Below are 57,671 nucleotides of genomic sequence, written 5' to 3' on the forward strand. Positions count from 1 at the left end.
CGATCATCTTATGTGTAAAGTTTTCTACACAGGTGATCCGGTCAGCAACACTCATTGTCGGCCATTGACCTCTGCCGTTGTCATATGCGGCTACAGCAGCATCCAGGGCTTCCTGAGATTCTTTTTCCGTACATACGGGAAAACTGCCAATACGCTTTCGCTGCAAGCCATCTTTGGTCTTGACACAGATGGGTGAAAAGACTTCATTGACAGGGCCATTCCAGGCTTTCATCTCTCCGTTGGAGAGATATTCACGTTGGTCAATCTGCTCTTGCAGTGCATACTCGTCAGGAATATCTTCCTCCTGAAGGAATATGTCTTCTAGGTTTAAGGACATAATATTTAAAGGTTGATTAATATATTTTTATTTATATGGGGTATTCGTCATATGGAAATTAATGGTGTGAAATACTCTTTATTTTTAGAAATTTACGATTTTCATTTTAGGAACCAAAGCCTTCATCACTATCCATGCAATAAGATAGGCTATGGCACAAAAAGAAAATATTATAAAATATCCTGCTTCAGCACCCTGAAAGCCCAGAAATTGCATATGTGTTTGTTCTGCATGATCAAATAACCATCCTGAAATCTTGTTGATAAAAAATGATCCTATTCCTCCGGCGAGTCCTCCTATCCCGGTAATGGTAGCAATGGCTGCTTTAGGAAACATATCGCCGACTGTAGAAAAAATATTAGCCGACCAGGATTGATGTGCGGCACCGCCTATCCCTACAAGAATCACAGGGAACCAATAAGAGAAATGTCCTAATGGCTGAGCAAATAAAACCAATAATGGGAAGAAGGCGAAAATGAGCATAGCCTTCATACGCCCTTCGTATGGGTTCATGCCTTTTTTCTCCACTAATACTGTAGGAAGGTATCCGCCATAGATAGATAATAAGGTAATGGCATAGAGTATGAAGATCGCTAATTGCCCTTCTCCATCAGAGGATTTGATATTATAAACTTCACTGAGATAGGCTGGCATCCAGAATAAATAGAACCACCATACACCGTCTGTCATAAATTTGCCAAAGGCAAAAGCCCAGGTCTGCTTGTGTCTGAAGCAATCTTTAAAAGATACTTTCTTCACTTCCACTACACCAGCAGCAGTATCAGCAAGTGTGTCCTGCTGAATATAGGCCAGTTCTGCAGCATTTACTTTAGGGTGTACTTCGGGTTTTTTATAGATAAATGACCAGAAACCCATCCATACAAAACCAGAAGCTCCGATAATAATAAATGACATTTCCCATCCCCATTTTGCAGCGATAACAGGTATTGTAATCGGAGCTGCCAATGCTCCAATAGTAGCACCGGCATTAAAGATGCTGGTGGATAAAGCTCTGTCTTTTTTCGGAAAATATTCTGCAGTCGCTTTAATCGCTGCGGGGAAGTTTCCGGCTTCGCCTACCGCAAGTAAGAAACGGGCAAAGATAAACAGGGTTACACTGACATTAATGATCAGACCAACATCGTTTATTTTTGAAATAGCTTCTTTTGCCCCATGAAACCCGACAAACCATTCTCCTGCTACTATTCCAGAAGTCGCAATACCACAGAAAGCATGTAGTATGGCTCCGAAAGACCAGATCCCAATGGCCCATAAAAAACCTTTTTTTGTGTCCATCCAATCTACAAACCGTCCTGCAAACAACATACTGACGGCATAGAAAATAGAAAATAAAGCGGTAATAGTTCCGTAGTCGTTATTGGTCCAGTGAAATTCCGGAGCTATAAAGTCTTTCCAGGTTAATGAAAGCACTTGTCTGTCTAAGTAATTGATCGTCGTAGCAAAAAACAACAGGATACATATTGTCCAGCGAAACTTGCCTGCTTTTATTTGGTTCATAATGGTTGTTAGGTTTAATATTTACTTTCTTGTACCAGCTTCAGCGCTAATACCGTTTTATCATATAATTCATTGTACAATCCTTTTTCCATGACTTCCTGGCTGATCAGTTTGCTCCCCATGCCTACGGCACATACCCCTGATTTAAACCATTTACGAAGGTTGTCAGCTTGTAGTTCAACACCTCCGGTAGGCATGAATAATTGCCCGCGGAACAGATCCTTAATCGAAGAAATAAATTCCGGACCCAGTATGTTGGCCGGAAATATTTTAATAAGAGCTGCCTGATGCTGTTGTGCAAGACTAATCTCTGTAGGTGTCATACATCCCGGAATCCATAACAGTTCATTTTTCTGTGCTATAGCTGCTACTTCCGGATTGATGGTAGGGGCGACCAGGAAATCTGCTCCTGCAGTCACAAAATCTTCCGCCTGCCTTGCAGTGGTGATTGTGCCGATTCCTACGTATAATCCCGGAAGCTCCTGATCCCGGATAGCGATCAGTTTTTTGAAATTACTTAAGGCGAAATCTCCTCTGTTTGTATATTCAAATACACGTATTCCGGCTTTGTACAGTACACGCACCAATGCTATGGTGCCTTCTTCGCTGTCCTGATAAAACAGGGGAAGCATACCTTGCTGAAGAATAGCATCCAGTACTACTTGTCTTTTATTGCTCATTTTCTGTTTTCATTTTTAGTACATCCTTCACACTGCTGGTCGTTGCATCACTAGGGATAAAAAGTTTGTCATAGGCTGCTGCTGTTGCAAAAGATAATGTTTCTTTAGCAGGTAGCTGATGGTAAAATCCATAGATAAGGCCAGCCATAAAACAATCTCCGCTTCCTACTTTATCCAATATCTGAATAGAAATATATTCATTGGATACGGTCAGTTCTCCTTGTGTAAAGAGTGTAGTATAATACCGTATGCCTTGTCCATAATCGAATCTGAAGGTATTGGCTACAGCTTTACAATTGGGATATGCAGCGATGATCTCTTTTGATGTTTCTGTTGCCTGTTCCAGAAGTATATCTCTTTCATATTCTGTACTTCCAGTCAACGAATCATGAAGTGCTGTACCCAGCATTTTATTTGCAGCCCAAATATTTCCCATTATAAGTGTGCAATAGGGAGCCAGTTCCGGTAATATTTCCAAAGGTTCTTTTCCATATTTCCACAGTTTACTTCGGTAATTCAGATCTAAGGAAACGGTAATTCCTTTTTCTGAAGCTGCTTTTACTGCCTGAAGACATATATCGGCAATGTCCTGACTGATAGCCGGGCAAATAGCACTGAAATGGAACCAGGAAACGCCGTCAAAAGCGCTATTCCAGTCAATATCACCGGGTTTTAATTCTGCATAAGAAGAATTGGCTCTGTCATATACTACACTCGCATTTTTAAGGTCTTTTCCCTTCGGAAGATAATATATACCAAAGCGATCACCTGAGAATAGTACCGGGTCCATATCTACACCTATACCGGATACAGAATTGACAATATCATGTGCTATCGCATGATCGGGTACAGCTGTTAGATAAGAAGACGGAACATCCCACAGGGCCAGGGCAGTAGCCACATTCAATTCTGCACCTCCGATGTAAAACGGAAGTTTGTTTTCGGCCAGCCACATTCCATTTCCATCCGGACAGATACGTAACAGAAGTTCGCCAAAACTTAATACCTTACCTTTTCCTGCTCCACGAAAATCTTGATCAATCATGCCGGATTAGAACTTAAAGTAGTTTTTGGCATTGAAATAAGAAATATCAGCGATAATCTTTCCGATTTCTTCCATATCATTTGGCAATTCTCCGTTTTCTACATCCTGTCCAAAAAGATCACACAGCAATCTTCTGAAATATTCATGACGCGGAAAGGACAGGAAGCTGCGCGAATCTGTCAGCATCCCTACAAGACGACTCAACAGTCCCATATTGGAAAGGGCATTCATTTGTTTGGTCATACCATCTTTCTGATCCAGAAACCACCAGGCTGATCCAAACTGGATCTTACCGGCTACAGACCCGTCATTGAAATTGCCGATCATAGTAGCGATCAGCTCATTATCAGCAGGATTGAGGTTATAGATAATAGTTTTCGCTAATTTATCGTGTGTATCCAGCTTGTTTAAAAATTTGGATAAGGCTCTTGCCTGACTAAAATCACCAATAGAATCCCATCCGGTATCCGGACCGAGTATGCTGAGCATACGGCTGTTATTATTACGCAGTGCTCCCAGATGATACTGCTGTACCCAGCCTTTTTCATGATCCCATTCCGCAAAATAGATCAGCATAGCCGATTTGAATTTCAGATTTTCCTGACAGGAGATGGTCTGGCGGGATCTGATCTTAGCGAAGATGTCTGCGATCTCCTGTTCTGTATAGTCTTCTGCATAGATTTGCTCCAGTCCATGATCAGAAACAGAGCATCCATTTTCAGCGAAGAAATCATGACGTTTTTTCAAGGCATCCAGATAGTCCTGTAGGGTGGATATGGAAAGGTCAGATACAGATTCCAGTTTATTGATATATGCATTCAGCGCCTCTATGTCATCACTATTCATCGCTTTATCAGGACGAAATGCGGGTAACATTTTGAAAGACTCTTTCTCAGCGGCGAATTGTTGGTGATAGTTTAAGCTGTCAGTCGGATCGTCTGTTGTACAGACGACTTCTACATTCATTTTCTTCAATAATCCTCTTACCGAGTATTCCGGTGTCTGTAATTTGGCAGCAGTCTCTGCATAGATTTTATCTGCTGTCTTTGATGATAGCAGATCCGTAATGTCGAAATATCTTTGCAATTCCAGATGCGTCCAGTGATACAGCGGATTGCGCATGGTCGAAGGAACTGTTTCGGCCCATTTTCTGAATTTCTCTTCATCAGACGCATTTCCGGTTATATATTTTTCATTGACACCGTTGGTACGCATAGCACGCCACTTGTAGTGGTCTCCGTTTAGCCATACCTGGCTGATATTTTCGAAAGACGCATTATTGGCAATCTGTTCAGGTATCAGGTGATTATGATAATCAATGATAGGTTGATTCTTAGCAAAATTATGATATAAGTCTTGAGCGGTCTTTGAATGTAAAAGAAAGTTTTGATCTAGAAAGCTTTTCATTTTGAGTAAGTTGTAATACTTTTTATGTTTTAATATTTGTTGTTCTGTATCTGGAGAAATTAAAGGCTTACTCCTCTTTTCCATGGGATAAAATCGTCCTGATTAAGCAGTACAGCTTTAGGGATAATCTCACCACTTGCTGCTTTGATACAGTACTCCAGAATGTCTTCTCCCATTTGTGCTATTGTCTTTTCACCTTCTATTATAGGACCTGTGTTTATATCTATAATGTCTCCCATTCGAGCTGTAAGTGCATTATTTGTTGCGACTTTTATTACAGGGCATACAGGATTACCTGTAGGTGTACCCAATCCTGTGGTAAACAGAATTAACGTTGCTCCTGAACCCGCTTTACCAGTAGTGGCTTCTACATCATTGCCTGGTGTACAGACCAGATTCAGTCCCGGTTTTGTGGCCGGTTCGGTGTAATCCAATACATCTACAACAGGAGAATTTCCTCCCTTTTTTGCTGCTCCTGTACTTTTTATGGCATCTGTAATAAGGCCGTCTTTTATATTACCGGGTGAGGGGTTCATATGGAATCCGGAACCCGCATTTTCCGCAGCATTGCTGTACGCTGTCATGAGCTGTATAAATTTGCGGGCGGCCGATTCATCAATAGTTCTGTCTATCAGATTCTGCTCTGCACCACACAGTTCCGGAAATTCGGCTAACAGTACTGTACCCCCAAGTGTGACGAGAAGATCTGAGGTATATCCTACTGCAGGATTGGCACTGATGCCACTGAACCCGTCACTGCCACCACATTTGACACCTAACACCAATTTACTTACCGGTGCCGGCTGACGTTCTGTTTCATTAACTTCAGTGAGTCCGACAAATGTCTTTTGGATAGCTTCCTTGATCAGTTGTTCTTCACTTTGAGATTGCTGTTGTTCGAAGATGAACATCGGTTTGTCAAAGTGCGGATTACGGTTTTTGAGATCTTCTAAAAAATCCTTCACCTGCAGATTCTGGCATCCAAGACTGAGGATGGTCACACCTGCTACATTAGGATGGTCTGCGTATGCTGCCAATAATTTGCTGAGTACAGCTGCATCCTGACGTGTCCCTCCACACCCTCCCTGATGATTCAAAAACTTGATTCCGTCTACATTTTTGAAGAGACGTCCGGCCTTGCTTTGACTGGCTGCCAAAGACAATTCGTCTGCAGCAGACAGGTCTGCGCCATTTTTGTAGGCTTCTACCAGATGACGTGTATAGGTCTTGTATTTATCTGTGACAGCATAGCCAAGTTCATTGTGAAGGGCTTCGCGGATGACATCCAGATTACGATTTTCACAGAATACAGTAGGGATGAATAACCAGTAGTTCGCAGTCCCTACACGACCATCCGGACGCACATAACCATTGAATGTACGACCTTCAAACTTAGACACGTCTGGTGCATGCCATTCGTAATGGTAGGGGCGATATTCATACGGTTCGGAAGCGTGTTTGGTATTTTCAGTATCCATTAATCCGCCTTTACCGATATGGTGCTGAGCTTTTCCAACCAATACGCCATACATCATTATGGGATCTCCTGCATTCATTTCCTGCATAAAGAATTTATGTTTGGCAGGAATATCATCGAGTAAAGTGTAATTTTCTCCATCATAAATAATAGTCTCTCCCTTGACTAAATTTTGTAAAGCCACTAATACATTATCATTGGGATGGATTTTTAAAATTCTGGTTACCATGTTTTATTATATTGTTTTTTCAGCCTGTAAAGATTCGATTGCCGATTTTGCACCGCTGTTTTTTAATGTATTCAATTGTTTGCTTACACTTGCGGCAAAGCCCGGTAAATTGTTCAGGTTAGCACCCCATAGATTTGGATCTGCCAGGACTTTTTCTACCAGTGTTTCCGGATCGTTCCAATAGCTTGCCAGCAGGGGAGCATGTTCATCCTGTAGTATATACTTCTTTTCTCCTACAGTTGTACAGTAGCCATCGCTTGTGCTTTTACTGTTCATAAAAAGCAGATAAGCAGCAAAACCTAAAGCCATGTGTTGCGGTACATGTTCATATTTTTGATACCATTTTTCAAACAGCTCCCGGTTTCGCATCTCCATTTTTGAGGTATAGTTCATGGCTATGGACTGCCATTTATGTTCGAGTGAAGGGTTGCTAAAGCGATCTATAACACTATTCGCAAATGAAGCCGTATCCTCACGGCTAATACTGTTACTCAGGATTGCTGCAGATATTTCGTCTTCCATCAGTGCCTTGACATAAGCTGTGAAAGCCTCATCCTGCATTGCCTCTTTAACGGTTTCAAAACCCGCTAATATGGCCAGGGCGCAGCTTAAAGTATGCGTGCCATTCAGTAAGCGTAGCTTCAGTTCTTTGAATTTGCTGATCGATGGGACGATAAATATCCCTTTGTCTGCTTGCGCAAAGGAAAGTATTTCTGCAACTCGGGGATGTTGAGATTCTATAGCCCAGAGTCGGAAGGGTTCTGCCATGATAGTCAGCTCATCTGTATATCCGAATTGCTGTTCCAATATCTCTTGCTCTTCCTGCGGAAGTTTTCCGGGTACAATTCGGTCAACCAGTGTATTGCAGAAATGATTATTTTCTTTTAGCCAGTTGATAAATGTTTCTTCCAGATTATTTTGTACAGCCAGATCAAATACGATCTGTTGCAGTTTGGTTGCGTTATCACTTATTAATTCGGCAGGTACGATCACCATTCCGCTCTCAGGAGAGCCGCCAAAAGCGTTGAATCTTTCATACAGAAATGCAAGCAGTTTGCCGGGATAAGAGGATGGTGGCATATCTGTTACTTTATCTTCACTCATCACAATCCCGACTTCAGTCGTATTGGAGAAAACGACCTGCATCTCGGGGCTATGCGCAGCTTTCAAAATTTCTTTCCAATCGTTTGCTGCAGAAAGTACGCGGCTGATGGATGAGTTAATAATATTCTCGTGTATTTTATTGCCTTCTTCTATTCCACGTATAGCTAATGTATACAGACCATCCTGTGTGGAAAATGCATCGACGTCACCCTGACTGGTAGATTTGACGACAAGAATCCTTCCATTGAAGATACCCTGACGATTGGCGTTGTCAATAAAATAATCCGGCAGTCCGCGTAACAATACACCTGTTCCGAACTGCAATACTTTTTCAGGAATATCGAGAAGATTGGCCGACGGTTTTACCAGTTCGGTATGCTGTATATGTTCTAAATTTCTTTTGTTGAGTATCATTGTATTTTCTTTTATTCTTCTATCTTATTTTTCTTTAACCACTTTTGATAATCTTTTTGAACAAAATTCAGCGGCCATACGCCATACCATGCGTAGCCATTACGCCGTTCTTCACTGACTTCAGACAAGTTGTATTTGATGGAATTATCCCTGTCTCCGAAGATGGGACGATTATCTTTCAGGTCATAAAAACGTGCCCATACCACAGCATCCGGATCTTTTACAAGCTGGCGGGTAGGTTTATTTGTTGCAGGATCTTTCGTGAAATCAAAACGATAACCCTCAATATCGTTTGATTCAAACCATTTCTTGGCAGATTTGACGGCCTGGATTACTTCTGCAGAAGGCTGTTCAAAGCGCATTAGAAATTTGACAACTCCCATAGATTCGCTGCTGCTCAGCGATGCCGGTTCAAAGTTGCGTGCTTTGGCCGGTTGGAGCGTATTCTGATCATATTGTGCCGCCCAGATGGTGAGCGTTCCGTTCTGTCTGACCTGTGTTTTCAGAATACAGTCTAATCCGCGTTTTACAGCATCTTGAGCCCGTTTGCTAAGACCGGAACGTACCACTTCATACCCTTCAAGTTTGTTCGATACATTGTAAAGAATATCCAGTGCATTTATCATCGCATTATCGTTGTACGTGATTTCACCCCTGTAAAGAGAGGCATTGGGATAATACTGCGGAAATCCACCGTTTGGATACTGCATTTTCAACAGATACTCTATACCTCTTTCTACCGCTTTCAGATAATTGGGATTTTTAGTTTTGTGGTAAGCCTGTATCAGATATTCAATTTCACGTGATGTAGCTTTATTATCTATAGTTGCATACTGATCCGTAGTCTTGCGAATCTTATCGGCCAGAGATTTATCTATCGGTTTAGAATAATCTACTGTGGATTTGTCAGCGAGCTGTTTAGACCATGCTCCTACAGGCAACTGATAACGCAGCATTTTATCTGCCAGACTATCCGTCTGGGTCTGTGCATGGACAATGCCGGCACTTATCAGTATAAACAGTATTCCTAAAGTCTTTTTCATACGTCCTCTTTTGTTATTTTGATTGACTGATTAACCAGTTTACCAGATCATTAGTGGCATTCCAGTTTTGATATTCGGCAGGCAATTTACGTCCGTCGATATACTCATTATAAAACCAGGGATCTCCCACTGCAAAGACGGTACCTTTACCATATTTCGCAGTAGCAATGATGATATCACCCTGATCTGTAAGATTGGCTACAGCAGGTTTTGTAATCTGTAGGGTAGAAATTTCTTTGATGTAGATTTTTGATGTTGTCTTGAAAATCGAATTTGATTTGGGAATCAGGATTGCTCCCTGTTCAAAGTTTTTGCCTTGTACGCGGTTACGGCTGTCTTCATTAAAAGTGATTCCGAATTTTTTGGATAGTGTGTTGAACTTCGCAATTTCACAATTGCCACTATCATTTAATAAGAGCACAAGTACGCCACCTGCTTTGACCCATTTTTCTATAGCTGAAGCCTCTTTTTCATTCATAAAGTGAGGGTTTTCAGTTTCTTTTTCTGTATCCGGATCAACGATAATATAAATATTGCTTCCTTTTAATTGCTGTGCATCGGGAGCTGTCCTTAACGTATTGGTAATTGCGCCGCTACGATTAAAAATTCTGCCCATAAAAGAGAAACCATTGTTATCTTCCCCGTTCCAGAGGTAGTGGTAAGGTTCTTTCAGTCCGGAAGGCTCTACTTTGTATTCATTATTGTAATAATTGTCAAGTGTGACGACTTTACCCTTTCCTTTTTTCGGAGCATTGATCCATTCAAGCTCTAAAGCAGCCAGCATAAAGGGTCCTACACCTTTAGGATCATTGGAAATGACTGGCTCGCTCATATAGTATTCGAAAGATCCGTCTCTGTAATTCTTGGAGCCACCTAATCCGGATACTGCTACAGTCTTGTTCAGGTCTACACGATCTGGTCCTGCTGTTGTAACAAATTCTTTCAGTAATCCCTGATATCCTTTGCGAACTGCAGGAAGGTAGGATTCGGAAATGTAGCCTTTACGAACAGATTTGGCAAGGCCGTAAACAAACATACTCGATGCTGAAGATTCAAAATAGTTTTCTTTTCTGTTTACATTCAATATGTCATACCAGACTCCGGATTTTTTGTCCTGAAAATCAACAATAGCTTTTGTTGTACGATTCAAAATAGCTAACAGTTCCGGTCTGCGTGGATGATCTGCCGGGAAATTATCCAGTACATCTACCAATGCCATTGTAAACCAACCCATTCCCCGTGCCCAGATATGAGGGGAAAGACCGGTCTGAGGGTCAGACCATTTTTCCTGACGGGATTCGTCCCAGCCATGATATAACAATCCTGTTTTCGGGTCACGGGCATTTTGTTCCATGAAGCGGAACTGATCTGCTACATCATTGAATACTTCAGGTTTGTTCATGAGTACGGCATATTCCGTATAGAAAGGCTGTCCCATATAAAGTCCGTCCAGCCACATTTGGTAGGGGTAGACTTTCTTGTGCCAGAATCCACCCTGTTTGGTTCTCGGATGCTCCTTGAGCTGATCAAACAGGATAGAGGCAGCTTTTAAATATTTATCTTTTCGTGTTACCTTATACAGCATCAGCAAGGTACGGCCGTTTTTTACATTATCAATGTTGTGATCAGCAAGTTTATAGTTTCTGATGTTACCCTCATTATCTACATATTGATCCATCCAGTTCTGAATGTAATTGAAATAGACTCCATCTCCGGTATTACGCCAGACTTCGGTCATCCCTTCGAGGGTTACTCCCAGATCATATGTCCATTTCGGACCTTTCTTTTCATTGACAAAAGTTTCATCTTTAAACATTTTGTCGATAACAGTAAGGGCCATTTGCTCGGAAGTAGCTTTTTGCGCAAATGCCGAAGGTATCTGAAGTATTAAAATGACTTGTATATAGAAGAATAATCTTTTCATCTTGAGGCTGCTATTTAGCTATTTTGATTACATTTTTAGATACACCGGGACTAAGATCTGATGTCTGCCTGGCTTTAGATACATCTGTACCCGAGACGCTGATATTTTTGCTTTTCTCGCCGGAGACCTGAAATAGTGTTTCTGAACCGGCAGGATAACTGAATGCCGAAAATTTGATATTCTGGCTATTGTCAATATGCACGACCGGTTTCGTTTCAGGTGTGATAACCTTTACATTTTTCAGCTCTATATCTGTCGATTCAATTATCTCAATTCCTTTTTTTGACTTGATAGAAATATTTTCCAGACTCATTCCCTTGATGTTCATCTCCGGTAAACCTCTGAAGAAAATTGCTTTTTCGGCTCCGTTCACTACAACATCTTTGATTTTGAAATTGCGAAATTGCGGAGTCGCTTCAGTGACCGGAAGTGTAACGGCTTTGACCGCTTCCTGTTTGTCTCCAATCAACGGAATAGGATCTTTTGCTTCATAATACATGTCTACCAGAATAGCTTCTCCCGGAATATCAAACATGCTGATACGATCTATAAAGATATTCTCCACAACACCGCCACGGCCGCGGGTTGTCTTGAAACGCAAACCAATGTCTGTTCCGATAAATGAACAGTCATATACCCAGATGTTGCGGGCTCCGCCACTCATCTCACTTCCGATTACAAAACCGCCGTGCGCATGATAGACTACATTGTTGCGGATAATAACATTTTCCGTAGGAACAGCACGCAGACGACCTGCTTCGTCACGCCCGGACTTGATGCATATACCATCATCACCGACATCGAAGGTGCTGTTTTCTACCAATACATTTTTGCAGGACTCAATATCGATCCCATCACCATTCTGTGCATACCATGGGTTTCTGACCATCACATTGCGCACTGTCAGATCCTGACATAGTAAGGGATGGAGATTCCATGCCGGTGAATTCTGGAAAGTGACTCCTTCAAGAAGAATCTGTTTACAGTTGTTCAAAACCAACAAGTTAGGTCTGAAGAAATCTTTAACATCCGCATAGTCTGCAGCAGTCTTTCCCGGTACCACAGCACTTGGATTTTTTGTTTTAGAACCATTCAGCGAACTTGCTGAAGGATACCATATATTTTTCTCCTCATTCAGTACACCACCGGATTCCACCAGTTTTTTCCACTGGGAGGCTGTCATTTTACTTTTTTTGACCATTCGCCATGCACCACCGTTACCATCGATAATACCTGTCCCTGTGATCGCTATATTTTCAAGATTACTTCCGGAGATAGGACTTTGGTTACGCCATGCCGGCTGACCTTCCCAATTTGCTTCCACTAATTTATACTGATCAAAATCATCCGTGAACAGCAGAATAGCATCCCGCTGTATATGCAGATTGATATTACTCTTCAGTTCTATCGGACCTGTTACCCATACACCGGCAGGGATTAATACGACTCCGCCTCCCTTTTGACTCGTTTCTGCAATGGCTCTGTTGATCGGTTGCGTGTTCAGTGAAATACCGTCACCCTGAGCGCCAAAGCGTACAATACTGATGGTATCGGCTTTTATGTTGACTTGTTTAATGCTAGGTAAAGAAGGAGCTGTCTGCGCTTGAGCTGAATCGTATGAGGAGAGTGTAAACCATCCCAGAAGCGCAAACTTTAAACCCAATACTATTGTTTTGATCTGTATCATCATATGGTATCCTAAATATATAACTGGTTTGTTCATAGCAAGTGTACGTTGTTTCCTATTAAAATTGAAGAGAAATCTATGCAATCGTTACCGGTAAATGCTGTCTACCGGATAGACAATAAAGGGTTCCAATCTTTAAAAACAGCCTCTAAAGTTACTTTTTGGGCTTCATCTTCAGAGAGTTGGTGTGACCATTTGACTCTGTTTTGTGACAAACTTCCTGTACCTGTATTATTATATTCTGCGTAATACACTGTTTGTTCATTACTTTCCTTACCCCAATTATGCCAGCCTTCTTCTGTAATAAAAGCCGGCAGCAGGCTATTCATAAAAATAACTTTGGCATACGGTCTCCATGGGCGCCCCAAATAAAAACGTTTGGTATCCTTGTCGCCCGTAATATGGCATTTGTTGAAAACATATCCATAGGCAACTGTATCAGGAGTAGAAGCAGCAGTGATATATCCGCTGTTTTTGCAGTAGAGTTCACATTCTTCAAACCAGGCTGTAGAAGATCCGAAGATATAATCTACAGTTCCTTCTATATAGCAGTTGTAGTAATACTGCCGGCTACCTTTGCCATAGGTGTAGAGCGTATCCTGAAAACCTAAAAAACGACAGTTTGAAAAAACCGCACGGTCACTGGCTACCCATACCGCTACCGCCTGGCCAACCGGGCCGGCAGAATTCTGAAAAGTAATATTCTCTGCTACAAATCCATCTCCGTACAGGTATACACTCGAAGAGCCCGAAGTCCCCTTTTCTTCTCCAAATGTATTTTTACGTTGCGCAAAGTCATCGTAAGTCAATATGGTTTTATCTACCTGTTCACCGATCAGTCTGACATTCTGTTTTGATCCGGCCAAAATGAGTTTTTCTTTATAAATTCCGTTTTTGATGTAGATGGTGGTGACTGTCTTGCGAAAATCAGGTACAGCATTCAAGGCTTCCTGTACTGTTTTGAACTGTCCGCTGCCATCCTGTGCAACACTATAATCATAGGATCGGGCAACAGCATATTGAAGTCCCGTAAATAGTATAACCGTAAAAAGCACTAAATTCCTCATCGCAATGGATTCTTAAATTGGTTGTTTTTTCTTTACAATTTGATTGGCGTGAATCCAAATTACTCATTAATAGATGAAAAAAGTCCTGTTTTCATGGGAATAAATCCGCAATCGATACCGGCAACGATTGCGTAGTAATACATTGCTATTTTAATGTAAATGGGCTATTCTTGTACTGACCGATTACCGAATGGCATATATAAGCCATTAAAAATTGTAAATCTTATTTCTGTCTTATGAGACTACCATTGAAAATTTCATTCTTGCTGTTGAGTATTAGCTCCTTAACTCATTTTGCTTATGCCCAAAAACCAAAGGGCTCACCTTCCAGTGTCTGGGTGGCTGATCTTGGAGACGGCTATTACCAAAATCCAATTTTGAATGCAGACTATTCCGATCCTGATGCCATTCGTGTAGGAGATGATTTTTATATGATAGCTTCCAGCTTCAATCATGTACCGGGGATTCCGTTATTGCAATCGAAGGATTTGGTTAACTGGACTATCTTAACGCATGTCCTTCCGCAACAGCAGCCTTATGATGTATTTCAGAAAGTGCAGCATGGGAATGGGGTATGGGCTCCGGCTATCCGTCATTATAATAATGAATTTTATATCTATTATCCCGATCCTGACTATGGTATATATATGGTGAAAGCAAAAGATGCTGCAGGGCCGTGGTCTGAACCTGTTCTGGTATTTGAAGGAAAGGGACTTATTGATCCCTGTCCTTTTCGGGATGAAGACGGGCAGCATTATCTTGCTTTCGCTTATGCGGGCAGTCGTGCCGGATTGAAAAGTGTCTTGGCCATAGCACGTATGAATGAAGCGGGGACAGCGGTATTGGACAGGGGAGTGATTGTATATGACGGGCATAAACTGGATCCGACAATTGAAGGACCTAAAGTATATAAGCGTAACGGGTATTATTATCTTTTTGCTCCCGCGGGCGGAGTTTCTACAGGCTGGCAGCTGGTACTCCGGTCTAAGGATATTTATGGACCATATGAGCGCAAAGTAGTCATGCATCAGGGAAATACGCCAGTCAACGGACCTCATCAAGGCGCATGGATAGATACACAAAGCGGAGAAGACTGGTTTGTACATTTTCAGGATAAAGACGCTTATGGACGTGTCGTACATTTACAACCTATGAAGTGGGTGAATGACTGGCCTGTCATTGGCACAGATAAAAAGGGGACAGGAACAGGCGAACCTGTAATGAAGTTCAGAAAGCCGAATGTAGGGAAGACTTATCCTGTAGCAACTCCTGCTGAATCTGATGAGTTTGAAACAACTTTATTAGGTAAACAGTGGCAATGGCAGGCAAATCCGGACGGAAGCTGGCTAATGCCAAGTGATGCCGGACATCTCAAATTGTATACGGTAAACGTACCCTCTTCGTATAAGAATTTACTGGATGTACCGAATATCCTTACACAGAAAATGCCTGCAGATGAATTCATGGCTACGACAAAGCTAAAGCTTATTCCTAACGAAAAGTTAAAGAATGAAAGAGCCGGTTTCACAGTATTGGGAGAAAATTACTCCACCCTGTTTCTCCGGCAATCGTCTGAGGGGCCTGCGCTGTACTATGCAAAATGTACAAACGGATTGAAATCGGGAACGGAACAGGAAAAGCTATTGACTAAAGTGGAGAAGGAACAATATGTTTATCTTCGGGTAGAAGTTCGGAAAGGGGCTGTCTGTAATTGGTCATATAGTCTGGACGGAAAGAAATTTACAGCGATAGAGGACAAGTTTGTAGCTAAACCCGGGCGATGGATAGGAGCGACCCTCGGTCTGTACGCTATTCGCGATCAGCAGATCAACGACAGCGGATATGCAGATGTAGATTGGTTGCGGATAGAAAAAATCAGATAATGAAGACTACGATCACAATATTGTTCCTGCTGTTGTATACAACAGTGTTTGCACAGCAACCCCTGAAACTTACAGTTGCACAGCAAGGTACGGCTGATTTCAGGACAATACAGGAAGCCGTTTATGCGGTAAGAGACCATTTTGAACAACCCGTACAGATATTTGTAAGGAACGGCATTTATCGTGAGAAATTGATTATTCCGGCGTGGAAACGTTATATCCATATCGTGGGAGAGAGCAGAGAAGAAACGATTATCCAGTATGATGATTTTTCAGGAAAGGACAATCCTGACAAGACAAAAGGTCTGGATAAGATTAATACTTACCTGTCTTATACAGTTCTGGTACAGGGTAATGATACGAGACTGGAAAATCTGACCATTGAAAATACTGCTGGCCCTGTAGGTCAGGCAGTGGCTTTACATCTGGAAGCGGACAGAGTGGTCGTTAAAAACTGCAGTGTATCAGGATGGCAGGATTCTTTTTATCTGGCGAAAGATGGTACACGAAATTATGTGGAGGACTGCTATATCTCCGGATCGACCGATTTTATTTTTGGGGCTGCCACTGCCTTTTTTAAAAACTGCGTTATCGAGAGCCGGAGCAATTCATATATCACTGCTGCATCTACGACCCAACAATCGGCATTTGGATTTGTATTTCAAGATTGTAAACTGATAACCAAAGATAAAGCGGTAACTAAAGTGTATCTGGGCAGACCATGGCGACCTTATGCCAAAACAGTGTTTATCCGGTGTGAACTGGGGGAGCATATAACAGCTAAAGGCTGGGATCCCTGGAACGGAGATAAAATGTTTCCGGACAAATATAAGACAGCCACTTACATCGAGATGGCTAATTATGGTCCCGGCGCCGCAGATCTTTCGGGGCGTGTAACATGGAGCCGGCAATGGAGGAAGTACAATAATAAGGATTATGCTCTCCAAAAAGTTTTCAGGGACTGGGATCCATTAAAAAATCAATAAGAAATGGTATTCGATATGAAGTATATGCGTAGTTTCTTCGTTCTTCTGTTTATTCTGCTGACAGCTACCGTATCAGCTCAATCTGATTTTCCGCGCGATACCAGTTTTACACTTAACAGTGCTTATCAGAAGGATCGGAAAAAATTTCCGGATATCCGTACAGTTACCGAATATAAAGGAGACGATATCCGGACTCAAAAAAATATTCTTTACAAAGAAATAGGAGACAGAAAACTCCTGTTGGATATGTATGCTCCTGCTAAGCAGGATCGGAAATATCCTTGTGTCATTATGATTCATGGCGGTGGCTGGCGTTCGGGTGATAAGGATATGATGAGCGGCTTTGCTTCTTACCTTTCTCTTCGGGGATATGTAGTGCTCAGTGTCGGATACAGATTATCTCTGGAGGCAAAGTATCCTGCAGCGGTGCATGATATACAAGATGCGATTGCATGGGCCAGGAAGCATGCAGACCAATACCAGATTGATAAACGAAAAATAGTAACATTGGGTACATCTTCAGGCGGACAGCTCGCCAGCTTGCTGGGTACCAATAATCATACGGATAAGCGCAAGCAGGTTCAGGCTACTGTGAATATTGACGGTGTATTAGCTTTTCATCATCCCGAATCTGCTGAAGGTGAAGTCGCGGCCTTATGGCTTGGAGGTAAATATGAAGACGTCCCTAAAGTTTGGGAGCAGGCATCGGCTCTGTACCAGGTCAGTAAAAGAACCGCTCCGGTGTTATTTATGAATAGTTCCTTTCCCCGGTTTCATGCCGGAAGGGATGATATGATCCTGAAGCTGAAAAAATACGGGACAGATACTGAAGTCTGTACTTTTGATCCTTCGCCCCATACTTTTTGGTTTTATGAGCCCTGGTTTACTCCAATGCTGGAAAAAATAGATCACTTTCTGAATCGGGTACTATAACACCAGGGCTACCGGAGAGTTATCCCTGTTCCAGACTTCTCATTTTTGCCTGTAGCAGACGTAATTCTTCCTGCAGGCGTTCTACCTTCTGCAACAAATGGTGTGCGACTTCTATCCCTTGAGGATTGACATCCAGATCATAATATAATGCAGCAAAGCGTTCCAGATTTCTCAACTGGTCCTCATCTACGTATTCTACATTATGTTCTACAGTAATATGGATCAATTCGCTATCCCGTAGTATCTGAATAAAAGATGCCTCCACCTTTCTGGAATGACAAAAGTCTATGATCTTAATTTTTGTAGTTTCCATCACTTACTTTTTTAGTTCAGCTAATTGTTTGAATAGTGCTTTCTCTTCTTCAGAGAGCTGTGTCGGGATTTGTACATTGATCGTAACATACAGATCTCCGAACTGATCCTCTTTTCTATAGACCGGAAATCCTTTACCCTTTAAGCGCATCTTGGCTCCGTTCTGTGTTTCAGGTTTGATTTTAAGTTTAACCTTACCTCCGAAGGTATCCAGGGTTGCTTCTCCACCTAAAATAGCGGTATAAAGATCGATATCCAGATTCGTATACAGATCATTTCCTTCTCTTCTGAAGCGTTGATCCTTATCCACCGTAAATGTAATATAGAGATCTCCTTTCGGTCCTCCGTTTATTCCTTCGCTGCCGTGTCCTTTTAATTTTATCTTCTGCCCGTCTTCTACACCAGCGTGGATCGTGATCCGGATATTCTGCCCGTTGACCGTAAAAGTCTGCTGATGCGTAGTATAAGCTTGCTGTAAGGTGAGGTGTAACTCCGCATTAAAATCCTGACCTTTGAATGTACTTTGTCTTCCTCCGCCACGACGGCTTCCAAACATCTGCTCGAAAAAATCGGAAAACTGACTGTCATCAAAGTTTCCGGAGTATGCATTTGAATCACTGGCTCCTCCGGCAAATGGGTTGCCTGCCCCGGAACTCCGTCTGTATTGTTGCTGAGCTTTCTCATATTCTTCCCCATGTTTCCAGTTCTCTCCGTACTGATCATACTTTTTACGTTTTTCAGGATCTGTAAGCACTTCATTTGCTTCGTTGATTTCCTGAAATTTTTGTTTTGCTGTTTCATCATTCGGATTGAGATCAGGATGGTACTTCCGGGCAAGTTTGCGGTAAGCCTTTTTTATATCATCCTGAGAAGCGGATTTATCCAGCCCCAATATGTTATAATAATCTACAAATGCCATTTTTATTATTGCTTTAGACTACGTGTTTATTTGAAAACATACAATTTACAGAAAGGTTTAATCTTTTACCATTATCAGGTTAAATTTATGAACATACCCTAATAAAAAATACTGCCGTAATACAATTGAATTTACATAATAGGTCGTATTGCCCTGTGTGCCCCAATAGTTGCTGTTATTTTGATTGAGTATATCAAAACCCGATAATTTGATCTGTGACTGGCTATTGATGTTATAGAAAACCGAAGCATTCAGGATATTAAAATTTTGTCGTGCATTCAGACCGCTGGCTCTGTTTTCAAGCGAATAACTGGATTCCAGAGAAAACCCTTTTATCGGATTAATATTTAATCCCATGCCAAAAGTATGTGTCTTGTACTGACTTTCAATAAAATCCGGATTATTTTTGACAGTATTAAAGTTTCGGTTGGTAGAGAAAGAATATTTGGGAGATATCCCTATCAGATTGTTCCACATCAAAGATAATTCCTGTGTGAAGGTGCTGGACCAGGTCGTAGATTTATTATCGATATCATTGATGGTAGAGTAATTCTGATAGCTGTAACTATTCGAGTTTTGAGAAAAATAAAGTTGCCATTTTTTGCTATTCAGTATATTATAACGCAGGTAGAAAGCAGCATTTGCTCCACTGACTTTGCCGGACTGAAATGCCTGCATGGTGTAGTGTCCGGTTTCATTCTCCCGCCAGCTTTTGTATCCAACGCTTCTGTTCTTAGAGTTAAATCCGCCATTGATTCCCATTTGATATTTCTGTGCATATTTATTATAGCTTAATCTGAAATCCTGACGTTCTGTATTATCGAAATTAAGAGAAGGCAATACGGTATACAACGGATCCTGATCTCTGCGCTGGACGACAATTTGTTGTGTCTCCGGACCTTCCAGATCTTTAGACCATGATAGTTCGAGTTCTTTATACCGTACAGAAATATTAGGCAACCAATAGCTCTGTTTTTTATTGATATCCGGTGCTATTTCCAGGAAGTCAAAATAATTCTTTTTAGTCTGATAAGCTGTTCCGAAATTGACGGACAACTTATCTACAGGTTTCCAAAAGAACTTTACTCCCGATATATAATCCTGATCCCTGTATCTGTAATTATTTTCAAGTTCAGTGGCCCGTACAGTCCCGGTATTATCTTTGTTAATCAGAAGTGATTCTGTAGAACGGCTACGGGAGGTATTAAATGTAAAGTAAAGTTCGAAATTGAGCTTTTTTATAGTCTTATTTCCATAATTAAGAGAGTTTCCAAAACTATCTGATTTTTTCTTTGCATTCATATTCTGCCATATGTTGCGTGCAGCCCCATTATTCTGTTGGTATATAAGAGCGATTTGCTCATTGATATTATCATTTTGACCACTATTGATGTTGAGATTATTTCTGAAGGAAACAACATGATTTGGTGTTATTTGCTTTTCAATAAAAAATCCATGTTCATAGGTTAGTTGTTTCTGATCTCTATTACTATTGTTTTCACTCCTGTTGAGCATAGCGGATTCTGTGCTGTTTTCTCCGATACTGCTATTCTTGTTTTTAGTGTTTTCTAATTGCAGACGAGGTGTAAATTCAAAATATGCCGTTGTGTCAAAACGATGCCGAAGCAAGGTCTTGATATTGTGTTTCCATGCTTTGCTTTTTGCTTCAGAGAAATATGTGCCTAATTGCTTCTCTCCGTCATAAAGCGAGGTACTGCTATTCCTGTTTTCGCTGTCATTATTGTTGTAGGACAGCATATACATGAAATTGAGTTTTGTTTTCTTTCCCCAGTCATTATTGAGATTGAATCCGCCCGCAACGTCATTACCTATACCCCAGTAATTCCGTCCTCCAAAATTATCAAACCCGTAATTCTCCGCTCTTCCAAGTCCTGCATGCTGCTGCAGTTCGCCATAGTCAAAACTTTGTCTGTTGATATTATTGCCGAATCCTATAAAACTCAATTGTAAAGTATCTCTGAAGGTATTAAACAAGCCCCCGGCCTCATATCGCTTACGTGTGCCGCCACTGCCGTAAACTTTACCAAAATCTGCTTTCAGAAAATCTTTTTTAAACTTAAGATTGATCGTTACAGGAAGACGTTCCTCATTTTCAACGATTCGCTTTGATTCTCCCTTATCTCTGTACACCTGTACCGTTTTGATAAGAGAAGCATCAAGATTTCTAGTAGCGATTTTTAAATCCGTAGCAAAAAAATCCTTTCCATTAACTTTGACAGAAGACACCTCTTTTCCCTGATAGTAAATAGTGCCATCCATATTGACCTGAAGCCCCGGAAGCTGCTTCAGTAGTTCTTCTACATTGGCATTGGGTCTTGTTTTGAAATAGGCCGTATTATATTCCAACGTGTCTTTTGACATGCGGATAGGAGGGGCACTCGTGATATTGACTTCTTCCAGCAAGTTTCCGGATAGTTTGAGAATACCCATATTCCTTGCTTCATGATCTTTAAGAGAAAGTGTCTGTTGAAAAGGTTGTCCGGATATATGTGAAATATAAAGTAGAAGCTCCCGTTCCACAGGAAGTTTAACCAGACGAAAATTTCCCTTTTCATCAGTCAGTGTATAAGAAACTACAGTTGAATCTTTTTTGTTAAGAACACTTACAGTAGCTTTTTCCAAAATCTTGTCTTCAGCATTGTGTACAGTACCGGAAATTAATCCGGAAGATTGAGCAAAGGAAAGCTGATACATAAGCATAGAAAGCCCGAGTAGCAATAATTTCATAAAGGGTTTATTGATTATGCTACAATAATATTAAAATATATTTAACTATATAATTAATAAAAGTTAATTAACAATTATTAACTAATAGCGATGATTCAAGTGTTTTCTTTTTGTTCTGAAAACTAAAAAAGCCTTTTCCAGATTACGGAAAAGGCTTTTACAATTTATGGTAAGAAATAGAATTTTTATTCTTTGTTACTGTCTACGACCAGTTTTTTATCGCGATTGGCAATTTCCCAGGCTGTGTAAAAGGCTAATTTTTCACGCTTGACCATCATCGGAAAGTCTATCTTTTCAATGGTGTCTTCTGGGGTATGATAGTGAGGATGTAATCCTGAAAAATAGAAAATGACAGGGATTTTGTGTTTGGCAAAGTTATATTGATCAGAGCGGTAATAAATACGCATAGGATCTTTAGGATCATCATACATATAATCCAGTTCCATCTTTGTAAAATCATCATTAGCTTTCTTATTGATTGCATGCAGTTCGGAACTCAGTTTATCTGATCCGATAACATGAATATAATTGTGATTTCCATTCAGATGTTTATCATCGATACGACCTATCATGTCCATATTCAGACAGACAACAGTATTGGATAGGGGATATACAGGATTCTCCGAGTAATACTCAGATCCTAGGAGACCTTTTTCTTCTGCAGCAAAGGCAATAAAGAGAATGCTGCGGCGCGGGCCATGACCATCAGCCTTAGCCTGAGCAAAGGCGCGGGCAAGATCCAATACTCCGGTTGTACCGGAGCCGTTATCATCAGCCCCCGGAAAAATAGTGCCGTTCTCATCGATTCCGTCATGATCATAGTGACCGGATAAGACTACTATTTCATCCTTCAGATCCGTTCCTTCCAATAGTCCTAATACATTCGCATCATTAAGCAACTCTTCTGTAATTCCATATTCTGCAGTGAATTTTACGGGTATCTGAGTAGACTGGACGGTGTTATTTTCTTTGAATTTCTGAAAAGATATGTTCTTCGTCTGAAGGATATCATTTGCAATCGCAGGTGTGATAAATGCGACTGCAGGATTTACTGAAACTTCCTTTTCTGCTTTATCCTTTTGCAATTCGTAAGAGCCTCCGGTCAATCTTCCGCCCATTCTTTTCAGCATAAGTTCAGTTGTAGCTGAAGCAGCCAGAATTAGCTTAGGATTCTTTTTCATAAGATGCTGCAGCTTTTTATTTCTGGAAGTACTCCATTCTGATTTCTTCGAAGTACCCGTGATCAGGGAATTTCCAGCTTTATCTGTAGGTTCATCATCTGTGATCAGTAGAACGACCTTATTGCTGACATCTATATTTGCATAATCGTTGTATTTTGTATCCTCAATACCATATCCAATAAATACAATGTCTTCAACCTGTATAACTGTCTTTTCATTATCTCCCAGAATGAAGAAGTCTTTTCCGTTTTTGAAATCATTATTTCCTACAGTGAACTTACTGACTTCGAAACGTTTGTTCTTCAGATTTATTTTTTGAAAATAACCGGATTGCGGAGCTTTCAATCCTAATCTTTTAAATTCAGCTGCAATGTACTGCGCTGCTTTTTCGCCACCTTTCTGTCCGGTACCCCGGCCTTCGTATTCTTTGGAAGATAAAATGGTAAGGTGTTTTTTTGCATTCTCCTCATTCAGCATTTCAGCGTACTTTTTCTGAACAGGCTCCTGCGCAAAAGCACAGCTGTATAACCAAGGCAGAACACTCAGAAGTATTATAAGTTTTTTCATCAGAAAATAGGTTTATTAAATAGGGTAGCGGTGAGCTACCCTAAAATGTTATACTTAACAAGAGATTTTATTGACGCGGTTAGCGTGACGGCCGCCTTCAAAATCTGTAGTCATAAATGTTTTTACGATTGCTTTTGCCAGATCCAGACTAATGAAACGGGCAGGAATACATACAATATTCGCATCATTGTGCTGACGGGCTAATGCTGCAATTTCTTCCAGCCAGCATATTGCCGCACGAATTTCCTGATGCTTATTAGCGGTGATCGCTACACCGTTAGCACTACCGCAGATAAGTATACCTTTGTCAAATTCCTTGCTCTCCACAGCGGAAGCTACAGGATGCGCAAAATCCGGATAATCTACAGAATCTGTAGAATGGGCTCCAAAATCTTTTACTTCATAACCCAACTCCTGCAGAAAGGGGATCAGTTCTTTTTTGTAGTCAAATCCTGCGTGATCGCCTCCGATAGCGATAGTTTTTACTGAACTCATATTCTCTATTTATTACTATAAAATTCTTTTTCTTTGGCAGCTCTTGCCTTCTTTACATTTGCCGATACCATGATACTGATCTCGTAAAGAATAAACATTGGTGCACTCACCGTAAGCATAGTAATGACATCCGCACTTGGTGTAATCACGGCTGCAATGACCAGAATGATAACGACAGCGTATCTTCTGCTGGCCCGCATAAATTCGGGAGTCATCAATCCGATTTTGGATAAAATAAAAATCAGGATTGGTAATAAAAATACTATTCCACAGCCTAAGGACAGGGTCGCAATAGTAGACAGGTAAGAATCAATGGTAATCTGGTTGGTGATCTCTTCACTTAATGATACGTTAGAAAGAAAATTCACCGAAAGTGGAACAACAATATAGTATCCGAAAAGCACTCCTAATGCAAACAGAATAGTCGCATAGAAGACAAACCCTCTCGCAGACCGTTTTTCTACATCGGTCAAAGCCGGTTTGACGAATAACCATACTTCAAAGAGAAGATACGGGAATCCTAAGGCTACAGCCGTAATCAGACAGGAGTTAATCTGTAACATAAACTGACCTGCCATCTCGGTATTGATAATGTTGAATGGAATTCTTTCCACACAAAAACCATCAATATTTAGTAATTCGCCAACTTTACACATCATTCTGTATGTCCAGAAATCAAGCTTTTTAGGGCCCATAATAATTTCATTGAACACATAGTCATAGAATGTGAAAGCTAATGTCGCAAATACTGCTACGGCTAGTACAGAACGGATGATATGCCATCTTAAGACCTCTAAATGGTCGAAAAAGGACATTTCTCCTTCAATATTCTTTCCTTTATCTTTAATAGCTTGAACCAGGCTTGATTTAGTCATTTTACTCATAATACATGATCGCGAAAAACAAAAATACCATTCTTATTGGTAAGAATGGTATTTTTTGCTTCTGTAAAAGAAATTTTATGTATTCTCCTCTTCTTCAGGATACTTTGACAGATCGAAAGTCTCCATGAATTTAGTTGTGAAGTTTCCGGCTCTGAAATTCGGATCCTTTAAGATTCTCAAATGCAGAGGGATAGTTGTATGTATACCTTCGATAACAAATTCGCTTAATGCTCTTTCCATCGTCGATATCGCTTCTTCACGGGTCTGCGCTACAGTGATCAGTTTAGCGATCATAGAGTCATAATTCGGAGGAATAGTATATCCGGAGTACACGTGTGTATCTACACGCACACCATGTCCACCCGGAGAGTGGAAATTAGTAATCTTTCCTGGTGAAGGGCGGAAGTTCTGGAATGGATCTTCAGCATTGATACGACACTCTATAGCATGCATAGTCGGTTCGTAGTTTTTACCGGAGATAGGAATCCCTGCTGCAACTTTAATCTGTTCTTTGATCAGGTCAAAGTTGATAACCTCTTCAGTTACGGGATGTTCTACCTGAATACGGGTATTCATCTCCATAAAGTAGAAATTACGGTGTTTGTCTACCAGGAATTCAATTGTTCCGGCACCTTCGTAATTAACAGCTTTTGCGCCTTTAATAGCGGCTTCACCCATTGTCTGGCGAAGTTCAGGTGTAATAAACGGAGAAGGTGCTTCTTCCAATAGTTTTTGGTGACGGCGCTGAATTGAACAATCGCGTTCTGATAAGTGACATACCGTTCCGTATTGGTCACCTACAACCTGAATCTCGATGTGACGAGGTTCTTCAACATATTTTTCAAGATATATACCGTCGTTTCCGAAAGCTGCTGCAGACTCCTGACGTGCAGAATCCCATGCGCTTTCAAAATCTTCATCTTTCCAGATGATGCGCATTCCACGACCACCGCCACCTGCTGTAGCTTTGATGATCACCGGATATCCGATTTCATTGGCAAGTTGTATACCTTCTTTGACGTTGCTTAATAAACCTTCAGAACCTGGTACTGTAGGAACACCAGCCTCTTTCATAGTTGCTTTAGCGGAAGATTTATCTCCCATTTTTTCGATCTGTTCTGCAGTAGCACCGATAAATTTGATGCCATACTCTGCACAGATAGCAGAAAAGCGAGCATTTTCGGATAAAAATCCGTACCCCGGATGGATTGCATCTGCATTAGTAAGTTCTGCTGCAGAAATGATGTTAGGGATATTTAAATAAGAATCTTTACTTGGCGGAGGTCCGATACAGACTGCTTCATCCGCAAAACGGACATGAAGACTATCTCTGTCTGCTGTAGAATAAACCGCAACACTCTTAATGCCCATTTCACGACACGTGCGAATGATGCGTAAGGCGATTTCACCTCTGTTGGCAATTAATATTTTTTTAAACATGAGTCTTAATTGATGTTTCTGTTAGGCGATTTCTCGCTGAATATGCTAATACTTCCTTATAAGAGAAGTATATTTTTAGCTAGGATCTACCAGGAATAATGGTTGATCGTATTCAACAGGTTTAGCGTCATCAATTAAGATTTTGACGATTTTACCTGAAACTTCAGATTCAATTTCGTTGAAAAGTTTCATTGCTTCTACGATGCAAAGAACTTTTCCAGGAGTGATCTCATCACCGACATTCGCAAAGTTTGGTTTACCAGGACCTGCAGCACGGTAGAATGTTCCGATCATCGGAGATTTTACAGTGATGTAGTTTGCATTATTGTCAGCAGCAGCGGCTGCAACAGGAGCAGCAGGAGCAGTTGCAACAGGAGCAGCTGGTAAAGCTTGTGCGACAGGAGCTGCAACTGGTACAGTAGCTGTAACGATTGTAGGTTCCTGATTAGTCTTTATTGTGATTTTAAAATCTTTTTCTTCGATTGCAACTTCATTTACACCAGATTTTGCAACGAATTTGATCAGATCTTGTATTTGTTTAATATCCATACTCATATTAGCAGGTTTTAGATGTTTAAATGTTTAATGTTTCAAAAAAATTAGCCTGTAAAGGTAATAAATAAATAGGGTATTAATATGCCCACTTTAAATAAATAGAGCCCCATGTAAATCCTCCGCCAAATGCGGCAAGGATCAGGTTATCTCCTTTTTTCAATTGATTCTCCCATTCCCAAAGACACATTGGAATAGTCGCGCTGGTCGTATTTCCGTATTTCTGGATATTAACCATTACTTTTTCTTCCGGCAGACCTACACGCTCAGCTGTCGCATCGATGATACGTTTATTAGCCTGATGAGGCACCAGCCAGTTGATATCAGCAGATGTCAGATTATTCTTGTCCATGATCTCCGCTGCAACGTCAGCCATATTGGTTACCGCAAATTTGAATACCGTACGGCCTTCCTGATAAGCATAGTGCATTTCGGCATCTACAGTCTCATGCGTTGCAGGATTTAAGGATCCTCCACCTTTAATATTAAGGTATTGTCCGCCTGATCCGTCCGTTTTGAGGATGGCATCCTGAATACCCATTCCTTCTTCGTTTGGTTCTAATAATACAGCACCGCATCCATCACCAAAGAGGATACAAGTGTTGCGATCTTTGTAGTTGACTACTGAAGACATTTTATCCGCACCGACAACCAATACTTTTTTGTGGGTACCTGATATAATAAATTGTGAGGCAGTGTTCAGCCCGAATAAGAATCCCGAACAAGCGGCCTGCAAATCAAATCCCCAGGCATTTTTTGCACCGATTTTATCCGCAAGAATATTCGCCGTTGCCGGAAATAACATGTCAGGAGTACTCGTACAAAACACAATCAGATCTATTTCTTCTGCAGTAATTCCTCTTTTTTTCAAAAGACCCAATACTGCAGGTACAGCCAGATCTGAAGTAGCTTTACCTTCCCCTTTCAGGATGCGTCTTTCTTTGATACCCGTACGAGAGACAATCCACTCGTCATTGGTGTCAACCATTGTTTCAAGCTCCTTATTTGTAAGCACATAGTCAGGAACATAGCCATTAACAGCTGTAATAGCTGCATGAATTTTTGACATAATACGTTAATTGAAAACAGATCTGATCTTATCGATAAAATTCGACTCGATCATAGCTCTTGATTGTAAAACCATGTTTTTGATAGCTTCCGGAGGAGAAATACCATGCCCTATAATAACAGGAGCATTCACTCCTAGGATAGGGGTACCTCCGTACTGTTCGTAATTGAACCTATCAAAGAATTCATCATTTATTTTCTTTTTCTTGGTCACCACATAAAAGGACTCCGCCATTTTCAGAATAACATTACCTGTAAATCCGTCGCATACCATTACATCAGCGAGATCCGTGAAAAGATCTCTTCCTTCAATGTTACCGATAAAATTTAATTGGTGATTGTTTTTGAGCAGGGGGTAGGTTGTGGTTGTAAGGATATTTCCTTTTTCTTCTTCTTCGCCAATATTGACTAATCCGACTTTAGGAGACTGTATACCTAATACATGTTCAATATAAAGACTTCCCAGTATAGCAAATTGATTTAGCATTTCGGGTTTGCAATCTGCATTAGCGCCTACGTCTAACAACAGGCCGCTACCACCTTTAAGTTTGGGAACGTTGGTGGCGATAGCCGGACGTAAAATTCCCGGTACTGCCTTCACGCTGAAAAGAGCACCGACCAACATAGCTCCGGTATTACCTGCTGAAGCAAAAGAGTCTATCTCTCCGTTTTTCAAAAGGTCAAAACCTCTTACTATACTGGAATCCGGTTTTTTGGCAATTGCTTTGGTCGGGTGTTCACCCATTCCAATATTATCAGGAGCATGTACAAAATCAAAATCCTCAATACGAGCTCCTAATTCCTGGATACGCTGCTTAGCAGCATGTTCGTCACCGATAAGAACAATACGTTGTTCTGCTGGCAACACTTTTTGAGCTTCAATAGCTCCTAAAATTGTGGATTCCGGAGCAAAATCCCCTCCTAAAATATCTAAACCAATCTTCATTCGTTATTATTTTTCGATTCAATAATACGCAAAAACATCCCAAAGTAAAGCATAAAAGATAAATTTTACACTTATTTTGGGATGTTTAATGTCTTGAAAGATTGTTAGACAACAGCTGTATTTTCGATGATTAATTTACCGTTGTAGTATAAATTTCCATCTACTGTGTAAGCACGGTGAGGTAAATGAACCGCGCCAGTTTCTTGACAAACTGTTAAGCTAGGTTTTTCTGCTTTATAATGTGTTCTTCTTTTGTCTCTTCTTGATTTAGAAGTTTTACGCTTTGGATGTGCCATCTCGTATTTCCGTTTTAGTTATTTTTTATATTTCTTAATGCCGACCATCTGGGGTCAATGTGTTCTTCTGCACTGTTCTCTTCTTCGTCCTCGATTTGATTGACTTTCGCCAACATCTCCGGATCGCATGATTGATTTAAGCCCTGTTCGCTGCACTTGGTGTAATAAGGTACCGCTACATTGATATACTCATAGAGTAAATGTGCAATGTCAAATTCATAATCATTTTTGGATAAAACGATTACTTCTTCGGTGTCTTCTTCCCAGTTTTCATCAGTAAATTTGACAAGGACCCGTTCTTTTACATCGATTGGACAGTCAAATTCAGACAAACATATATCGCAAGTCAGTTTGATCGTTCCGGTAATAGTAAAGTGGACAATCAACATGTTCTCTTGCTTCTGCAAGTCTACCTGAGCTTTTAAGTTTCCATCTTTGACAATGGAATGCTCAAAACAATCAAAGAACTTCTTTTCAATGTCAAAATCAAAACTGTGTTTCCCTGCATTCAGCCCGGAAAAGGGTATCCTATATTGTTTTAGATATTTCACAATCCTGCATTTGAGCCTGCAAAGGTAATTATAAATCTTATAGAAAGGAAATTTTTTTCAATTTATTTGAGAGCCTCAAGAGCCCGGAAAAACCTTCCTGAATTACGCCAGCAGGTGAGTTATTATTCGTAGTAATTTTTTCCTAATTCTATACGGTCACGACCGCTTTTTAATCTCCAGTGATTTGTGTCGCGAAGAGAATATGCACAACCGCAATACTCCTGCATATAGAATTTTTCCTTTTTGGAGACTTCCAGCATTCTTGCCGATCCGCCTTTCTTTCTCCAGTTGAAGGTCCAGTATTCCATACCTTCATGACGGGATGCTGCACGAAGTCCACAGTCATTGATCTGCTCCATGTTTTTCCATCTGGAAATACCTAATGAACTGGAGATGACATCAAAACCATTTTTTGCAGCATACTCTGCTGTTTTTTCAAATCGCATATCAAAACACATCGTACATCTTATCCCACGCTCAGGCTCCTGTTCCATTCCTTTTGCAAGTTCAAACCAATGATCAACGTCATAGTCTGCATCAATGAAGGGAATATTGTGCTTTTCTGCGAAACGTATGTTTTCATCTTTACGCAAGTCATATTCCTTGCGTGGATGGATGTTTGGATTATAAAAATAGATAGTAAAATCAATATCCGAAGCAATCAATGCTTCCATTACTTCCCCGGAACAAGGGGCACAGCACGAATGAAGCAATAGTTTTTTGCCTTCGTTCGGGAGTTCTAATTTTTCACGCTTGAATTCTTTACCGTCCATACCAGTCCTGATTAAATGCGTTGCAATTTTAACGAAATTGCACAATATTTGCAACAATTGACTGTTAATGTAGCAGGAAGGCTGCATAATACGTCCTCTTTTCAGATAACTATTTTATACATTTGTAACAGCATTTAAGTTAGCATTGTAAAATGAAGAAATTCTCCAAAGCCCTGATTTTATCTTTAATGGTTGTAAGTGTGGTCGCCGGCGTCATATCCTGTGAACGTTCCGATGATGAACCGCCTGTTACCAAAGGCAAAATAGGTCGTCTATATATATCTTTTTCAAATTACCGTGATGGAGCTACTCCTTTCCCTACTATAGGGATCATTGATAATGCAGATTCTGTATTAGCAAACGGAGGGGATATGTCTACTATCTTCCAATTACGCAATATATCCATTACCTCAGGAGTTAAAGGTGGAGCAACTCTTTATTTTGATCCTTTTGTACAGCGTATTTATCAGTCCCCTAAAAATGAGAATGGGTTAAGTGATACGGTCTTAAGACATATGAGTTATAATCTCAATGGGATTCCGGCCAGTACCAATAGCATTCAAAACAGTGTAATGGGAAGTGTCAGAGGTATGGCTATTAATATTCCGGAGAATAATAATGAGCCCAGATTCCTGTATGTTACCAAAACAAGCCGGACAGGTGTTAACAGGGATGTACAACCTGTAGGAATCTATAAATTCAATAGTGCTATTGCAAACGGATATGTCAGATATGGGCAGAAAATTACCTTAGCCGGATTGGGTGGAGAGAGAGCACCATGGGGATTGGCTATAAACGGAAAAACGTTGTATGCTTCTATATCGGGGCCTAATGGTGGTGTCATGGTATTACCTAATGTTGTTAATAATTTAGATACGTTGCTGGCTGATTATTCCAATACACAAATGCATACAATTGCCGGAGCTTCAAAAGTAAGAGGAATCTCTTATCATCTGCTCAAGGATATACTGGTGTTGACTGATTATACAGGAGAAGGATCTTCGGCTGTAGGAAAAATATATATCATTGAAAACTTCTCTAAACTTCCGGCAGGTGAAATTACTCCGACCCGAACTATTCAGGGGGCAAGTACAGGTCTTATTGAGCCAGTGGATGTTTCTATTGATAAACGTGCAAACGGCACATTTATGTTTGTGGTGGATAAATCTTCAAGGTATATATCCAGATTCAAAATTACAGACAATGGTAATGTTGCGCCGGATGCCCGACTGATAGTAGATAAGACTCCCGAAACAAATATCACTGTGCAAATGATTCCTGAAGGGATATACTTTGACGGAAGAGATTAATCTGCTGATTAATCTTTTTCCATCAGATCCAGTAATATTTCGATTTCCTCTTTTTTCTCCATATTATCTATCTGGGTATAGGAGGAGATCAAATTTCTCAGCACTCTTTTTATAATGGCAACGTTATCGCAAGGCAATACGTATTCCGGAGACGGAGATAGGTTGAGCTGTTTTAAAAAGGAAAGGATATCTTCCATTTTCATCACCTGCCCCTTGTTGAATACATTGATGTAGAATAATGGTTTCGAATCCATGTCATCCTCATTCATATACGCCAGAACAAAGTGTTTGGGGAGATTGACTCCGTAAATAGGGATGTCGAGACGTTGCGCAATGACACAATAGATACAGGCCAGTGTAATTGGATTGCCCTTTTTGCTTTCCAGCACTTTATTTAAATACGAGTTTTGCGGATCATGATAGTTAGCTGTATTACCCGATAAGCCAAAATCCTGAAACAATACATGATTAATGAGTTTGACCTTTTCATAAGGACTCATATCGTATATCAGTTCATACCAGACTTCTCTTCTTAATTCAGCCAGCTGAAACATGATCTGGTCTACATTCATTGCCGGATACTGGTATCTGTTGATAATAAGTAAGCCATTAAGCAAATCAAATGAATTACTCATCTTCCATACCTGCAGCTCATTTTTGATCTGATCAAACTGGATTTTGTGAATAATATTCTCAATCCGGGTCTGCATCAATACATCAAAAGAACTTTCCCAGGAAGATTCAAGGGAAGGGATGACTTCAGGACCACATGTAATCAGTTTTTGTTCGATCTCCTCAAAAATAGTAGTGTCAGGATCATCCAGTAATGAGATTAAAGCCTTTAATTCATTATCGCTCATATTCAAATTTAATTAAAATTTCTTTTATTTAAAAGGGGTAAAAGTCAACATATTAAAGAAATTACAACCTTTTGATCCGAATAATAAGGAATGATTATGAGGAGCGAAAGTGTTTCCTTTTACAGATATAACACTACACAAATCAACTTTTTATTATGTTTGTGGCATGATTTCCTTAAGATACAGACGTTCCAGATTTATACACGCTCTTACCTCAAATACCCGTCACGGTACACATTCTCCTTTTGTATACAGACTCACAGATGAAGCTATTTATCAGCGGTTGGCAACGGGAAATGAAGTCAGTCTGTCAGGTTGGAATAGGAAGAAAAAGGCTGTATTAGGACGTGTACTTCATCATCTACACATAGTTGCTGTCCATTCGTTAGCAGACAACGAAGGTCATGAGGATAAAGATAATATGGAAGCTTCGGAGGATTTTTTCAAAAATGCCATTTTAATCAGTAAGGATGAACTTCCGGAGCCCGAATTATTTAACCGCATCGGAAGACATACTATATATATATGGGATGAACCTTATCTCAGCAGAGAGAGGCAGAGGGCCTGGGAACAGGTTCAGCAGATAGAAAGGGTAACCTTGACCATAGATTTGTTTTATTTTGGCCTGATCATATTCCGAAAAGGTCAGCGTAAACAGAATTTTAAACTGAGGTTTCCCAGGTTCTGATTAAAAGGCCTCACTTATAGAGAGGTAAAATCCGGATTGTCTTTTTTCTCCCGGTCTTTTTTCTCCGAAAGAATAATCAAAACGAACGGTACTACTGTGTTCCAGACTAAAGAAATAACGGATACCCGCTCCGTAACTGGGCACAAGACGGACATCATGTTCTTTAGAAAATGTGCTGCCGGTGCCGCCAAAACCCGTTATACCAAAGCGAGGGTGGAAGCGATACCGTAATTCAGCTTGTCCGGCAATATAATTACGGTCTTTATATCTGCCCAGATAGTACCCACGCATTATATTATCTCCACCCAACTCCCTGTATTGATAAAAAGGTATGCGTTCTCCGAAAGTAGATCTGTAGATTCCCTGCATGGCTACAGAAAGCGTTTTTGAAACAGGGTAGAAGCCTCTGAGATCTATATCAAACAGATTACCTCTGAAATTTTCTTTACCCCAGAAGTCAGGTGCGTAGGCATAACGAAGTCTGGCGTAATATCCTTGGGTGGTAAATGTAGTTACATTTCGGGTATCAAAGAGCTGGGATATTCCAAAGGCAAGGAATTGACCTCCGGTTTTGCCTATGAGATCCTGCTGATCATATATCCCACCGGTCTCCTGATCTTCGTATTTAAAATGCTCATAATTGATGTTGATGCCCGCATAATAAGAAGATGTAATCTTTTTTTCTACATCGATGCGTGCCCGGAACAGCTTCTGACCTATTTTATCTTCATCAGATTCCCAAGTGTCGTTACCCAATCCGTAAAAATTGAAAGGCCAGTCGCGGTATCGGAATTCAGAAAGAATATGGTAATCGTTATTTTTTGTCCAGATGTCACTGTTGAGTTTTATATTTTTTTGACTTTTTGTAGTCATTGTTCCCATTAAGATCAGACTTGAGGTGCGGTTTGTGAGATCAGATTTGTCTACATAAAAATTATAAGTGCCCGCAATTCCGTATTCGAAACCCGACTCTTGTGCATATCCGGCCGCCGGTAAAACCATAAAACTTGCCGATCTGGTCGAATCTTTTTCACTGGAAAGGAATTTATTTTTAAATTTTTGAACAAGATTCTGCTCCTGAGCATGAGAATTTGGAAGAAAAATTAAAAGAAAAACAGCCATGCTAATACTGCCAAGCACGGATTTGGAGATCAATTTTTGCATTTTCAAATATAGGATATTGGCCGGATTTAATAAATTGAAATCTTGGGTTGAAAATTATTCCCTTGCATATCAGATACATGGTTGTTATGGGGAAGTTTTTTTGCAAAAATATTTTTGTAATGTCATCGGAGTATCTATCTTTGCAACTCAAACAAACAGGGTCTATAGGTGTCCCGGAAGCGTTTGAAATGTTCTTTAAGTCGTTTGATAATAATTTTTAAATAAAACTTGCAGAAGTCAAAAATTAATCTGATTTTTGCACTCGCTGATCGAAACAGCATCGTTCTTAGAGAGTTTAAAAATATTAAAATATAGAAGCCTCCTTAGCTCAGCTGGTAGAGCAACTGACTTGTAATCAGTAGGTCATTGGTTCGATTCCGATAGGAGGCTCAAGAATTGCAATCTTAAATTGCAGGTATCTGGAGGGGTTCCAGAGCGGTCAAATGGGACGGACTGTAAATCCGTTGCTTCGGCTTCGAAGGTTCGAATCCTTCTCCCTCCACACCAAATCAGTTTACAAATCCGAGCTTGTTTATGCAAGCTTGGTATTTGTAAGCAAAAGCGGAAGTAGCTCAGTTGGTAGAGCGATAGCCTTCCAAGCTATAGGTCGCGAGTTCGAACCTCGTCTTCCGCTCTCTTTTTATTATACGATTTAAGTCTCTGTCTCATTTGATATAATAATATCTTGCAGGTGGAGGCGTTTATCTATAAATGGCTTTTGAAAGCCGAAGTAGCTCAGGGGTAGAGCACTTCCTTGGTAAGGAAGAGGTCGTGGGTTCAAATCCCATCTTTGGCTCGTAATAACAACTTTTTTAGAAGAAAAAAAATAAAATTTTAATTTACTAATTCGCATAAACATGGCAAAAGAGAAATTTGACCGCAGTAAACCACACTTAAACATTGGTACAATCGGTCACGTTGACCACGGTAAAACTACTACAACTGCAGCTATCACTAAAGTATTAGCGGATGCAGGTTTATCAGAAGCTCGTTCATTTGATTCAATTGACTCTGCTCCTGAAGAAAAAGAACGTGGTATCACAATTAATACAGCACACGTAGAATACCAAACAGCTAATCGTCACTATGCGCACGTTGACTGTCCAGGTCACGCCGATTATGTAAAAAACATGGTAACAGGTGCTGCTCAGATGGATGGAGCTATCATCGTAGTTGCGGCTACAGATGGTCCAATGCCTCAGACTCGTGAGCACATTCTATTGGCTCGTCAGGTAGGTGTTCCTGCACTAGTAGTTTTCTTGAACAAAGTTGACTTAGTAGATGACAGCGAATTATTAGACTTAGTTGAAATGGAAGTTCGTGAATTATTATCATTCTACGAATACCCAGGAGATGATATTCCAGTAATCAAAGGTTCTGCTTTAGGTGCATTGAACGGTGAGCAACAATGGGTTGATTCAATCATGGAATTGATGGATGCTGTAGATAACTACATTCCAATCCCTCCACGTTTGACTGAACTTCCTTTCTTGATGCCAGTAGAGGACGTATTCTCGATCACAGGTCGTGGTACAGTAGCTACAGGTCGTATCGAAAGAGGTGTAATCAACTCTGGAGATCCAGTTGAGATCTTAGGTATGGGTGCTGAGAACTTGAAATCTACAGTAACAGGTGTTGAGATGTTCCGTAAAATCTTGGATTACGGTGAGGCTGGTGATAACGTAGGTTTATTGTTACGTGGTATTGAGAAAACTGATATCCGTCGTGGTATGGTTATCTGTAAACCAGGTTCAGTAACTCCTCACGATAACTTCAAAGCTGAGGTTTACGTATTATCAAAAGCAGAAGGTGGACGTCACACTCCATTCTTTAACAAATACCGCCCTCAATTCTATTTCCGTACAACAGACGTTACAGGTGAAATCACTTTAGCTGAAGGTACTGAGATGGTTATGCCAGGTGACAACGTAACAATCACTGTTAAGTTGATCAGTCCTATCGCAATGGAAAAAGGTCTACGTTTTGCAATCCGTGAAGGTGGTAGAACAGTAGGTGCTGGTCAGGTAACTGAAATCATTTAATCTGAAATAGATTAGAAATATAGAATAAGCTAATCAGCTGAGGCTGATTAGCTTATTTTTTCTAATGCAAAAGTGCATTAAGAAATAGTAAAAAAAAGTGAAAAATATTTGTTGCAGAGGTGTGAAAACGCTATATTTGCAACGTCAAAAACAAAACCCACGGGCATAGTTCAATGGTAGAATAGAGGTCTCCAAAACCTTTGATCAGGGTTCGAATCCTTGTGCCCGTGCAAACTATAGATAAACTATAAAATGGCGAAAGTACTAGATTTTTTTAAAGACTCTTATGAAGAGATCACACAGAAGGTGACTTGGCCTACATGGGCTCAGTTGCAAAGTTCAGCTGTGATTGTACTTATTGCTTCTCTTATCATCGCTCTTCTAGTTTTTGTGATGGATAAAGCGTCGAGCAACGTATTAGAGTTGTTGTACGGTATTACTTCATAATTTTTTCAGTATTTAATTTATGGCAGATCAAAGTTTAAAATGGTACGTGGTTCGTGCTGTAAGTGGAAAGGAAAAGAAAGTAAAGCAATATATTGATGCTGAGATTAGTCGCTTAGGAATCCAACACCTGGTTGCTCAGGTACTTATTCCAATGGAAAAGTATTACCAGATGCGTGATGGCAAGAAAGTGGCAAAAGAACGTAACTACTACCCTGGATATGTGTTGATAGAAGCATCTCTTGATGCAGAAACAGAGCACGTAATCAAAAATATCAACAGCGTAATCGGTTTCTTAGGAGATAAGGCCGGAAACGCTATTCCGTTGCGTCCAAGCGAGGTGAACCGCATCTTAGGTAAAGTAGATGAGATGGCTGAGCAAGGAGAGACAATCAACGTACCTTATTATGTTGGTGAAACGGTGAAAGTAAACGATGGTCCGTTTAACGGATTTACCGGAGAAATCGAAGAAGTTCACGAAGACAAGAAAAAGCTGATTGTAATGGTTAAAGTCTTCGGAAGAAAAACCCCATTAGAACTTAACTACATGCAAGTAGAAAAAGAATAAACAAAAGAAAAGAGGAGAATTAAAGTTTCCTCTTTTCTTTTGTTATTTATTTTTTGTATTTCACAAAAATATAGTATATCTTTGCACCTCATTTGATGCTTGATTTTGATCGGGTATCAATGAATAAATAAATGTTACGTTATATGCTTCCAACTTACTAACAAACATTTAATAATTAAATTCAGAACAAAATGGCAAAAGAAGTCAGTGCGTTAGTAAAATTACAAGTTAAGGGCGGAGCTGCAAATCCATCGCCACCGGTAGGACCTGCATTAGGTGCTAAAGGTGTTAACATTATGGATTTCTGTAAGCAATTTAACGCTCGTACGCAAGACAAACCAGGCAAAGTATTACCTGTTGTCATTACAGTTTACAGCGACAAGTCTTTTGATTTTATCATCAAAACTCCTCCGGTAGCAATCCAGTTAAAGGAAGCTACAGGGTTGAAAAGCGGATCTGGAGAGCCTAACCGTAAGAAAGTAGCTTCTGTTACTTGGGATCAGGTGAAAACAATCGCTGAGGATAAATTGGTAGATTTAAACGCATTTACTGTAGAAGCAGCTATGCGTATGGTAGCTGGGACAGCACGTAGTATGGGTATTACCGTGTCCGGTAATGCACCCTGGAACAATTAATTAACGAAATCAGTTTAAGAAAAGTGGCTAGATTAACAAAAAATCAAAAAGCGGCACTATCCAAAATTGAAGCTGGTAAAGCATACTCTTTGAAAGAAGCTTCGGCTTTAGTAAAAGAGATATCATTAACCAAATTTGACGCTTCTGTGGATATCGACGTTCGTTTAGGCGTAGATCCTCGTAAGGCAAATCAAATGGTTCGTGGTATTGCAACTTTACCTCACGGAACTGGTAAAACTGTTCGCGTTTTAGTTTTATGTACTCCTGATAAGGAAGAAGAAGCTAAAGCAGCAGGTGCAGATTTCGTAGGTTTAGATGACTATATCAGTAAAATCGAAGGCGGTTGGACTGACGTTGATATCATTATTACCATGCCTAGTGTTATGGCTAAAGTAGGTAAATTGGGCCGTATTTTAGGACCAAGAAACTTAATGCCTAACCCTAAAACTGGTACAGTAACTACAGAAGTAGGTAAAGCTGTAACAGATGTTAAAGGTGGTAAAATCGATTTCAAAGTTGACAAAACAGGTATCATCCACACTTCGATTGGTAAAGCGTCGTTCGATGCAGATAAGATTTATGATAACGCATTAGAGGTATTACAAACTATCTCTCGTTTGAAACCATCTGCAGCTAAAGGAACATACTTTAAGAGCATTCACATTTCATCAACTATGAGTCCTGGTATTCATGTTGAGACTAAATCAGTAGCGGGAATTTAATCATGAGAAAAGAAGAAAAACAAGAAATTGTTCTAGCTTTGGCCGAGCAGATTAAATCATACGGTAATTTTTATATTGCTGACACTGCTGATTTAAGCGTTGAAAAGGTGAATGGCATTCGTCGCAAATGTTTTGAAAGCGGTATTGAAATTAAAGTAGTGAAAAACTCTTTAATTAAAAAAGCATTAATCGAAGCAGGTGTTGATTCGGAAGAGATCTTTGGTACACTGAAAGGTGCATCTACTTTAATGTTCTCGGAAGTTGGTAACGCTCCTGCTAAATTAATCAAGCAGTTACGCAAAGAAGGTGATAAACCTCTTTTGAAAGCAGCTTATATCGATTCAGCAGCATTTGTTGGAGACGGTCAATTGAATACATTAGTGAATCTTAAGTCTAAAAATGAACTTATCGCTGATGTTATCGCATTGCTTGAATCTCCTGCTAAGAATGTTATTTCAGCTCTTCAGTCAGGCGGAAATACAATTTCGGGCTTAGTAAAAGCTTTAGAAGAAAGAGGCTAACGAATCCTCTCTAACAGAAACATTCGTTATTATTTAATTAACAAAAATTTTTAAAAGTAAATTCAAAAATCAAAATAAAATGGCAGATTTAAAACAACTTGCTGAACAGTTAGTGAACTTAACAGTAAAAGAAGTTAAAGAATTAGCTGATATCTTAAAAGATGAGTATGGTATCGAGCCTGCTGCTGCTGCTGTTGCAGTTGCTGCTGCTCCTGCTGAAGGTGGCGCAGCTGCTGCTGAAGAGAAAACTTCATTTGACGTTATCTTGAAAGAAGCTGGTGGTCAGAAATTAGCAGTAGTTAAATTGGTTAAAGATTTAGCTGGTCTAGGCTTGAAAGAAGCTAAAGATTTAGTTGACGGAGCACCTAAAGAATTAAAAACTGGTGTTTCTAAAGACGAAGCTGAAGCTTTGAAAAAACAATTAGAAGAAGCTGGAGCTGTTGTTGAGATCAAGTAATCTCACATATTAAGCACCTTAAAGGTTTAGACTCTGACGGTATATCCATCAGAGTCTATTCCTATTTTAACACACCACTATCAGTTATGTGTGCTGTTGCATAATTGAAAATGTGAATTAAGCAGCATATAGTTAGCTCAGTTTTTTTAAACTAAAATTCTTATTCCCTTGGCAAACAATAATATTCAAAAAGAAAGAGTAAATTTTGCGACAAGTAAGAAGGTTATCGATTATCCTGATTTCTTGGATGTACAATTACAGTCTTTCAAGGAGTTTTTTCAATTAGAAACTACTTCTGACAACCGCCATCAGGAAGGGCTGTTCAAAGTATTTTCGGAAAACTTCCCTATTTCTGATTCAAGAAACATTTTTGTGCTTGAGTTTTTGGATTATTTTATTGATCCTCCCCGTTATGATATACAAGAGTGTATCGAGCGTGGTCTTACTTATAGCGTTCCTTTAAAGGCAAAATTAAAGTTATCTTGTAATGATGAGGAACACGAAGATTTCGAAACCATTGTTCAGGATGTGTATTTGGGAACTATCCCGTATATGACTCCTAAAGGTACCTTCGTTGTAAATGGTGCAGAGCGTGTGATCGTTTCACAATTACACCGTTCACCAGGCGTATTCTTCGGTCAGAGTAGACACACAAATGGTACTAAACTTTATTCTGCAAGGGTTATTCCTTTTAAAGGATCTTGGATCGAGTTTGCAACAGACGTAAACAACGTCATGTATGCGTATATCGATCGTAAAAAGAAATTCCCAGTTACAACTTTATTACGTGCTATCGGGTACGATTCAGACAAGGATATCTTAGAATTGTTTGATCTTGCAGATGAAGTTAAAGTTAGTAAGTCTGGTCTTAAGAAATACGTTGGCCGTCGTCTGGCTGCCAGAGTATTGAAAAAATGGGTAGAAGATTTCGTGGATGAAGATACAGGTGAAGTTGTATCTATCGACCGTAACGAAATTATCCTTGAACGTGAAACTGTTTTGGAAGAAGATCACATTGATTTTATCATCGATGCAGGAGTGAAATCTGTCATTCTGGCCAAAGATGATGCATCTAACAATGCGGACTATTCTATTATATATAATACCCTTCAGAAAGATACGTCTAACTCAGAAAAAGAAGCGGTAGAGCATATCTATCGTCAGTTACGTAACGCTGAACCACCTGATGAGGAAACTGCTCGTGGTATCATCGATCGTTTGTTCTTCTCTGACAAACGTTATGATCTGGGGGATGTTGGTCGTTACCGTATCAACCGCAAATTGCAATTAGATACTCCGGCAGATACAAAAGTATTGACTCGTGAAGATATCATTGCGATTGTAAAATATCTTATTAATCTGATCAACTCTAAAGCTGAGGTCGATGATATTGACCACTTGTCTAACCGTCGTGTTCGTACGGTAGGTGAGCAGTTATATGCACAGTTTGGAGTAGGTCTGTCTCGTATGGCCCGTACTATACGTGAGCGTATGAATATTCGTGATAACGAAGTATTTACACCTACAGACCTGATCAATGCACGTACATTATCGTCCGTCATCAACTCGTTCTTCGGAACAAATCAGCTGTCTCAGTTCATGGACCAAACAAATCCATTGGCCGAGATTACGCACAAACGTCGTTTGTCAGCTTTAGGTCCAGGTGGTCTTTCCCGTGAAAGAGCCGGATTTGAGGTTCGTGACGTTCACTACACACACTACGGTCGTCTTTGTACTATCGAAACTCCGGAGGGACCGAACATCGGTTTGATCTCTTCTCTGGCTGTTCACGCTAAAATCAATAACCTTGGTTTTATCGAAACACCATACCGTAAAGTAGAAGAAGGTCGTGTAGTAGTGGAAGAGCCTGTTATCTATCTGTCTGCTGAAGATGAAGATGAGAAAACAATTGCTCAGGCAAATGCTATCTATGATGAAAAAGGAAATTTCGAAGATCCGAAAGTAAAAGCAAGATATGAAGGTGACTTCCCGATTATCGAACCTGAGAAACTGGATCTTATGGACGTTTCTCCAAATCAGATTACTTCGATTGCTGCATCACTGATTCCTTTCCTGGAGCATGATGATGCCAACCGTGCCCTGATGGGATCAAACATGCAGCGCCAGGCGGTGCCATTGTTACGTCCGCAGGCGCCTATCGTTGGTACAGGTCTTGAAGGTCGCGTAGCACGTGACTCCCGTACACTGATCAATGCTGAAGGAAACGGTGTTGTAGAATATGTAGATGCTGAAGAAATCAAGATCCGTTATGATCGTACGGAAGACGATCGTTTGGTATCATTTGATGATGATATCAAAACATATAAATTGATCAAATTCAAGAAAACCAACCAAAGTACTTGTATCAACCTGAAACCGATCGTCAGAAAAGGTCAGCGTGTTGAAAAAGGGCAGGTACTATGTGAAGGTTATGCTACTGAAGATGGTGAATTGGCATTAGGACGTAACCTAAAAGTAGCTTTCATGCCTTGGCAGGGATATAACTTTGAGGATGCGATCGTAATCTCTGAGCGTGTAGTAAGTCAGGATATCTTCACTTCTCTTCACATTGAAGAATTTGAATTAGAGGTTCGTGATACAAAACGCGGTGAAGAGGAACTTACAGCAGATATTCCTAACGTTTCGGAAGAAGCAACCAAAGATCTGGACGAAAACGGTATTATCCGTATCGGTGCAGAAGTTGGTGAAGGAGATATTCTGATTGGTAAGATTACGCCTAAAGGTGAGTCAGACCCTTCTCCAGAGGAGAAATTACTGAGAGCAATCTTTGGTGATAAAGCCGGAGACGTAAAAGATGCTTCTTTGAAAACTCCTCCTTCAATCAAAGGGGTTGTTATTGATACGAAGTTGTTCTCTCGTGCGAAAAAAATGTCTAAAGAAGTAGAGCGCAAAACGCTTGAAAAATTGGAAACTACGCACGACAGAAATGTTAAAGTATTAAAAGATCGTCTGATTGATAAATTATTTACAATCGTAAATGGTAAAACAAGTCAGGGTATCTATAATGTGTACAAAGAATTATTAGTGCCAAAAGGAGCTAAATTCACACAAAAAATACTTGCTGATCTGAACTACGATAACATCAACCCAACAGGTTGGACTACAGATGAAGACAAAAACGAATTGATCAAAGCTGCACTTCACTTCTTCAACATTAAGTTGAACGAAGAACTTGGAGCATTCAAACGTGAGAAATTCGCAATCTCAGTAGGGGATGAGCTTCCTTCCGGAATCGTACAAATGGCTAAAGTTTACGTGGCTAAGAAACGTAAATTGAAAGTTGGGGATAAAATGGCGGGACGTCACGGTAACAAAGGTATCGTTGCACGTATCGTACGTGATGAAGATATGCCATTCTTAGAAGATGGAACTCCAGTTGATATCGTGTTGAACCCACTAGGGGTACCTTCACGTATGAACTTGGGACAGATCTATGAAACTGTATTAGGTTGGGCAGGTCAGAAATTAGGTGTCAAATTTGCAACGCCGATCTTCGATGGTGCAGAGCCGTCAGAAGTTGAAGGATGGATCGCTAAAGCTGGATTACCAGCTTCAGGTAGAACTTATCTTTACAACGGATTGACCGGAGACCGTTTCGATCAGCCGACAACTGTAGGGGTGATCTATATGTTGAAATTAGGTCACATGGTTGATGATAAAATGCACGCACGTTCTATCGGACCATACTCATTAATTACACAACAACCTCTGGGTGGTAAAGCTCAGTTCGGTGGTCAGCGTTTTGGTGAGATGGAGGTTTGGGCACTTGAGGCATTCGGAGCATCTAACATCTTACAGGAGATCTTGACCGTGAAATCAGATGATGTTGTAGGTCGTGCCAAAACTTACGAAGCTATCGTAAAAGGTAACAACTTGCCAACTCCATCCGTACCGGAATCGTTTAACGTATTGGTACATGAGTTACGCGGTTTAGGTTTAGATATTACATTAGATTAATTAAGCAATAGAGCTTAAGAGGCTTCGAAATCCTCTTAAGCTTCTTTATACAGCTTTAACTTTGGAATAAAAGTATGTCTTACAAAAAAGATAATAAAATTAAAAGCAACTTTACGTCAATCACCATTAGCTTGGCGTCACCGGAAACAATCTTAGAGCGTTCCAGTGGTGAAGTTGTAAAGCCGGAAACGATTAACTATCGTACCTACAAACCAGAACGTGATGGTTTATTCTGTGAGCGTATCTTCGGTCCTGTAAAGGATTACGAATGTCATTGTGGTAAATACAAACGTATCCGTTATAAAGGTATCGTATGTGACCGTTGTGGTGTAGAAGTTACAGAGAAAAAAGTACGTCGTGAGCGTATGGGACACATCAATCTGGTAGTTCCTGTAGCGCATATCTGGTACTTCCGTTCACTTCCTAACAAAATTGGTTATTTATTAGGTCTTCCAACCAAAAAACTGGATATGATTATCTATTACGAGCGTTATGTCGTAATCCAGGCTGGTATTAAAGAAGAAGATGGTATCAACTACATGGACTTCCTTACTGAGGAAGAATATCTGGATATCTTAGATACATTACCGAAAGAAAACCAATACCTTGATGACAACGATCCTCAGAAATTCGTTGCCAAAATGGGAGCAGAAGCATTAGAAGAATTATTAAAACGCCTTAACCTGGATCAGTTATCATATGATCTTCGTCACCAGGCTGCTAATGAGACTTCACAACAACGTAAAAATGAGGCATTAAAACGTCTTCATGTTGTAGAGGCTTTCCGCGGAGCAAATGAGCGTATTGAAAATCGTCCGGAATGGATGATCGTGAAAATCGTTCCGATTATTCCACCGGAATTGCGCCCGTTAGTTCCTTTGGATGGTGGTCGTTTTGCGACTTCAGATTTAAATGACTTATACCGTCGTGTTATTATCCGTAATAACCGTCTGAAACGTTTGATCGAAATCAAAGCTCCGGAAGTTATCTTACGTAATGAAAAACGTATGCTTCAGGAAGCTGTGGATTCCCTGTTTGATAACTCACGTAAGGTGAATGCTGTGAAAACAGAAGGTAACCGTGCGTTAAAATCGCTTTCTGATATTCTGAAAGGTAAACAAGGTCGTTTCCGTCAAAACTTATTAGGTAAACGTGTGGATTATTCGGCTCGTTCGGTAATCGTCGTTGGACCTCATTTGAAATTACACGAATGTGGTCTTCCTAAAGATATGGCTGCAGAGCTTTACAAACCGTTTATCATTCGTAAGATGATAGAAAGAGGTATTGTAAAAACTGTAAAATCAGCTAAAAAAATCGTTGATCGTAAGGATCCGGTAGTATGGGATATCCTGGAAAATGTATTAAAAGGTCACCCTGTATTATTAAACCGTGCACCTACGCTTCACCGTCTGGGTATCCAGGCTTTCCAACCTACATTGGTAGAGGGTAAAGCGATCCAGTTACACCCGTTAGTGTGTACCGCATTCAACGCCGATTTTGACGGTGACCAGATGGCTGTTCACTTACCATTAGGTAATGCTGCTGTATTGGAAGCACAAATTCTGATGTTGGCTGCACACAATATCCTTAACCCTGCAAACGGTTCTCCGGTAACAGTACCTTCTCAGGATATGGTACTCGGTCTTTATTATATCACTAAAGGCCGCAAAACTGCTGAAGATAAAGTTGTAAAAGGGGAAGGAATGTCATTCTACTCTGCAGAAGAAGTTATTATTGCTTTGAATGAGAAGAAAATTGACTTGCACGCTTTCATTAAAGTAAAAACTAAAGTAAGAAATAAAGACGGTGAAATCGTTGATACCTTATTGGAAACGACTGTAGGTCGTGTAATCTTTAACCAGATTGTTCCTGAGGAAATGGGTTTCATCAACGAATTGTTGACTAAAAAATCACTTCGTAATATCATCGGTGAGATCGTGAAAACTACGGGTATGGCTCGTGCAGCGAAATTCCTGGATGATATGAAAGAATTAGGATTCCAGACAGCATTCAAAGGTGGTCTTTCCTTTAACTTACAGGATTTAAATATTCCGGCTGCAAAAGCTGATCTGATCCAACAAGCGACGAACGAGGTTGAAGAGGTAATGGGTAACTATAACATGGGTTTCATTACAAACAACGAACGTTACAATCAGATCATCGATATCTGGACACGTATTAACAACAAACTGACTGCACACGTAATGGACATCCTGTCTAACGACAATCAGGGATTCAATTCTGTGTACATGATGCTTGACTCCGGAGCCCGTGGTTCCAAAGAGCAGATTCGCCAGTTGTGTGGTATGCGTGGTCTGATGGCTAAACCTCAGAAATCAGGTGCTTCAGGTGGTGAAATTATCGAAAACCCGATTCTTTCTAACTTTAAAGAAGGTCTGTCAGTCCTTGAGTACTTTATCTCTACTCACGGTGCGCGTAAAGGTCTTGCCGATACGGCATTGAAAACAGCCGATGCGGGTTATCTGACTCGTCGTTTACATGACGTTGCACAAGATATGATCGTAGTTGAACAGGATTGTAATGGTCTGAGAGGTATCTATACGACAGCCTTGAAAGACAATGACGATATTGTAGAACCATTATACGACAGAATCTTAGGCCGTGTATCTTTATACGATGTATTAGATCCTGAAACTAACGAGATCATTGCATTTGCGAATCAGGATATTTCAGAAGAAATAGCGGAACGTATTGAAAATGCAGGTATCGAAGGTATCGAAATCCGTACGGTATTGACTTGTGAGTCTAAACGCGGAGTATGTGCTTCATGTTACGGACGTAACCTTGCATCCGGTAAACGTGTTCAGTTAGGTGAAGCTGTCGGTGTTATTGCAGCACAATCTATCGGTGAGCCGGGTACACAGTTAACACTTCGTACGTTCCACGTGGGTGGTACGGCATCTAACATTGCTGCTGAATCTCAAATTTCAGCAAAACATGAAGGTGTCATCGAATTTGAAAACGTACGTACTGTATCTCAGGAAGGTGAAGATGGTACACACCAGGTGGTATTAGGCCGTTCAGGTGAGCTTCGTGTTATCGAGCCTACAACTAAAAAAGTTCTTTATCAACAAAATATTCCTTACGGTTCACAATTATATGTGAATGCAGGTGATAAAGTTGAAAAAGGTGCACGTTTGGTATCATGGGATCCGTACAACGCCGTGATCATCTCTGAGTTCAGCGGTAAAGTTGAATTTGATGCGATCATCGAAGGGGTAACATTCCGTGAAGAATCAGATGAGCAAACTGGTCACAAAGAGAAAGTTATTATTGAAACGCGTGATAAAACGAAAAACCCTACAATCAAAGTCCTTGATCTGAAAGGTGAAGTCGTTCGTTCATACAACATTCCGGTTGGAGCTCACGTTTCGGTATCTGACGGTCAGAAAATCAAAGAAGGTGCGATCTTGGTTAAGATCCCTCGTTCTACTGGTAAGACCCGAGATATTACGGGAGGTCTTCCACGTGTAACAGAATTATTCGAAGCTCGTAATCCTTCAAATCCAGCTGTAGTAACAGAGATTGACGGTGTAGTAGCATTGGGTGGTGTAAAACGTGGTAACCGTGAGATTTCTATTGAATCTCGTGACGGCCAGATCAAAAAATATCTTGTTCCACTTTCGAAACACATCCTTGTACAGGATAATGACTTTATTAAGGCTGGTATGCCTTTATCAGACGGTTCGATCTCTCCAGCAGATATCTTATCAATCAAAGGTCCTTCCGCAGTACAGCATTATATCGTAAATGGTATTCAAGAGGTTTACCGTCTTCAGGGGGTAAAAATCAACGATAAGCACTTTGAAACAATCGTTCACCAAATGATGCAGAAAGTGAATATCGAGGATCCGGGAGATACACGTTTCTTAGAAAAAGAAGCAGTAAACAAATGGGATTTCATGCAAGAGAACGACTCATTATACGACAAAAAAGTTGTTGTAGATGCTGGAGACTCTAATGATCTTCGTCCTGGTCAGATTGTTACGCTACGTAAATTACGTGAAGAGAACTCCAGCCTGAGACGTCGTGACCTGAAATTAGTAGAAGTAAGGGATGCTATCCCGGCGACTTCAAGTCCATTGTTGCAAGGTATTACCAGAGCTTCATTAGGTACTAAATCATTTATCTCTGCAGCATCCTTCCAGGAAACAACGAAAGTGTTGAATGAGGCAGCTATCGCAGGTAAACGTGATGATTTATTAGGACTTAAAGAAAACGTAATCGTAGGTCACCTGATTCCTTCAGGTACAGGTTTACGTGATTATGGCAATATAATCGTAGGTTCCCGTGAGGAATACGATCAATTGTTAGCGTCGAAAGAAGAAGATTAATTAATCTTGCTGATATAAGAAAAGGGGTGACAATCTGATTGTTACCCCTTTTTTATGCTTTTTAAATTTATGCTTTAGACCATTTTAGCAATAACTGACAGCGCTCACTCAACCAGTCTTCTCCGCTTCCATCTGATGGAGGGCTGAATAGTTTTGACCCAAGTCCGACAGCATATACACCAGCCTGTCTCCAGGTGCAGATGTTTTCTTCCGTCGTGTCTACACCACCGGTAGGCATGAATTTCAATTCTGGAAACAACGGTTTTATTGCCTTCAAAAAATTAGGACCAAGACTGTCGCCTGGAAATAGTTTTACAAGAGGAGTGCCTAATTCTTCCGCTTTTGCGATTTCAGTAGGCGTCATGCAGCCGGGAATCCATAGCAATCCATGTTTTGCTGTTATTTCAGCAATTTTTTTCTTGATAATAGGGCTGACGATGAATTCTGCACCCAGTGCTATGAATTCCTTTGCCTGTTCTCCGGTCTTAATGGTTCCGATTCCTAACTTTAAATCCGGAAAATGCTCATTTTTAAACGCCAGAAGTTGTTTGAAATTTTCCTTGGCGTTGACTCCTCTGTTTACAAATTCAAAGACCCGTATTCCCCCTTTGTAGCATTTGGTAAGAACATCTATACAAGAGTCAATGTTATCGTTATAATATACGGGAATGACCGGACTGTCTCCGATTAATTTAAGTACTTCATTCATGTCATTAATTTATTTTTCCATTTCCAAAATCGCCTTCAACAAATAGTTTTTGAAAGCCGGCCTGAGTAGCCGTATAAATAATATCCTGAGGAGATTGTTCCTGTATAATAGCGTATATCAGACCACCCATAAAAGCATCTCCGCTTCCAATACGGTCAATGACATTATTTGTTTCCAATGTCTCTGATACAGCATCCGTTTCCCTGTTGTGGTACGTTCCGTAAAACAGATTGTGTGTGGCATTGTCCATAAATCTGAATGTATTGGCGATATGTTTACATTTAGGATAAGCCTGAAAGATGTTTGCGGCTGATTTTTTTGAATAGGCCACATATGTTTCTTTTGAAGTCTGGCGGTCCAGTGTTTCATCAATAGGAGTATTCAGCATTTTGTTTGCTGCCCATATGTTTCCCATAATAACATCTGCATATTGTACCAGCTCCGGCATGATTTCATTTGGCAGCTTTCCATATTGCCACAATCTGTTTCTGTAATTCAGATCTACAGAAATAGTAATGCCTCTTTCAGTTGCTTTTTGTAAGGCTTGTTTACAGATATACGCTAATTCCTGATTAAGTGAAGGTGTGAGTGCTGTAAAATGAAACCAGTCGATACCGTCAAAAATAATATCCCAGTTTATATCATCTGATGTGAGCTGACTGAAAGCAGAATATTTACGATCGTAAATAACTTCTCCCTTACTCAATCCGTTGGCTGACAGCAAGAAATAACTCCCCAGACGGTCTCCCTGAATTTTCATTAAGGAGGTATCTATTCCATAGTTTCCTAATTTGGACAGAATCTCCTGTGTAAGCGCATTGTCCGGAGCAGCACTGAGGTAAGTAGTTGGAATGCCCAACCGGGCTAATGTAACGGCTACATTGGCTTCTGATCCGCCGGGGTATATTTTTAAAGTATTCCGGTTTGTTTCAAAAAAGTAGTCTGAAGTCGCCTGCATCCGAATTAATAATTCACCGAAGGAAAGCACTTTCTTATTGGGCATAGATTGATTATTTTATTGTTGAAAACGAAAATACTAACTATTTGTTATTTAAAGATTGGAGGACTATAATATTTCCGAAATCGTTATCGTAAAAATACAGAAGTGTAAACTTTACAATGTAGTTGGAAATTAGCACTTTTATAGATTATAAGATTATAAACAAGCAACCTTATGAATATTTTAGAACAATTTTCCTTAAAAGGTCAGGTTATTGTCGTAACTGGCGGTACCGGTATTTTAGGAAAATCTTTTGTGAAAGCATTGGCTGAGGCCGGAGCCAAAGTCGTTATTATCGGACGTAATCAGGAACGTGCAGACGAGCGCGTAAAATTAGTAGAAACATTAGGAGGTGAGGGGCTTGCAATTGTGGCGGATGTACTTAGTGAATCGGAAATGATTGCTGCAAGGGATAAAATTATAGAAAAGTGGGGTACAATAGACGGACTGGTAAATGCCGCTGGGGGAAATATACCTGGAGCGACTATCGGACCAGATCAGAATTTATTTGATTCCAAAATAGAAGATACATTAAAGGCTATAGAACTCAATCTTAATGGCACGATCATACCGACACAGGTCATTGGTCGGGTACTGGCGGAAAAAGGTAAGGGATCAATAATTAATATCGCCTCTCTGGCTTCCAGCAGTGCTATTACCCGTGTATTGGGATATAATGTCGCCAAATGTGGGATTATAGGATATACAAAGTGGATGGCAACAGAGCTTTCCTTGCGCTATGGTGATAAAATCCGTGTCAATGCGATCGCGCCAGGTGTATTTCTAACAGAACAAAACAGAACATTACTGACCAACGAAGATGGGACATTTACAGCACGTGCGCAACGTTTTCTTAACAAAACTCCTTTCTCAAGATTAGGAGATCCGTCCGAACTGGAAGGTGCTTTGATATTCCTGCTAAGTCAGGCTTCAGGTTTTATAAATGGGGAAACACTCTATGTAGATGGAGGTTTCAATTCATGGTCAGGTGTATAACAGTAAAAGCTTAAAGATAGAAAATGAACAGATTAGAACAGACATGGAGATGGTATGGTCCTAATGATCCGGTATCTCTTCAAGATGTTAAGCAAGCAGGCGCAACAGGTATTGTAAGCGCTCTGCATCATATTCCTCATGGTGAAGTATGGCCATTAGGAGATATAAAAGAAAGAAAAGCTATTATTGAAGCCGCAGGTCTTACATGGTCTGTTGTAGAGAGCGTACCCGTACACGAAGCGATAAAGACGAAAAGTGAAAATGCAGGTATATATATAGAAAATTATAAACAATCCCTGCGCAATCTTGCTGAATGTGGGATACATACGGTCTGTTACAATTTTATGCCGGTACTGGACTGGACGCGTACGCATCTGGATTATGGCATGACAGATGGCTCTAAAGCACTATACTTTAACTGGTTCGATCTGGCTTTTTTCGATCTATACGTACTGAAAAGAGCAGGAGCTGAGCAGGATTATCCACAGGCGATACTGGAAGAGGCTTTCGCAAAATCTCATCAGTATACCAAAGCCGATATTGACAAACTATCTGAAAATATACTGATGGGAATTCCGAGTGAAAAAGGTATAACGCTCGAAGACCTTACCCAAAGTATCAATGTATATCAACATATAGGTAAAGAGGGATTGAGGGACAACCTGCTGTGGTTCTTATCCCAGATCGCAGAGACCTGTGAGCAAAAACAGATCAAGATGACCATTCATCCGGATGATCCACCTTATCCTATATTGGGCTTGCCAAGAATTGCTTCTGATAAAGACGATTTTGAATTTATTATTAAAGGAGTAGATCAGGCTTTTAATGGTGTCTGTTTCTGTACAGGTTCTTTGGGCGCAGGTGTCAGTAATAATGTCTTAGATATTTTTAATGTGGTCAAAGAACGTGTTTATTTTGCTCACCTGAGGAATGTGAAGAAAGATGTTTTCGGAAACTTTTATGAAGCAGATCATCTTGATGGGGATGTAGATATGTATCAGGTCATGAAAGTATTAACTGCTGAAAACCAAAAAAGAGAAACAGCGATTCCATTTCGCCCGGATCACGGACATCAAATGTTGGATGATCTGAATAAGGTGACAAATCCTGGTTATTCTGCCATCGGCAGGCTAAGAGGATTGGCTGAATTGAGAGGGTTGGAACTTGGAATTTTAGGCAGTTAAAGATGCAGACAGAACAATTTTTAAAAGACAATTTTCTGTTGTCAACTCCTTTGGCACAACAGCTTTATCAGGATTATGCGGCTAACTTGCCTGTTATTGATTATCATTCCCATTTACCGCCTTTAGATATTAAGGAAAATAAAAATTACAGAAATATAACGGATATCTGGCTGGCGGGAGACCATTATAAATGGAGAGCAATGCGTGCATTTGGTGTAGAAGAAAAATACATCACAGGAGACGCCAGCGACCGGGATAAGTTTCAGAAATGGGCAGAGACAGTTCCGTTTACAGTGAGGAATCCATTGTTTCACTGGACACATATGGAGCTTAAAAATCCATTTGGATTCACAGGATTACTGAACGGACAGAATGCACAGGATGTTTTTGATAAGACAGAGCAACAATTGCAAACTTCAGCGTTCTCCGCTCAGGGATTATTGCAACATTTTAATGTGGAGATGGTGGGTACTACAGATGATCCTGTAGATGATCTTGCAGATCATAGCGCTATTGCACAGTCTGATTTCAAAACAAAAATATTACCTTCATTCAGACCGGACAAATCTCTGCAACTTGATGGCGGTGATGATTACAGAACATATCTTACCCGCTTGTCTGCTGTCGCAAATGTACAGATCGTGGATGTAGATTCTCTGATTGCAGCATTGCATAATCGTATAGAATTCTTTCATTCTCTGGGCTGTCGTATATCTGATCATGGACTAAGTTGCTTTCCGTTGAGAGGAAATACAGATACTGAAAAAATAAATCATATATTTAAAGCTGTATTGGATGGAGATGATACAGGTGTCACAGTTGAAATTAAAGATAGTTTTTCATTCTATATTTTAGCTGCAGTATCCAGAAAATATCATGAGAAGGGCTGGGCACAGCAGTATCATGTTGGTGCATTGCGTAATAACAATCAAAGGCAACGTCTTTTATTAGGACCTGATACAGGTTTTGATTCTATTGGCGATTATCAGCATGCTGCAGCATTGTCTGCTTTCTTAAACCATCTGGACAGAACAGACCAACTGGCCAAAACTATTATTTACAATTTAAATCCTTCCGATAATGCCGTTTTTGCTTCTATGGCCGGAAATTTTCAGGGAGAGGGAATAAAAAGTAAAATTCAGTTTGGTTCCGCATGGTGGTTTCTGGATCAGTTGGACGGAATGAAAAAACAAATGGACGCTTTATCCAATATGGGATTGATAAGCTGTTTTATAGGAATGCTTACAGATTCCAGAAGTTTTTTATCCTATTCCAGACATGAGTACTTCAGAAGGTTGTTATGTAATATATTTGCTGAAGACATTCATAAAGGATTGATTCCGAATGACCCTGAATGGATCGGTAAAATCATATCCGATATTTGTTATTTTAATGCAAAAGAGTATTTCGGTTTTTAACCGGAATACGCCTTTTATAAACCTTACTTATTATGAACCAAAAAATAGGAAAGTATCGCTGGACGATCTGCGCCTTATTATTTTTCGCTACTACCGTTAATTATCTGGACCGTCAGGTATTGAGTCTGCTGCATCCCATTCTGGAGGATGAATTTGGCTGGACGAATACCGACTATGCCAATATCACAGCAACTTTTCAGTTTGCATATGCCGTATCTATGTTATTCGCCGGACGTTTTATAGATAAGCTAGGCACAAAGATGGGGTTTGCCATTGCTATCATTATATGGTCTATTGGAGCTATAATTCATGCATATGCTGTAGAGATGGGAGAGATCTCTGCCCGTGTGTTGGGTATAACAGCCATTTCGACCTCGGTGTTAGGTTTTATAATCGCACGTATTGTTCTTGGATTTGGAGAATCCGGTAATTTTCCGGCAGCTATTAAAGCTACAGCCGAGTTTTTTCCGAAAAAGGAACGTTCTCTTGCAACGGGAATATTTAATTCAGGATCTAATATCGGAGCTATTTTGGCTCCGCTGACAGTGCCGTGGATGGCATATAACTGGGGATGGCAGTCTGCATTTATTATTGTCGGTGCAGTAGGATTTATATGGTTGATATTTTGGTTTATATTATACGATAAGCCAGAGAAAAAATTGTCTAAGGCGGAGTATGAATATGTCGTAAGTGATTCCATATTGCTTGCAAACAGAGATTCTGAAGCCCCTCAACCTAAAATATCATGGTTAAAGCTACTGGGATATAAACAAACCTGGGCATTTACGTTAGGCAAATTTCTGACCGATGGAGTATGGTGGTTCTTTTTATTCTGGTTGCCGTCATACCTGAAAACGCAGTATGGAATGGAAAGTACGCAAATGATGCTGCCACTGGCGGTATTATACAGTATGACTATGTTTGGATCTATAGGTGGCGGTGCTTTTCCGATGTACTTTATCAATAAAGGCTATGCGGCATATGATGGCCGGATGCGTGCAATGTTTATTATTGCCTTATTCCCTTTGGTGGTCCTGGCTGCACAACCACTGGGACATTATACTTTCTGGATTCCAGTCGTGTTGATAGGAATAGGTGCTTCTGCACATCAGGCATGGTCAGCAAATATCTTTACGACTGTATCCGATATGTTTCCCAAAAGTGCCGTTGGCTCAGTAACCGGGATAGGTGGAATGGCCGGCGGTTTCGGAGGAGTGATTATGTCTAAACTCGGAGGTGGTCTGTTTGATTATTATGGTGGACTGGGACATATAGAGACCGGTTACACAATCATGTTTTCTATCTGTGCATTGGCATATCTGGTGGCCTGGTGTATTATGAAAGCACTGGTTCCGAAAATGAAAGTTGTTCAGGTAGACTAACTTTCAATTGAAGATTTTCTGAATGTAAGAATGGTATCAAGTTCTGTTGTTTCTATCTGGACTTGATGCCAATTTTTCTTAGCTATAAATTTCATCAGTTTTTCCATAGCCATGTCACCTATTTCTAATGCAGGTTGGCGGATGGTAGATAGAGCAGGATTCAGCGATCTTGCAAAATCAATATTGGAAAAACCGATTACTGCTAATTCATCCGGGACAGAATAACCCAATTCTGCCAGTACACCCAACAGCGTAACTGTAATGGTATCCGAAGAGCCTAAGATGGCATCAGGTTTATTATCTGCATTCATTAGTCTGGTAATAGCATTCTTCAACTCCACATCGAGTACTTCCTGATTTTGCATATTACACTGTATATGATACTGATCGTTAAAAGCGATGCCTGCATCTGTAAGTGCCTGATGATATCCTTTAAAGCGTTCACCTGAAAGACCAAATCTGGATGCCGTGATATTTACAATCCTGGTTCTGCCTGAATCAATCAGATGTTTGGTTGCAAGGTAAGCTCCCTGAAAATTGTTTACACCAATCTTAAAAGTTTCGAGATTGTGCTGTATCCGGTCAAAAATAACGACCGGAAAATTGTGGTCATGAATATCTTCCAGCAATTTTTGATTGGATGTCTCATCTACAGGTGAGATCAGCAATCCGTCTACACCTCGCTGCATCAGCGTCTCTATGCATGATCTTTCAATCTCCGGATTTTCACGGCTTTGCATAAAAATAACCTCAAATCCTACTTTAAGAGCATGTTGCTGTATGCCTTCGATGATCTGAGAACAAAAAGGATTGTTGATAGAAGTCAGTATGACTCCAATAGTATTGGATTTACCGGTCTTCAGATTTTGTGCAAGAAGATTTGGTTTATAATGATGAGCTTCAGCATATTCTAAAACTCTTTTTTTTGTTTTCTCTCCAATTTCATGACTGTCATTCAAAGCCTTGGAAACAGTAGAAATGGAAACATTCAACGCTTTGGCAATTTCTTTAATAGTAATGCTTGACATGTTTTAAGTTTCAAAGGGTGAGTAATAAAGTTAAGTTGAAAATCTGACAAAAACTAAAAAGAAAAGGGAATATCGTTGTCGTATTCCCTTTTCTTTTTGTTTTATCTGAGATCGACAATTTCCATACCCGGATATTTCGATTTGTTAAAGCTAAATGTACTTGCTGTTATTCCTGCATTTCCGTTTAATGATTTTATAGTGTACGTATATCGCGAACCGGATTTGTCAAAAATTGTAGCATCATAGATTAATTTTGATGCTTTATTAATGCGGAGCTTTATCTTGAAATAGTTCTTCTTCGTATCAATAGGAGATAGCTCGATGACATTTAAAGTCGTTGAACCTACTTTTTCGTCATCAGCACTCACATACTTAAATCCTGTTTTATAGAATGAAAAGATATTACTCGGATTGATGTTGTCATTAGACTGATCCGCATCGTTTATCTGTACTTCGTTTTCTTCTTTCAGAATGGTCCATGTACTTTTTCCGTCACTGATAAGATCCTGAGACTTCATCTCAATAAGGTACTTATTTGCTTTTTTATCCAGAGAGAGCGTTCCGGCGTCTGTATACGTTCCACCATTTGCCTGTTTGGCAGAAAAGGAGAATGTTGCTTTAATCGTTTTGTAACCGTCGTATTTTGCAGATACCTGATTCAGTAGCTTTTTTGCAAAGGCTTCCTGTTGTGCTGAAACCGGATGACTTATGAATAGCATAAAAGCAGCTATCACAAATGACCATAATGTTGTTTTCATCTTTAATTGTCTTTTCTTAATGTTTCCAAATACTGTTCTAACGAATACTCATCCGGATACAGCACCTCGCGTGCTTTACTTCCTTCAAACGGACCTACAATACCTGCAGCTTCCAGTTGATCGATGATTCGTCCAGCTCTGTTATAGCCCAACTTTAATTTACGTTGGATTAAAGATGTTGATCCTTGCTGATGCATGACAATTAATCGGGCAGCATCTTCAAACAGCTGATCCCTGTCATCCATATCAAAATCTGCCAGGCCACTTCCTTCTCCATTTTCATCAATGTACTCAGGTAGCATAAAAGCTGAAGGATAACCACGCTGACCACCGATATAATCGGATATCTGATCTACTTCAGGCGTGTCTACAAAAGCACATTGAATACGGATCAGGTCACTTCCCGTTGACAATAGCATATCTCCGCGGCCGATCAGCTGATCTGCACCTCCTGAATCCAGGATAGTACGTGAATCGACTTTTGAAAGAACACGGAATGCTAATCTGGCCGGGAAATTGGCTTTGATCGTACCCGTAATAATATTGACGGAAGGACGCTGTGTTGCAATCACCAGGTGTATACCCACCGCACGAGCCAGCTGTGCTAAACGTGCAATCGGTGTTTCTACCTCTTTTCCTGCTGTCATCATCAGATCGGCAAACTCATCTACTATAAGAACTATAAATGGTAAGAATCGATGACCCTCCTCAGGGTTTAATCTGCGATTGACAAATTTTGCATTATATTCTTTTAAATTACGGACCTGACCATTTTTAAGAAGGTCATATCGCTGATCCATTTCGATACAAAGAGAGTTTAACGTGTTGATTACCTTTTTGGTATCAGTAATAATTGCATCATCTTCTCCCGGAAGTTTAGCAAGAAAATGACGTTCAATTTTTTTGAATAAAGAAAGCTCTACTTTTTTAGGATCCACCAGTACAAACTTTAATTCAGCTGGGTGTTTCTTGTAAAGCAGAGAGGT

At 40.2% G+C, this 57,671-nt stretch carries 49 protein-coding genes and 5 tRNA genes (2 of these 54 cut by a window edge); 23 read left to right on the plus strand and 31 right to left on the minus strand.

Annotated elements, in window-relative coordinates; genetic code table 11:
• The 11 genes from B4B65_RS06455 to B4B65_RS06505 form a co-directional block, all read right to left on the minus strand.
• Positions 1–337, minus strand: the 5' end (the start) of a protein-coding gene (locus B4B65_RS06455) for an NADP-dependent glyceraldehyde-3-phosphate dehydrogenase (RefSeq protein WP_293914428.1). Its footprint begins 1,283 nt before the window's first position; 337 of the gene's 1,620 nt are visible here — the first part of the coding sequence; its start codon is at positions 335–337; its stop codon lies off the left edge, out of view.
• A gap of 84 nt (positions 338–421) precedes the next feature.
• Entirely contained in the window at positions 422–1,855 is a 1,434-nt protein-coding gene (locus tag B4B65_RS06460; protein WP_293914430.1) for an MFS transporter, read from the minus strand.
• A 14-nt stretch (positions 1,856–1,869) separates the two neighbouring features.
• Positions 1,870–2,535, minus strand: coding sequence for a bifunctional 4-hydroxy-2-oxoglutarate aldolase/2-dehydro-3-deoxy-phosphogluconate aldolase (locus tag B4B65_RS06465; RefSeq protein WP_293914432.1), 666 nt, complete (start codon positions 2,533–2,535; stop codon positions 1,870–1,872).
• Positions 2,525–3,580: a sugar kinase gene (locus B4B65_RS06470; protein ID WP_293914434.1), complete on the minus strand. Its 1,056-nt coding sequence runs from the start codon at positions 3,578–3,580 to the stop codon at positions 2,525–2,527. The genes B4B65_RS06465 and B4B65_RS06470 overlap by 11 nt, the downstream gene beginning before the upstream one ends.
• 6 nt (positions 3,581–3,586) lie before the next feature.
• Positions 3,587–4,987, minus strand: coding sequence for a glucuronate isomerase (gene uxaC, locus B4B65_RS06475; protein ID WP_293914436.1), 1,401 nt, complete (start codon positions 4,985–4,987; stop codon positions 3,587–3,589).
• 59 nt (positions 4,988–5,046) lie between these two features.
• Positions 5,047–6,693, minus strand: a complete 1,647-nt coding sequence (locus B4B65_RS06480) for a UxaA family hydrolase (protein WP_201680494.1) — start codon at positions 6,691–6,693, stop codon at positions 5,047–5,049.
• Between the two features lie 6 nt (positions 6,694–6,699).
• The gene (locus tag B4B65_RS06485; RefSeq protein WP_293914438.1) at positions 6,700–8,211 is read right to left on the minus strand and encodes a tagaturonate reductase; all 1,512 of its coding nucleotides are present in this window, start codon (positions 8,209–8,211) and stop codon (positions 6,700–6,702) included.
• Between the two features lie 11 nt (positions 8,212–8,222).
• A complete protein-coding gene (pelA, locus tag B4B65_RS06490) occupies positions 8,223–9,254 on the minus strand; it encodes a pectate lyase (protein ID WP_201680492.1) in 1,032 nt (343 codons plus the stop codon).
• Positions 9,255–9,267: 13 nt separating this feature from the next.
• Positions 9,268–11,178: a glycoside hydrolase family 88 protein gene (locus B4B65_RS06495; RefSeq protein WP_293914441.1), complete on the minus strand. Its 1,911-nt coding sequence runs from the start codon at positions 11,176–11,178 to the stop codon at positions 9,268–9,270.
• A 10-nt stretch (positions 11,179–11,188) separates the two neighbouring features.
• Positions 11,189–12,901, minus strand: a complete 1,713-nt coding sequence (locus B4B65_RS06500; RefSeq protein WP_293914443.1) for a glycoside hydrolase family 28 protein — start codon at positions 12,899–12,901, stop codon at positions 11,189–11,191.
• A 68-nt stretch (positions 12,902–12,969) separates the two neighbouring features.
• Positions 12,970–13,932: a pectinesterase family protein gene (locus tag B4B65_RS06505; RefSeq protein ID WP_293914445.1), complete on the minus strand. Its 963-nt coding sequence runs from the start codon at positions 13,930–13,932 to the stop codon at positions 12,970–12,972.
• 254 nt (positions 13,933–14,186) lie between these two features.
• Here B4B65_RS06505 and B4B65_RS06510 point away from each other — a divergent pair, with 254 nt between their 5' ends.
• The 3 genes from B4B65_RS06510 to B4B65_RS06520 are packed head-to-tail and all read left to right on the plus strand — an operon-like array spanning position 14,187 to position 17,734.
• A complete protein-coding gene (locus B4B65_RS06510) occupies positions 14,187–15,815 on the plus strand; it encodes a glycoside hydrolase 43 family protein (protein ID WP_414712263.1) in 1,629 nt (542 codons plus the stop codon).
• The gene (locus B4B65_RS06515) at positions 15,815–16,801 is read left to right on the plus strand and encodes a pectinesterase family protein (protein WP_293914449.1); all 987 of its coding nucleotides are present in this window, start codon (positions 15,815–15,817) and stop codon (positions 16,799–16,801) included. Before B4B65_RS06510 ends, B4B65_RS06515 begins: the two co-directional genes overlap by 1 nt.
• 15 nt (positions 16,802–16,816) lie before the next feature.
• Positions 16,817–17,734: an alpha/beta hydrolase gene (locus tag B4B65_RS06520; protein WP_293914451.1), complete on the plus strand. Its 918-nt coding sequence runs from the start codon at positions 16,817–16,819 to the stop codon at positions 17,732–17,734.
• A 19-nt stretch (positions 17,735–17,753) separates the two neighbouring features.
• Here the strand turns inward: B4B65_RS06520 and B4B65_RS06525 are convergent, their stop codons facing one another.
• The 13 genes from B4B65_RS06525 to B4B65_RS06585 all read right to left on the minus strand — a co-directional run bounded on the left by B4B65_RS06525 (position 17,754) and on the right by B4B65_RS06585 (position 30,466).
• Positions 17,754–18,047 (minus strand): chaperone modulator CbpM, encoded by a 294-nt coding sequence (locus tag B4B65_RS06525; RefSeq protein WP_293914453.1) that lies wholly within the window; start codon positions 18,045–18,047, stop codon positions 17,754–17,756.
• Positions 18,048–18,050: 3 nt separating this feature from the next.
• Positions 18,051–18,965 carry a J domain-containing protein gene (locus B4B65_RS06530; RefSeq protein ID WP_293914455.1) on the minus strand — a complete coding sequence of 305 codons (915 nt, stop codon included), beginning with the start codon at positions 18,963–18,965 and terminating at the stop codon, positions 18,051–18,053.
• 57 nt (positions 18,966–19,022) lie between these two features.
• Positions 19,023–21,713 (minus strand): carboxypeptidase regulatory-like domain-containing protein, encoded by a 2,691-nt coding sequence (locus tag B4B65_RS06535; protein ID WP_293914457.1) that lies wholly within the window; start codon positions 21,711–21,713, stop codon positions 19,023–19,025.
• 185 nt (positions 21,714–21,898) lie between these two features.
• A complete protein-coding gene (locus tag B4B65_RS06540) occupies positions 21,899–23,461 on the minus strand; it encodes a M28 family peptidase (protein WP_293914459.1) in 1,563 nt (520 codons plus the stop codon).
• A 54-nt stretch (positions 23,462–23,515) separates the two neighbouring features.
• Positions 23,516–23,956 carry a ribose 5-phosphate isomerase B gene (gene rpiB / locus B4B65_RS06545; protein ID WP_201680483.1) on the minus strand — a complete coding sequence of 147 codons (441 nt, stop codon included), beginning with the start codon at positions 23,954–23,956 and terminating at the stop codon, positions 23,516–23,518.
• A 5-nt stretch (positions 23,957–23,961) separates the two neighbouring features.
• The gene (gene tatC / locus B4B65_RS06550; RefSeq protein WP_293914462.1) at positions 23,962–24,840 is read right to left on the minus strand and encodes a twin-arginine translocase subunit TatC; all 879 of its coding nucleotides are present in this window, start codon (positions 24,838–24,840) and stop codon (positions 23,962–23,964) included.
• A 75-nt stretch (positions 24,841–24,915) separates the two neighbouring features.
• Entirely contained in the window at positions 24,916–26,280 is a 1,365-nt protein-coding gene (gene accC / locus B4B65_RS06555) for an acetyl-CoA carboxylase biotin carboxylase subunit (protein WP_293914464.1), read from the minus strand.
• Positions 26,281–26,355: 75 nt separating this feature from the next.
• Positions 26,356–26,835 carry an acetyl-CoA carboxylase biotin carboxyl carrier protein gene (accB, locus tag B4B65_RS06560; RefSeq protein ID WP_201680480.1) on the minus strand — a complete coding sequence of 160 codons (480 nt, stop codon included), beginning with the start codon at positions 26,833–26,835 and terminating at the stop codon, positions 26,356–26,358.
• Positions 26,836–26,911: 76 nt separating this feature from the next.
• Positions 26,912–27,901 (minus strand): beta-ketoacyl-ACP synthase III, encoded by a 990-nt coding sequence (locus B4B65_RS06565; protein ID WP_002992758.1) that lies wholly within the window; start codon positions 27,899–27,901, stop codon positions 26,912–26,914.
• 6 nt (positions 27,902–27,907) lie between these two features.
• Positions 27,908–28,846, minus strand: coding sequence for a phosphate acyltransferase PlsX (plsX, locus tag B4B65_RS06570; protein WP_293914468.1), 939 nt, complete (start codon positions 28,844–28,846; stop codon positions 27,908–27,910).
• A 104-nt stretch (positions 28,847–28,950) separates the two neighbouring features.
• Positions 28,951–29,142: a 50S ribosomal protein L32 gene (rpmF, locus tag B4B65_RS06575; protein WP_002992760.1), complete on the minus strand. Its 192-nt coding sequence runs from the start codon at positions 29,140–29,142 to the stop codon at positions 28,951–28,953.
• Between the two features lie 14 nt (positions 29,143–29,156).
• Positions 29,157–29,693 carry a YceD family protein gene (locus tag B4B65_RS06580; RefSeq protein WP_115170459.1) on the minus strand — a complete coding sequence of 179 codons (537 nt, stop codon included), beginning with the start codon at positions 29,691–29,693 and terminating at the stop codon, positions 29,157–29,159.
• Between the two features lie 122 nt (positions 29,694–29,815).
• Positions 29,816–30,466: an epoxyqueuosine reductase QueH gene (locus tag B4B65_RS06585; RefSeq protein ID WP_201680476.1), complete on the minus strand. Its 651-nt coding sequence runs from the start codon at positions 30,464–30,466 to the stop codon at positions 29,816–29,818.
• Between the two features lie 152 nt (positions 30,467–30,618).
• On the opposite strand from B4B65_RS06585, the gene B4B65_RS06590 reads away from it, so the two are divergent.
• Complete coding sequence (locus tag B4B65_RS06590) at positions 30,619–31,776, plus strand: hypothetical protein (protein ID WP_293914472.1); 1,158 nt, start codon at positions 30,619–30,621, stop codon at positions 31,774–31,776.
• Positions 31,777–31,784: 8 nt separating this feature from the next.
• Here B4B65_RS06590 and B4B65_RS06595 read toward each other — a convergent pair whose 3' ends face one another.
• Positions 31,785–32,636: a transglutaminase-like domain-containing protein gene (locus B4B65_RS06595; protein WP_201680474.1), complete on the minus strand. Its 852-nt coding sequence runs from the start codon at positions 32,634–32,636 to the stop codon at positions 31,785–31,787.
• 166 nt (positions 32,637–32,802) lie between these two features.
• Between B4B65_RS06595 and B4B65_RS06600 the strand changes: the two genes are divergently transcribed.
• Positions 32,803–33,324 carry an SAM-dependent methyltransferase gene (locus B4B65_RS06600; RefSeq protein WP_293914474.1) on the plus strand — a complete coding sequence of 174 codons (522 nt, stop codon included), beginning with the start codon at positions 32,803–32,805 and terminating at the stop codon, positions 33,322–33,324.
• Here B4B65_RS06600 and B4B65_RS06605 read toward each other — a convergent pair whose 3' ends face one another.
• Positions 33,325–34,488, minus strand: coding sequence for a BamA/TamA family outer membrane protein (locus B4B65_RS06605; protein WP_293914476.1), 1,164 nt, complete (start codon positions 34,486–34,488; stop codon positions 33,325–33,327).
• Between the two features lie 317 nt (positions 34,489–34,805).
• On the opposite strand from B4B65_RS06605, the gene B4B65_RS06610 reads away from it, so the two are divergent.
• From B4B65_RS06610 to rpoC, 14 genes are all read left to right on the plus strand, one after another.
• Positions 34,806–34,878, plus strand: a tRNA-Thr gene (locus B4B65_RS06610).
• A 31-nt stretch (positions 34,879–34,909) separates the two neighbouring features.
• Positions 34,910–34,990 (plus strand) — tRNA-Tyr (locus B4B65_RS06615).
• Between the two features lie 59 nt (positions 34,991–35,049).
• Positions 35,050–35,122: transfer RNA gene (locus B4B65_RS06620), tRNA-Gly, on the plus strand.
• Between the two features lie 90 nt (positions 35,123–35,212).
• Positions 35,213–35,284: transfer RNA gene (locus B4B65_RS06625), tRNA-Thr, on the plus strand.
• A gap of 61 nt (positions 35,285–35,345) precedes the next feature.
• Positions 35,346–36,530 (plus strand): elongation factor Tu, encoded by a 1,185-nt coding sequence (gene tuf, locus B4B65_RS06630; protein WP_002992774.1) that lies wholly within the window; start codon positions 35,346–35,348, stop codon positions 36,528–36,530.
• A 159-nt stretch (positions 36,531–36,689) separates the two neighbouring features.
• Positions 36,690–36,760: transfer RNA gene (locus B4B65_RS06635), tRNA-Trp, on the plus strand.
• 22 nt (positions 36,761–36,782) lie between these two features.
• Positions 36,783–36,977 (plus strand): preprotein translocase subunit SecE, encoded by a 195-nt coding sequence (gene secE / locus B4B65_RS06640; protein ID WP_002992776.1) that lies wholly within the window; start codon positions 36,783–36,785, stop codon positions 36,975–36,977.
• A 19-nt stretch (positions 36,978–36,996) separates the two neighbouring features.
• The gene (nusG, locus tag B4B65_RS06645; RefSeq protein ID WP_002992777.1) at positions 36,997–37,542 is read left to right on the plus strand and encodes a transcription termination/antitermination protein NusG; all 546 of its coding nucleotides are present in this window, start codon (positions 36,997–36,999) and stop codon (positions 37,540–37,542) included.
• A 191-nt stretch (positions 37,543–37,733) separates the two neighbouring features.
• Complete coding sequence (gene rplK / locus B4B65_RS06650) at positions 37,734–38,177, plus strand: 50S ribosomal protein L11 (RefSeq protein WP_002992779.1); 444 nt, start codon at positions 37,734–37,736, stop codon at positions 38,175–38,177.
• Between the two features lie 23 nt (positions 38,178–38,200).
• Positions 38,201–38,899, plus strand: coding sequence for a 50S ribosomal protein L1 (gene rplA, locus B4B65_RS06655; protein ID WP_037459808.1), 699 nt, complete (start codon positions 38,201–38,203; stop codon positions 38,897–38,899).
• 2 nt (positions 38,900–38,901) lie between these two features.
• On the plus strand, positions 38,902–39,420 hold the full coding sequence (gene rplJ / locus B4B65_RS06660; RefSeq protein WP_201680471.1) for a 50S ribosomal protein L10: 519 nt from the start codon (positions 38,902–38,904) through the stop codon (positions 39,418–39,420).
• A 79-nt stretch (positions 39,421–39,499) separates the two neighbouring features.
• Positions 39,500–39,877, plus strand: a complete 378-nt coding sequence (rplL, locus tag B4B65_RS06665) for a 50S ribosomal protein L7/L12 (RefSeq protein WP_003011668.1) — start codon at positions 39,500–39,502, stop codon at positions 39,875–39,877.
• Positions 39,878–40,045: 168 nt separating this feature from the next.
• Positions 40,046–43,855 (plus strand): DNA-directed RNA polymerase subunit beta, encoded by a 3,810-nt coding sequence (gene rpoB, locus B4B65_RS06670; RefSeq protein WP_201680470.1) that lies wholly within the window; start codon positions 40,046–40,048, stop codon positions 43,853–43,855.
• 74 nt (positions 43,856–43,929) lie between these two features.
• A complete protein-coding gene (gene rpoC, locus B4B65_RS06675) occupies positions 43,930–48,210 on the plus strand; it encodes a DNA-directed RNA polymerase subunit beta' (protein ID WP_293914487.1) in 4,281 nt (1,426 codons plus the stop codon).
• A 67-nt stretch (positions 48,211–48,277) separates the two neighbouring features.
• On the opposite strand, the gene B4B65_RS06680 is transcribed toward rpoC, so the two are convergent.
• Both B4B65_RS06680 and B4B65_RS06685 read right to left on the minus strand, forming a co-directional pair.
• Positions 48,278–48,919: a bifunctional 4-hydroxy-2-oxoglutarate aldolase/2-dehydro-3-deoxy-phosphogluconate aldolase gene (locus B4B65_RS06680; protein WP_293914489.1), complete on the minus strand. Its 642-nt coding sequence runs from the start codon at positions 48,917–48,919 to the stop codon at positions 48,278–48,280.
• A gap of 4 nt (positions 48,920–48,923) precedes the next feature.
• On the minus strand, positions 48,924–49,922 hold the full coding sequence (locus B4B65_RS06685) for a sugar kinase (protein WP_293914491.1): 999 nt from the start codon (positions 49,920–49,922) through the stop codon (positions 48,924–48,926).
• A gap of 171 nt (positions 49,923–50,093) precedes the next feature.
• Between B4B65_RS06685 and B4B65_RS06690 the strand changes: the two genes are divergently transcribed.
• From B4B65_RS06690 to B4B65_RS06705, 4 genes are read left to right on the plus strand one after another with little or no spacing between them, the layout of a single operon-like run.
• Positions 50,094–50,915 (plus strand): SDR family oxidoreductase, encoded by an 822-nt coding sequence (locus B4B65_RS06690; RefSeq protein ID WP_201680466.1) that lies wholly within the window; start codon positions 50,094–50,096, stop codon positions 50,913–50,915.
• Positions 50,916–50,938: 23 nt separating this feature from the next.
• Entirely contained in the window at positions 50,939–52,099 is a 1,161-nt protein-coding gene (gene uxuA, locus B4B65_RS06695; protein ID WP_293914494.1) for a mannonate dehydratase, read from the plus strand.
• Between the two features lie 2 nt (positions 52,100–52,101).
• Positions 52,102–53,517 carry a glucuronate isomerase gene (gene uxaC, locus B4B65_RS06700; protein WP_293914496.1) on the plus strand — a complete coding sequence of 472 codons (1,416 nt, stop codon included), beginning with the start codon at positions 52,102–52,104 and terminating at the stop codon, positions 53,515–53,517.
• 32 nt (positions 53,518–53,549) lie between these two features.
• Positions 53,550–54,899 (plus strand): MFS transporter, encoded by a 1,350-nt coding sequence (locus tag B4B65_RS06705; RefSeq protein WP_293914498.1) that lies wholly within the window; start codon positions 53,550–53,552, stop codon positions 54,897–54,899.
• Here the strand turns inward: B4B65_RS06705 and B4B65_RS06710 are convergent.
• The 3 genes from B4B65_RS06710 to B4B65_RS06720 all read right to left on the minus strand — a co-directional run.
• Entirely contained in the window at positions 54,896–55,927 is a 1,032-nt protein-coding gene (locus B4B65_RS06710) for a LacI family DNA-binding transcriptional regulator (protein ID WP_293914500.1), read from the minus strand. The two genes, B4B65_RS06705 and B4B65_RS06710, sit on opposite strands and share 4 nt — an antisense overlap.
• 101 nt (positions 55,928–56,028) lie before the next feature.
• Complete coding sequence (locus B4B65_RS06715; RefSeq protein ID WP_201680461.1) at positions 56,029–56,685, minus strand: LolA family protein; 657 nt, start codon at positions 56,683–56,685, stop codon at positions 56,029–56,031.
• A gap of 2 nt (positions 56,686–56,687) precedes the next feature.
• Positions 56,688–57,671 carry the final stretch of an FtsK/SpoIIIE family DNA translocase gene (locus tag B4B65_RS06720; protein WP_293914503.1) on the minus strand. It continues 1,638 nt past the right edge of the window, so the window shows 984 of its 2,622 coding nt (coding positions 1,639–2,622); its start codon lies beyond the right edge, outside the window — the gene reads right to left on this strand; the stop codon is at positions 56,688–56,690.

The sequence above is a fragment of the Sphingobacterium sp. UBA5789 genome, assembly GCF_002418355.1.
Taxonomy (GTDB): Bacteria; Bacteroidota; Bacteroidia; order Sphingobacteriales; family Sphingobacteriaceae; genus Sphingobacterium.

Coding starts and splice junctions, on each gene's coding strand:
- B4B65_RS06460 (WP_293914430.1), bottom strand. CDS start 1,855: ATGAACCAAATAAAAGCAGGCAAGTTTCGCTGGACAATATGTATCCTG.
- B4B65_RS06465 (WP_293914432.1), bottom strand. CDS start 2,535: ATGAGCAATAAAAGACAAGTAGTACTGGATGCTATTCTTCAGCAAGGT.
- B4B65_RS06470 (WP_293914434.1), bottom strand. CDS start 3,580: ATGATTGATCAAGATTTTCGTGGAGCAGGAAAAGGTAAGGTATTAAGT.
- uxaC (WP_293914436.1), bottom strand. CDS start 4,987: ATGAAAAGCTTTCTAGATCAAAACTTTCTTTTACATTCAAAGACCGCT.
- B4B65_RS06480 (WP_201680494.1), bottom strand. CDS start 6,693: ATGGTAACCAGAATTTTAAAAATCCATCCCAATGATAATGTATTAGTG.
- B4B65_RS06485 (WP_293914438.1), bottom strand. CDS start 8,211: ATGATACTCAACAAAAGAAATTTAGAACATATACAGCATACCGAACTG.
- pelA (WP_201680492.1), bottom strand. CDS start 9,254: ATGAAAAAGACTTTAGGAATACTGTTTATACTGATAAGTGCCGGCATT.
- B4B65_RS06495 (WP_293914441.1), bottom strand. CDS start 11,178: ATGAAAAGATTATTCTTCTATATACAAGTCATTTTAATACTTCAGATA.
- B4B65_RS06500 (WP_293914443.1), bottom strand. CDS start 12,901: ATGAACAAACCAGTTATATATTTAGGATACCATATGATGATACAGATC.
- B4B65_RS06505 (WP_293914445.1), bottom strand. CDS start 13,932: ATGAGGAATTTAGTGCTTTTTACGGTTATACTATTTACGGGACTTCAA.
- B4B65_RS06515 (WP_293914449.1), top strand. CDS start 15,815: ATGAAGACTACGATCACAATATTGTTCCTGCTGTTGTATACAACAGTG.
- B4B65_RS06520 (WP_293914451.1), top strand. CDS start 16,817: ATGAAGTATATGCGTAGTTTCTTCGTTCTTCTGTTTATTCTGCTGACA.
- B4B65_RS06525 (WP_293914453.1), bottom strand. CDS start 18,047: ATGGAAACTACAAAAATTAAGATCATAGACTTTTGTCATTCCAGAAAG.
- B4B65_RS06530 (WP_293914455.1), bottom strand. CDS start 18,965: ATGGCATTTGTAGATTATTATAACATATTGGGGCTGGATAAATCCGCT.
- B4B65_RS06535 (WP_293914457.1), bottom strand. CDS start 21,713: ATGAAATTATTGCTACTCGGGCTTTCTATGCTTATGTATCAGCTTTCC.
- B4B65_RS06540 (WP_293914459.1), bottom strand. CDS start 23,461: ATGAAAAAACTTATAATACTTCTGAGTGTTCTGCCTTGGTTATACAGC.
- rpiB (WP_201680483.1), bottom strand. CDS start 23,956: ATGAGTTCAGTAAAAACTATCGCTATCGGAGGCGATCACGCAGGATTT.
- tatC (WP_293914462.1), bottom strand. CDS start 24,840: ATGAGTAAAATGACTAAATCAAGCCTGGTTCAAGCTATTAAAGATAAA.
- accC (WP_293914464.1), bottom strand. CDS start 26,280: ATGTTTAAAAAAATATTAATTGCCAACAGAGGTGAAATCGCCTTACGC.
- accB (WP_201680480.1), bottom strand. CDS start 26,835: ATGAGTATGGATATTAAACAAATACAAGATCTGATCAAATTCGTTGCA.
- B4B65_RS06565 (WP_002992758.1), bottom strand. CDS start 27,901: ATGTCAAAAATTCATGCAGCTATTACAGCTGTTAATGGCTATGTTCCT.
- plsX (WP_293914468.1), bottom strand. CDS start 28,846: ATGAAGATTGGTTTAGATATTTTAGGAGGGGATTTTGCTCCGGAATCC.
- rpmF (WP_002992760.1), bottom strand. CDS start 29,142: ATGGCACATCCAAAGCGTAAAACTTCTAAATCAAGAAGAGACAAAAGA.
- B4B65_RS06585 (WP_201680476.1), bottom strand. CDS start 30,466: ATGGACGGTAAAGAATTCAAGCGTGAAAAATTAGAACTCCCGAACGAA.
- B4B65_RS06590 (WP_293914472.1), top strand. CDS start 30,619: ATGAAGAAATTCTCCAAAGCCCTGATTTTATCTTTAATGGTTGTAAGT.
- B4B65_RS06595 (WP_201680474.1), bottom strand. CDS start 32,636: ATGAGCGATAATGAATTAAAGGCTTTAATCTCATTACTGGATGATCCT.
- B4B65_RS06600 (WP_293914474.1), top strand. CDS start 32,803: ATGATTTCCTTAAGATACAGACGTTCCAGATTTATACACGCTCTTACC.
- B4B65_RS06605 (WP_293914476.1), bottom strand. CDS start 34,488: ATGCAAAAATTGATCTCCAAATCCGTGCTTGGCAGTATTAGCATGGCT.
- tuf (WP_002992774.1), top strand. CDS start 35,346: ATGGCAAAAGAGAAATTTGACCGCAGTAAACCACACTTAAACATTGGT.
- secE (WP_002992776.1), top strand. CDS start 36,783: ATGGCGAAAGTACTAGATTTTTTTAAAGACTCTTATGAAGAGATCACA.
- nusG (WP_002992777.1), top strand. CDS start 36,997: ATGGCAGATCAAAGTTTAAAATGGTACGTGGTTCGTGCTGTAAGTGGA.
- rplK (WP_002992779.1), top strand. CDS start 37,734: ATGGCAAAAGAAGTCAGTGCGTTAGTAAAATTACAAGTTAAGGGCGGA.
- rplJ (WP_201680471.1), top strand. CDS start 38,902: ATGAGAAAAGAAGAAAAACAAGAAATTGTTCTAGCTTTGGCCGAGCAG.
- rplL (WP_003011668.1), top strand. CDS start 39,500: ATGGCAGATTTAAAACAACTTGCTGAACAGTTAGTGAACTTAACAGTA.
- rpoC (WP_293914487.1), top strand. CDS start 43,930: ATGTCTTACAAAAAAGATAATAAAATTAAAAGCAACTTTACGTCAATC.
- B4B65_RS06680 (WP_293914489.1), bottom strand. CDS start 48,919: ATGAATGAAGTACTTAAATTAATCGGAGACAGTCCGGTCATTCCCGTA.
- B4B65_RS06685 (WP_293914491.1), bottom strand. CDS start 49,922: ATGCCCAATAAGAAAGTGCTTTCCTTCGGTGAATTATTAATTCGGATG.
- B4B65_RS06690 (WP_201680466.1), top strand. CDS start 50,094: ATGAATATTTTAGAACAATTTTCCTTAAAAGGTCAGGTTATTGTCGTA.
- uxuA (WP_293914494.1), top strand. CDS start 50,939: ATGAACAGATTAGAACAGACATGGAGATGGTATGGTCCTAATGATCCG.
- uxaC (WP_293914496.1), top strand. CDS start 52,102: ATGCAGACAGAACAATTTTTAAAAGACAATTTTCTGTTGTCAACTCCT.
- B4B65_RS06705 (WP_293914498.1), top strand. CDS start 53,550: ATGAACCAAAAAATAGGAAAGTATCGCTGGACGATCTGCGCCTTATTA.
- B4B65_RS06710 (WP_293914500.1), bottom strand. CDS start 55,927: ATGTCAAGCATTACTATTAAAGAAATTGCCAAAGCGTTGAATGTTTCC.
- B4B65_RS06715 (WP_201680461.1), bottom strand. CDS start 56,685: ATGAAAACAACATTATGGTCATTTGTGATAGCTGCTTTTATGCTATTC.